This window comes from Sphingomonas sp. 37zxx (genome assembly GCF_000786205.1).
Classification (GTDB): Bacteria; Pseudomonadota; Alphaproteobacteria; order Sphingomonadales; family Sphingomonadaceae; genus Sphingomonas.
Genome location: NZ_JROH01000014.1, coordinates 1 through 55,326 on the forward strand (window position 1 = coordinate 1; position 55,326 = coordinate 55,326).

61 protein-coding genes (1 of these 61 only partly in view) are annotated in these 55,326 nt (G+C 63.8%); 17 read left to right on the forward strand and 44 right to left on the reverse strand.

From position 1 onward, the window contains the following. Positions 1-8: 8 nt before the first annotated feature. The 12 genes from ahpF to QU44_RS08170 all read right to left on the reverse strand — a co-directional run bounded on the left by ahpF (position 9) and on the right by QU44_RS08170 (position 12,495). Positions 9-1,595 (reverse strand): alkyl hydroperoxide reductase subunit F, encoded by a 1,587-nt coding sequence (gene ahpF / locus QU44_RS08115; protein ID WP_033921444.1) that lies wholly within the window; start codon positions 1,593-1,595, stop codon positions 9-11. Positions 1,596-1,684: 89 nt separating this feature from the next. Beyond that, the gene (ahpC, locus tag QU44_RS08120) at positions 1,685-2,248 is read right to left on the reverse strand and encodes an alkyl hydroperoxide reductase subunit C (RefSeq protein WP_033921446.1); all 564 of its coding nucleotides are present in this window, start codon (positions 2,246-2,248) and stop codon (positions 1,685-1,687) included. Between the two features lie 124 nt (positions 2,249-2,372). After that, positions 2,373-3,155 carry a transglutaminase-like domain-containing protein gene (locus tag QU44_RS08125; RefSeq protein WP_033921447.1) on the reverse strand — a complete coding sequence of 261 codons (783 nt, stop codon included), beginning with the start codon at positions 3,153-3,155 and terminating at the stop codon, positions 2,373-2,375. A 304-nt stretch (positions 3,156-3,459) separates the two neighbouring features. Next, positions 3,460-4,062 (reverse strand): OmpA family protein, encoded by a 603-nt coding sequence (locus tag QU44_RS08130; RefSeq protein WP_052134494.1) that lies wholly within the window; start codon positions 4,060-4,062, stop codon positions 3,460-3,462. Continuing rightward, positions 4,059-5,933 (reverse strand): cation:proton antiporter, encoded by a 1,875-nt coding sequence (locus QU44_RS08135; protein WP_052134495.1) that lies wholly within the window; start codon positions 5,931-5,933, stop codon positions 4,059-4,061. Before QU44_RS08135 ends, QU44_RS08130 begins: the two co-directional genes overlap by 4 nt. A gap of 130 nt (positions 5,934-6,063) precedes the next feature. After that, entirely contained in the window at positions 6,064-7,287 is a 1,224-nt protein-coding gene (locus tag QU44_RS08140; protein ID WP_231621668.1) for a helix-turn-helix domain-containing protein, read from the reverse strand. 89 nt (positions 7,288-7,376) lie between these two features. Continuing rightward, positions 7,377-7,910 carry a hypothetical protein gene (locus tag QU44_RS08145; protein WP_033921448.1) on the reverse strand — a complete coding sequence of 178 codons (534 nt, stop codon included), beginning with the start codon at positions 7,908-7,910 and terminating at the stop codon, positions 7,377-7,379. Between the two features lie 79 nt (positions 7,911-7,989). Then, positions 7,990-9,090 carry a sigma-70 family RNA polymerase sigma factor gene (locus QU44_RS08150; RefSeq protein ID WP_231621669.1) on the reverse strand — a complete coding sequence of 367 codons (1,101 nt, stop codon included), beginning with the start codon at positions 9,088-9,090 and terminating at the stop codon, positions 7,990-7,992. A 138-nt stretch (positions 9,091-9,228) separates the two neighbouring features. Continuing rightward, a complete protein-coding gene (locus tag QU44_RS08155; RefSeq protein ID WP_033921449.1) occupies positions 9,229-10,311 on the reverse strand; it encodes a hypothetical protein in 1,083 nt (360 codons plus the stop codon). Beyond that, positions 10,308-10,760 (reverse strand): hypothetical protein, encoded by a 453-nt coding sequence (locus tag QU44_RS08160; RefSeq protein ID WP_033921450.1) that lies wholly within the window; start codon positions 10,758-10,760, stop codon positions 10,308-10,310. Before QU44_RS08160 ends, QU44_RS08155 begins: the two co-directional genes overlap by 4 nt. Next, entirely contained in the window at positions 10,757-12,082 is a 1,326-nt protein-coding gene (fliI, locus tag QU44_RS08165; protein ID WP_033921451.1) for a flagellar protein export ATPase FliI, read from the reverse strand. Before fliI ends, QU44_RS08160 begins: the two co-directional genes overlap by 4 nt. Continuing rightward, positions 12,079-12,495, reverse strand: a complete 417-nt coding sequence (locus QU44_RS08170; RefSeq protein ID WP_033921452.1) for a flagellar biosynthesis repressor FlbT — start codon at positions 12,493-12,495, stop codon at positions 12,079-12,081. Before QU44_RS08170 ends, fliI begins: the two co-directional genes overlap by 4 nt. Before the next feature lie 154 nt (positions 12,496-12,649). On the opposite strand from QU44_RS08170, the gene QU44_RS08175 reads away from it, so the two are divergent. The 3 genes from QU44_RS08175 to QU44_RS08185 all read left to right on the forward strand — a co-directional run bounded on the left by QU44_RS08175 (position 12,650) and on the right by QU44_RS08185 (position 17,052). Then, positions 12,650-13,951, forward strand: coding sequence for a flagellar hook protein FlgE (locus tag QU44_RS08175; protein ID WP_081987927.1), 1,302 nt, complete (start codon positions 12,650-12,652; stop codon positions 13,949-13,951). Positions 13,952-14,052: 101 nt separating this feature from the next. Further along, a complete protein-coding gene (gene flgK / locus QU44_RS08180) occupies positions 14,053-16,134 on the forward strand; it encodes a flagellar hook-associated protein FlgK (RefSeq protein ID WP_231621670.1) in 2,082 nt (693 codons plus the stop codon). Between the two features lie 9 nt (positions 16,135-16,143). Then, entirely contained in the window at positions 16,144-17,052 is a 909-nt protein-coding gene (locus tag QU44_RS08185) for a flagellin (protein WP_033921457.1), read from the forward strand. A gap of 123 nt (positions 17,053-17,175) precedes the next feature. Here the strand turns inward: QU44_RS08185 and QU44_RS08190 are convergent, their stop codons facing one another. Together QU44_RS08190 and QU44_RS18190 are read right to left on the reverse strand one after the other, a co-directional pair. Further along, positions 17,176-19,065, reverse strand: coding sequence for a hypothetical protein (locus tag QU44_RS08190; protein WP_033921458.1), 1,890 nt, complete (start codon positions 19,063-19,065; stop codon positions 17,176-17,178). Then, positions 19,062-19,268 carry a hypothetical protein gene (locus tag QU44_RS18190; protein ID WP_156141032.1) on the reverse strand — a complete coding sequence of 69 codons (207 nt, stop codon included), beginning with the start codon at positions 19,266-19,268 and terminating at the stop codon, positions 19,062-19,064. Before QU44_RS18190 ends, QU44_RS08190 begins: the two co-directional genes overlap by 4 nt. A gap of 96 nt (positions 19,269-19,364) precedes the next feature. Here QU44_RS18190 and QU44_RS08195 point away from each other — a divergent pair, with 96 nt between their 5' ends. After that, positions 19,365-19,751, forward strand: a complete 387-nt coding sequence (locus tag QU44_RS08195) for a hypothetical protein (protein ID WP_033921460.1) — start codon at positions 19,365-19,367, stop codon at positions 19,749-19,751. Here the strand turns inward: QU44_RS08195 and QU44_RS08200 are convergent. From QU44_RS08200 to QU44_RS08215, 4 genes are read right to left on the reverse strand one after another with little or no spacing between them, the layout of a single operon-like run. Then, complete coding sequence (locus QU44_RS08200) at positions 19,748-20,308, reverse strand: MotE family protein (protein WP_033921461.1); 561 nt, start codon at positions 20,306-20,308, stop codon at positions 19,748-19,750. The genes QU44_RS08195 and QU44_RS08200 overlap by 4 nt on opposite strands. Further along, positions 20,305-20,889: a hypothetical protein gene (locus tag QU44_RS18490; protein ID WP_197054276.1), complete on the reverse strand. Its 585-nt coding sequence runs from the start codon at positions 20,887-20,889 to the stop codon at positions 20,305-20,307. Before QU44_RS18490 ends, QU44_RS08200 begins: the two co-directional genes overlap by 4 nt. Beyond that, positions 20,886-21,902, reverse strand: a complete 1,017-nt coding sequence (gene fliM, locus QU44_RS08210) for a flagellar motor switch protein FliM (RefSeq protein ID WP_033921463.1) — start codon at positions 21,900-21,902, stop codon at positions 20,886-20,888. Before fliM ends, QU44_RS18490 begins: the two co-directional genes overlap by 4 nt. Next, the gene (locus tag QU44_RS08215; protein ID WP_033921465.1) at positions 21,899-22,429 is read right to left on the reverse strand and encodes a flagellar basal body-associated FliL family protein; all 531 of its coding nucleotides are present in this window, start codon (positions 22,427-22,429) and stop codon (positions 21,899-21,901) included. Before QU44_RS08215 ends, fliM begins: the two co-directional genes overlap by 4 nt. Positions 22,430-22,572: 143 nt before the next feature. On the opposite strand from QU44_RS08215, the gene QU44_RS08220 reads away from it, so the two are divergent. The 7 genes from QU44_RS08220 to QU44_RS08250 all read left to right on the forward strand — a co-directional run bounded on the left by QU44_RS08220 (position 22,573) and on the right by QU44_RS08250 (position 27,565). Continuing rightward, positions 22,573-23,313, forward strand: coding sequence for a flagellar hook-basal body complex protein (locus tag QU44_RS08220; protein WP_033921466.1), 741 nt, complete (start codon positions 22,573-22,575; stop codon positions 23,311-23,313). Positions 23,314-23,352: 39 nt separating this feature from the next. Further along, on the forward strand, positions 23,353-24,135 hold the full coding sequence (flgG, locus tag QU44_RS08225; RefSeq protein WP_033921467.1) for a flagellar basal-body rod protein FlgG: 783 nt from the start codon (positions 23,353-23,355) through the stop codon (positions 24,133-24,135). 1 nt (position 24,136) lies between these two features. After that, complete coding sequence (gene flgA, locus QU44_RS08230; RefSeq protein WP_033921468.1) at positions 24,137-24,604, forward strand: flagellar basal body P-ring formation chaperone FlgA; 468 nt, start codon at positions 24,137-24,139, stop codon at positions 24,602-24,604. A gap of 28 nt (positions 24,605-24,632) precedes the next feature. Then, on the forward strand, positions 24,633-25,421 hold the full coding sequence (flgH, locus tag QU44_RS08235; RefSeq protein WP_033921469.1) for a flagellar basal body L-ring protein FlgH: 789 nt from the start codon (positions 24,633-24,635) through the stop codon (positions 25,419-25,421). Positions 25,422-25,598: 177 nt separating this feature from the next. Continuing rightward, positions 25,599-26,453 (forward strand): flagellin, encoded by an 855-nt coding sequence (locus tag QU44_RS08240; protein WP_033921471.1) that lies wholly within the window; start codon positions 25,599-25,601, stop codon positions 26,451-26,453. A 105-nt stretch (positions 26,454-26,558) separates the two neighbouring features. Further along, positions 26,559-26,990, forward strand: coding sequence for a hypothetical protein (locus tag QU44_RS08245; RefSeq protein ID WP_231621671.1), 432 nt, complete (start codon positions 26,559-26,561; stop codon positions 26,988-26,990). Between the two features lie 131 nt (positions 26,991-27,121). Beyond that, a complete protein-coding gene (locus QU44_RS08250) occupies positions 27,122-27,565 on the forward strand; it encodes a hypothetical protein (protein WP_052134496.1) in 444 nt (147 codons plus the stop codon). A 305-nt stretch (positions 27,566-27,870) separates the two neighbouring features. Here QU44_RS08250 and QU44_RS08255 read toward each other — a convergent pair whose 3' ends face one another. From QU44_RS08255 to QU44_RS08290, 8 genes are all read right to left on the reverse strand, one after another. Then, positions 27,871-28,539, reverse strand: a complete 669-nt coding sequence (locus tag QU44_RS08255) for a flagellar hook assembly protein FlgD (protein ID WP_033921472.1) — start codon at positions 28,537-28,539, stop codon at positions 27,871-27,873. A 12-nt stretch (positions 28,540-28,551) separates the two neighbouring features. Then, complete coding sequence (locus QU44_RS08260) at positions 28,552-30,159, reverse strand: flagellar hook-length control protein FliK (RefSeq protein ID WP_033921474.1); 1,608 nt, start codon at positions 30,157-30,159, stop codon at positions 28,552-28,554. A gap of 65 nt (positions 30,160-30,224) precedes the next feature. After that, complete coding sequence (gene flhA, locus QU44_RS08265; protein ID WP_033921475.1) at positions 30,225-32,306, reverse strand: flagellar biosynthesis protein FlhA; 2,082 nt, start codon at positions 32,304-32,306, stop codon at positions 30,225-30,227. 14 nt (positions 32,307-32,320) lie between these two features. After that, on the reverse strand, positions 32,321-33,652 hold the full coding sequence (locus QU44_RS08270; RefSeq protein WP_033921476.1) for a sigma-54-dependent transcriptional regulator: 1,332 nt from the start codon (positions 33,650-33,652) through the stop codon (positions 32,321-32,323). A 3-nt stretch (positions 33,653-33,655) separates the two neighbouring features. Then, complete coding sequence (gene fliN, locus QU44_RS08275; RefSeq protein WP_033921517.1) at positions 33,656-34,015, reverse strand: flagellar motor switch protein FliN; 360 nt, start codon at positions 34,013-34,015, stop codon at positions 33,656-33,658. 17 nt (positions 34,016-34,032) lie between these two features. After that, positions 34,033-35,598: a flagellar basal-body MS-ring/collar protein FliF gene (gene fliF, locus QU44_RS08280; protein WP_033921518.1), complete on the reverse strand. Its 1,566-nt coding sequence runs from the start codon at positions 35,596-35,598 to the stop codon at positions 34,033-34,035. Between the two features lie 144 nt (positions 35,599-35,742). Continuing rightward, positions 35,743-36,405, reverse strand: a complete 663-nt coding sequence (locus tag QU44_RS08285) for a FliH/SctL family protein (RefSeq protein ID WP_033921519.1) — start codon at positions 36,403-36,405, stop codon at positions 35,743-35,745. Between the two features lie 34 nt (positions 36,406-36,439). After that, the gene (locus QU44_RS08290) at positions 36,440-37,474 is read right to left on the reverse strand and encodes a flagellar motor switch protein FliG (RefSeq protein WP_033921477.1); all 1,035 of its coding nucleotides are present in this window, start codon (positions 37,472-37,474) and stop codon (positions 36,440-36,442) included. Positions 37,475-37,613: 139 nt separating this feature from the next. Between QU44_RS08290 and QU44_RS08295 the strand changes: the two genes are divergently transcribed. Together QU44_RS08295 and QU44_RS08300 are read left to right on the forward strand one after the other, a co-directional pair. After that, positions 37,614-40,316 (forward strand): hypothetical protein, encoded by a 2,703-nt coding sequence (locus tag QU44_RS08295; protein WP_231621672.1) that lies wholly within the window; start codon positions 37,614-37,616, stop codon positions 40,314-40,316. A gap of 2 nt (positions 40,317-40,318) precedes the next feature. Further along, positions 40,319-40,732 carry a flagellar basal body protein gene (locus QU44_RS08300; protein ID WP_033921479.1) on the forward strand — a complete coding sequence of 138 codons (414 nt, stop codon included), beginning with the start codon at positions 40,319-40,321 and terminating at the stop codon, positions 40,730-40,732. 377 nt (positions 40,733-41,109) lie between these two features. Here the strand turns inward: QU44_RS08300 and QU44_RS08305 are convergent, their stop codons facing one another. The 3 genes from QU44_RS08305 to QU44_RS08315 are packed head-to-tail and all read right to left on the reverse strand — an operon-like array spanning position 41,110 to position 42,972. Beyond that, a complete protein-coding gene (locus QU44_RS08305) occupies positions 41,110-41,532 on the reverse strand; it encodes a flagellar biosynthesis protein FlgN (RefSeq protein ID WP_033921480.1) in 423 nt (140 codons plus the stop codon). Further along, a complete protein-coding gene (locus tag QU44_RS18655) occupies positions 41,522-41,860 on the reverse strand; it encodes a rod-binding protein (protein WP_033921521.1) in 339 nt (112 codons plus the stop codon). The genes QU44_RS08305 and QU44_RS18655 overlap by 11 nt, the downstream gene beginning before the upstream one ends. Next, the gene (locus QU44_RS08315) at positions 41,860-42,972 is read right to left on the reverse strand and encodes a flagellar basal body P-ring protein FlgI (protein ID WP_033921481.1); all 1,113 of its coding nucleotides are present in this window, start codon (positions 42,970-42,972) and stop codon (positions 41,860-41,862) included. Before QU44_RS08315 ends, QU44_RS18655 begins: the two co-directional genes overlap by 1 nt. An 83-nt stretch (positions 42,973-43,055) precedes the next feature. Between QU44_RS08315 and QU44_RS08320 the strand changes: the two genes are divergently transcribed. After that, positions 43,056-43,457 carry a flagellar assembly protein FliX gene (locus tag QU44_RS08320; protein WP_033921482.1) on the forward strand — a complete coding sequence of 134 codons (402 nt, stop codon included), beginning with the start codon at positions 43,056-43,058 and terminating at the stop codon, positions 43,455-43,457. A gap of 27 nt (positions 43,458-43,484) precedes the next feature. Here the strand turns inward: QU44_RS08320 and flhB are convergent, their stop codons facing one another. The 5 genes from flhB to flgC are packed head-to-tail and all read right to left on the reverse strand — an operon-like array spanning position 43,485 to position 46,313. Further along, entirely contained in the window at positions 43,485-44,549 is a 1,065-nt protein-coding gene (gene flhB, locus QU44_RS08325) for a flagellar biosynthesis protein FlhB (protein WP_033921483.1), read from the reverse strand. Between the two features lie 3 nt (positions 44,550-44,552). Next, positions 44,553-45,305, reverse strand: coding sequence for a flagellar biosynthetic protein FliR (fliR, locus tag QU44_RS08330; protein WP_033921484.1), 753 nt, complete (start codon positions 45,303-45,305; stop codon positions 44,553-44,555). 3 nt (positions 45,306-45,308) lie between these two features. After that, complete coding sequence (locus QU44_RS08335) at positions 45,309-45,572, reverse strand: flagellar biosynthetic protein FliQ (protein WP_033921485.1); 264 nt, start codon at positions 45,570-45,572, stop codon at positions 45,309-45,311. 4 nt (positions 45,573-45,576) lie between these two features. After that, a complete protein-coding gene (locus QU44_RS08340) occupies positions 45,577-45,894 on the reverse strand; it encodes a flagellar hook-basal body complex protein FliE (protein WP_033921486.1) in 318 nt (105 codons plus the stop codon). An 11-nt stretch (positions 45,895-45,905) separates the two neighbouring features. After that, positions 45,906-46,313: a flagellar basal body rod protein FlgC gene (gene flgC / locus QU44_RS08345; protein WP_033921487.1), complete on the reverse strand. Its 408-nt coding sequence runs from the start codon at positions 46,311-46,313 to the stop codon at positions 45,906-45,908. Between the two features lie 113 nt (positions 46,314-46,426). Here flgC and QU44_RS08350 point away from each other — a divergent pair, with 113 nt between their 5' ends. Genes QU44_RS08350 through fliP form a run of 3 tightly spaced genes read left to right on the forward strand, consistent with a single transcriptional unit; the run spans position 46,427 to position 48,070 of the window. Then, positions 46,427-46,663 carry a FliM/FliN family flagellar motor switch protein gene (locus QU44_RS08350; protein WP_033921488.1) on the forward strand — a complete coding sequence of 79 codons (237 nt, stop codon included), beginning with the start codon at positions 46,427-46,429 and terminating at the stop codon, positions 46,661-46,663. Then, on the forward strand, positions 46,663-47,343 hold the full coding sequence (locus QU44_RS18195) for a FliO/MopB family protein (RefSeq protein WP_156141034.1): 681 nt from the start codon (positions 46,663-46,665) through the stop codon (positions 47,341-47,343). The genes QU44_RS08350 and QU44_RS18195 overlap by 1 nt, the downstream gene beginning before the upstream one ends. A 10-nt stretch (positions 47,344-47,353) precedes the next feature. Next, on the forward strand, positions 47,354-48,070 hold the full coding sequence (gene fliP, locus QU44_RS08360; RefSeq protein ID WP_131602433.1) for a flagellar type III secretion system pore protein FliP: 717 nt from the start codon (positions 47,354-47,356) through the stop codon (positions 48,068-48,070). Here fliP and QU44_RS08365 read toward each other — a convergent pair. The 10 genes in view from QU44_RS08365 to QU44_RS08410 are tightly spaced (at most 56 nt apart) and all read right to left on the reverse strand, a layout consistent with a single transcriptional unit that may run on beyond the window. Next, entirely contained in the window at positions 48,045-48,704 is a 660-nt protein-coding gene (locus QU44_RS08365) for a PilZ domain-containing protein (RefSeq protein ID WP_052134497.1), read from the reverse strand. The genes fliP and QU44_RS08365 overlap by 26 nt on opposite strands. 56 nt (positions 48,705-48,760) lie before the next feature. Continuing rightward, positions 48,761-49,201, reverse strand: a complete 441-nt coding sequence (locus QU44_RS08370) for a flagellar basal body-associated FliL family protein (protein ID WP_033921490.1) — start codon at positions 49,199-49,201, stop codon at positions 48,761-48,763. A gap of 13 nt (positions 49,202-49,214) precedes the next feature. After that, positions 49,215-50,075, reverse strand: coding sequence for a flagellar motor protein MotB (locus QU44_RS08375; RefSeq protein WP_033921491.1), 861 nt, complete (start codon positions 50,073-50,075; stop codon positions 49,215-49,217). A 6-nt stretch (positions 50,076-50,081) separates the two neighbouring features. Further along, the gene (locus QU44_RS08380; RefSeq protein ID WP_033921492.1) at positions 50,082-50,375 is read right to left on the reverse strand and encodes a hypothetical protein; all 294 of its coding nucleotides are present in this window, start codon (positions 50,373-50,375) and stop codon (positions 50,082-50,084) included. 54 nt (positions 50,376-50,429) lie between these two features. Beyond that, positions 50,430-50,951: a chemotaxis protein CheD gene (locus QU44_RS08385; RefSeq protein ID WP_033921493.1), complete on the reverse strand. Its 522-nt coding sequence runs from the start codon at positions 50,949-50,951 to the stop codon at positions 50,430-50,432. A 4-nt stretch (positions 50,952-50,955) separates the two neighbouring features. Then, positions 50,956-51,345: a response regulator gene (locus QU44_RS08390; RefSeq protein WP_033921494.1), complete on the reverse strand. Its 390-nt coding sequence runs from the start codon at positions 51,343-51,345 to the stop codon at positions 50,956-50,958. A gap of 16 nt (positions 51,346-51,361) precedes the next feature. Further along, positions 51,362-52,387: a protein-glutamate methylesterase/protein-glutamine glutaminase gene (locus QU44_RS08395; RefSeq protein ID WP_033921526.1), complete on the reverse strand. Its 1,026-nt coding sequence runs from the start codon at positions 52,385-52,387 to the stop codon at positions 51,362-51,364. Between the two features lie 5 nt (positions 52,388-52,392). Further along, positions 52,393-53,280 carry a CheR family methyltransferase gene (locus QU44_RS08400; protein ID WP_033921495.1) on the reverse strand — a complete coding sequence of 296 codons (888 nt, stop codon included), beginning with the start codon at positions 53,278-53,280 and terminating at the stop codon, positions 52,393-52,395. After that, positions 53,280-53,774: a chemotaxis protein CheW gene (locus QU44_RS08405; protein ID WP_033921497.1), complete on the reverse strand. Its 495-nt coding sequence runs from the start codon at positions 53,772-53,774 to the stop codon at positions 53,280-53,282. Before QU44_RS08405 ends, QU44_RS08400 begins: the two co-directional genes overlap by 1 nt. Further along, positions 53,771-55,326: the 3' portion of a chemotaxis protein CheA gene (locus QU44_RS08410; RefSeq protein ID WP_033921499.1), read on the reverse strand. 670 nt of this gene lie beyond the right edge of the window; the window shows 1,556 of its 2,226 coding nt (coding positions 671-2,226); its start codon lies beyond the right edge, outside the window — the gene reads right to left on this strand; its stop codon occupies positions 53,771-53,773. Before QU44_RS08410 ends, QU44_RS08405 begins: the two co-directional genes overlap by 4 nt.

Sequence of the window (55,326 nt, forward strand, 5' to 3'; positions counted from 1 at the left end):
GGCAAGGATCAGGCCGCCTGTTCCCAGTCGCGCGTTTCCTCCGCCGGCAGCCGGATCAGATAGTCGAACGCCGACAGCCCCGCCTTCGACCCGTCACCCATCGCGATGATGATCTGCTTGAACGGGATCGTCGTCACATCGCCCGCGGCAAAGATGCCGGGCTGCGAGGTGTGGCCGCGATGATCGACCTCGATCTCGCCATGCGGGCTAAGGCCGACCGCGCCGCGCAGCCATTCGGTGTTGGGCACCAGCCCGATCTGGACGAAGATACCCTCCAGCGCGACCTGGTGGAGGGCGTCGCTGTTGCGGTCCTTATAGACCAGCCCGTTCACCTTGCTGCCGTCGCCCAGCACTTCGGTGGTCAGCGCCGAGGTGACGATCTGCACGTTCGGCAGGCTGGCCAGCTTGCGCTGCAACACCGCATCGGCGCGCAATGCGCTGTCATATTCGATCAGCGTCACATGCGCGACGATACCGGCAAGGTCGATCGCGGCCTCGACGCCCGAATTGCCGCCGCCGATCACCGCGACGCGCTTGCCCTTGAACAACGGCCCGTCGCAATGCGGGCAATATGCGACGCCCTTGTTCTTATACTGGTCTTCGCCGGGCACGTTCATCTGCCGCCAGCGCGCGCCGGTCGCCAGGATCACCGAACGCGCCTTCAGCGACGCCCCGTTTTCCAGCACCACTTCGTGCAGCCCGCCTTCGCCGGTCGCCGGGATCAGCTTTTGCGCGCGCTGCAGGTTCATCACATCGACATCATAGTCGGCGACATGCTGTTCCAGATGCGCGACCAGCTTTGGCCCCTCGGTATGCGGCACCGAGATGAAATTCTCGATCGCCATCGTGTCGAGCACCTGCCCGCCGAAACGCTCGGCGGCGATGCCGGTGCGGATGCCCTTGCGCGCGGTATAGATCGCCGCCGCCGCGCCTGCGGGGCCACCGCCGACGATCAGCACTTCAAACGGCTCCTTTTGCGCGATCTTGGCCGCAGCCTTTGCGCTCGCGCCGGTGTCGAGCCGGGCGACGATCTGCTCCAGCTCCATCCGGCCCTGGCCGAATGTCTCGCCGTTCAGATAGACGGTCGGTACCGCCATCACCTTGCGCTCGTTGACTTCGTCCTGAAACAGCGCGCCGTCGATCGCGGTATGCGTGATGCCGGGGTTCAGCACCGCCATCAGGTTCAGCGCCTGCACCACATCGGGGCAATTCTGGCACGACAGCGAGAAATAGGTCTCGAAATTATAGCTGCCCTCCAGCCCGCGGACCTGATCGAGCAGATCCTGCGCCGCCTTCGACGGATGGCCGCCCACCTGGAGCAGTGCCAGCACCAGGCTGGTGAATTCATGCCCCATCGGCAACCCGGCAAAGCGGACGCCGATGTCGGTGCCGACGCGGCGGATCATGAAGCTGGGGGTGCGGCGGTCATGGCCGGTGACGACGGTCACCTGGTCCGACAGCGCGGCGATTTCGTTCAGCAACTCGCCCATCTGGCGCGATTTGGCATCATCGCCCAGGCTCGCGACCAGTTCGATCGGCTCGCGGATATTGACCAGATAGGCCTTAAGCTGCTGCGTCAGATTGGCGTCGAGCATAGGAAACTCCGATAATGCAGAAACGATACGGCCCGGAGCGGAAGCAAACTCCACCCCGGGCCGTGGTCGCCCCCAAGGGGTAGAGCGGTTTAGATCTTGCCGACCAGGTCGAGGCTGGGGGCGAGCGTCTCTTCGCCCTCTTCCCACTTGGCCGGGCAGACTTCACCCGGATGCGCCGCGATATATTGTGCTGCCTTGATCTTGCGCAGCAGCTCGGCTGCGTTGCGGCCGACGCCTTCCGACGTGACTTCCATCAGCTGGATGACGCCCTCGGGATCGATCACGAAGGTGCCACGATCGGCCAGGCCCTGGCCTTCGCGCAGGATCTGGAAGTTGTTGCTGATCGCATGGCTCTGATCGCCCAGCATGTAATAGTTGATCTTGCCGATCGCCGGCGAGCTGTCGTGCCATGCCTTGTGGCTGAAATGCGTGTCGGTCGACACCGAATAGACCTCGACGCCCATGCGCTGCAGCGTGGGGTACACATCGGCCAGATCTTCCAGCTCGGTCGGGCAGACGAAGGTGAAATCGGCTGGGTAAAAGAAAAATATCGCCCACTTGCCGGCGACATCGGTGTCGCTGACCGACACGAACTTGCCTTCCTTATACGCCTGGGTGGTGAATGGCTTGAGCTTGCTACCGATGAGCGACATGGGAACCTCCGTTAAATCCTGAATGCCGGATATAGGGGCTCATGCCGCATCGCGACAATGATAATGCTGCATCGCAGTAATCGGCTTTGTCGATCTATGTCCCGAAAAATCCCGTCGGACGTAGTTAAGACACCGGCAAGGCGCGCAATGTCTTGGTCACGCGATGCCGCACCGCAGGATCACGGGTGACCTCCAGTATCGCGCTTAAACTCACGCGAGCGGCGGCAAAGTCATTGTCGACCAGTTCCAGCCGGGCACGCTCCCACCACGGCTGGACAAAGCCCGGCGCGACCGCCGTCATCCGCCGATACAGCTCCAGCGCCCGCCGCCCCTTGCCCGCCCGCTCGGCGCGCGATGCCTGGTTCAGCAACAGCCGCACCAGGATCGCGCGATTGGGCATTACCGCGACATGGTTGGCGACGCCGGTCATCAGCGTGGCCAGCCGATCGCGGCCCACCCGCGCGCCGCCGCGAAACGGATCGACGATCACCGGCGCGGCTTCCTGCCCCACCAGCACCAGCACATGCCCCGGCACGTCGAGGATATTGGCGGTCCAGCCAAGCCTGCGCGCCGCCGCGACATACAGGATCGACAGGCTTATCGGCAGCCCGCGGCGGCGATCGATCACGCCGATCAGATCGGCATTGGCCGGATCGTCATAGCTTTGCTCGTCGCCGTTAAAGCCAAGCTCGTCGCCGAACACCGCCGACAGGCTGTCGGCGCGATCATCGGCGTCGCTGGTGCCACCATTCAGCGAATCGAGCCGGGCCGCCGCTGCGTCCAGCAAGTCGTGATAGGGCGTGGGATCGGTTTGCGGGTGATCGCACAGCGCCAGCAACAGCGCGGCTTCATCGAGCAGGATGTCGGCCTCGTCGATCAGGCCAAGCTGGATCAGATCATCGTTCATGCCCTGAACATGGGGTTGCCCCCTGCCCGTCGCCAAGTCCCCCCTGCGATCTTTGAAAATGGCGATCGTTGCGGCCTTCTTCGCCGATTATTGCCGCCCCAGCCTTGCAACCCGCGCGCCACGGGCCATCTTTGCATCATCGTCAACAACTGAAAGGAGGTGATCGAATGTCTCATTGTCACGCACTGAACGCGGCTTCGGGCGCAACCATGATCGCCTCGGCGGGATACGTCTGCATCTGACTCGTTGCCGACTTCAGTCGACAATGGAAAGGCCGCTCCGACAAGGGGCGGCCTTTCGCTTTTCAAGGCTCGGCGCGATCGGTTGCGGCGGGCAGGTCGGGCGTCGGCTCGGCCTGGGTCGTGGGTGCCAACACCTCGACATCGACCCGGCGATTGCGCGCGCGGCCGGCGGGGTCATCGGCCCCGTCCAAGGTCGCATTGGGCGCGACCGGGCGGTGCTCGCCAAGCGCGATGACCGTAATCCGATCGGCGGCTACCCCTTGCTCGACCAGATACGCCCGCACCGCTTGCGCGCGGCGGCGCGCCGTCGCCAGATTATCGGCATCGCTGCCCTGTGAATCGCTGCTGCCGCGCAGCACATAGCGCGCCGCGTCGGGAAGCGCCGGATCGGCCAACAGTGCGTCGAGCGCGGTTCGTCCCGCCTGATCGAGTGCAGCGCCTGCTGCAAAGGCGATGGTCGTCTCCGGCAAGCGCACCGGCTCGGGCGTTGCCACCGGCGCGGGGGCAGGCTTGATCTCTGCGATCACCTTGGGCTGCATGATCGACTGGCTGGGTTGCGCCTCGCGCGCCGCATTGTCCTTTGGCGCGGCGGGCGGTGGCGCGGGGCGGTCACATGCCGATGATAGTGGCAGCAACAGCAGCGGAAACATCGAACGCAGGGTCATGGGTCGCTGGCCTCTGGCGGTGGCGGGGGCGGCACTTCGGTAGGCTTCCAGGCGGCAATTTCATCGCGGGGGCCATAGATTAGCACGGTGTCGCCAGCGGCGGCGCTGGGGCGCGAGGCATGGGTAAAGAAGCGGATGCCGCCATTGGCGCGGATCAGCAGCAGCGGCTCGACCCCGCCCGCCTCGACCCCGCCTGCCTCGACCCCGCCTGCCTCGACCGTAGCGCCCGACTGCAATCGCGCGCTGTCCGCGCCGTCGATGCTGGCAAAGGCCCAGCCGGCGGCATCGTGGCGCGCCAGATCCTCGACCCCCAGGCCCGACCCGAACAGCGCCCGTCCGCGCAGCGTGGCGGGCAGGCTGCGCGGATCATCGCCGGCGGCATCGCCCAGCTGATACACATTGTCGCGGCCGAGTTCGGGGGCGAATTCATTGCACACCAGCGCGTTATACGCCTCGTTCTCGGTCACCGCCGCCATCGTGCCGAATTGCTGCAGGTCGAGCCGATCCTCGGTCGCTTCGCTCAGGATTTCGCCATGATAGATCGGAATCCCCGCCGCGCGCGCCGGTGCCAGCCGCTGCCAACTGGTATCGCTCACCACCACGCTAACCCCCGCCCCCCGCAAAGCCTCAGCCAGTGAAAGCCCCCAGTGCGTCGCGCCGACGATCAAAATGCCGTGACCGCCAGGCACCGTCAGCCCCAGCAGCTTGGCCACCACGCCGATGCTGAAGCCATGCGCGACGATGGTCGCCGCGACCACCGCGAACGACAGCGCCACCAACGTCCCGCCATCGCCATAGCCCAGATTGTCCAGCCGCAGCGCGAACAGTCCCGAAATCGCCACCGCGACGATGCCGCGCGGCGCGATCCAGCCGACGAACAACCGCTCGCGCCACGGAATCCGGCTGAACGCAAGGCTCAGCAGCACGGTGGCGGGGCGAACGACGAACAGCAACGTCAAAAGGAATAACCCGAATCGCCATTCAAATTGGCGAAGCACCGACAGGTCGAGCGATGCCGACAGCAGCACGAACACTCCCGACACCAGGATGATCGTCATGTCCTCCTTGAACGACACGATGTCGCGAAGGCTGGTCAGCCCCATATTGGCCAGCGCGATTCCCATCACCGTCACCGCCAGCAATCCGGTTTCCTGCTGGATCGCGTTCGATCCGACAAAGGTGCCGATCACCACCACCAGCAGTACCGGTGCCTTGAGATATTCGGGGATATGCCCGCGCGGCAGCGCCCATCCCAGCGCGCGCGCGGCTCCAAAGCCGATCAGCCCGGCGACCGACGCCGCCAGCAGCAGCGACAGCGTCACCTGCAACGCGCTGGCCCCGCCGCCCGCCTGGCGCAGAATCTCATAGGTGACGACAGCGCACAGCGCGCCGATCGGATCGTTGACGATCGCTTCCCATTTCAGGATCGCGCGCGGCCGCGCCGCCACGCTGGTCTGGCGAAGCAGCGGGATCACCACCGTCGGCCCGGTAACCACCAATATCCCGGCAAACAGGATCGCGACCGGCCACACCAGCCCCGCGACATAATAACAGGCAAGCGTGCCCAGCACCCACCCGATCGGCACCCCCAGCAGCACCAGCCGATGCACCCCACCCTCGGCGTGGCGAAGCTCGCGCAGGTTCAGGCTCAGTCCGCCCTCGAACAGGATCACCGCCACCGCCAGCGACACCGCAGGTTCGAGCAGATGGCCGAAATCTTCTTCGGGCCGGATGATCCCGGTCAATGGCCCGGCGACGATGCCTGCGACCAGCATCAGCGCGATCGCCGGCAAGCCCGAACGCCAGGCGATCCATTGCGCGCCAATACCGATGACGCCGATCAGCGCGATGACGATGGCCAGGTGGTTCATGAAACTCCGGGCGTTACGATGCGGATACACCCCGCCGCGAACAGGCATCCGCCAACGGCACCCGGCCTGTCAACCGCCTATGCCATTGGAAATGATCGACCTTACCCCGGCATGGCTCGACGGCGAGCCGCTAGGGATAGACCGCGGCGGTAATCGCGATCACATCGACGGGGTCGATATCGTCGATGTCGATCTCCATCGCCGGTTGGGTGGTATAGCCCTTGGTAGCGCCCATCCGGTCGAAGGTGATCGTGGCCAGCCGAAACCCTTGGGCGGTACGGATCGCGACCAGGCCGCCGGGCGCAGTCGGGCGATCGGGGTCGGCAACGACGACCGCGCTTGCCGGCAGCCCCGGCCCCAGCGTCGCGCGGCACACGCGCAGCGCAAACGCGCGCGGCCCCGCCTGAGCCGGCGCGTCGATCATCGCACTGGTCCGCTCGAAGCCGATCAACCCGCCCGCAATCGGCACCCCGAAAACCGGCAATGCTGCGGGGGCCGATTCAGCGGCCTGCGGTGACGAGACAGCCGCCGCCGTGGCCGCCGATTGCGATTGGTGAGGCTCCGATCTGGCGGCTGCCGGGCGGGCTGGATCGGCTTCGGTCTGCCGGTCGGTGCCGCGCGACAATTCGTGCCGCAACGACGTGGTCACATCGCGCGAACGCGCCATCCGCATATTCGGATCGGCAATTTTGTTGACGAAGGCATCCAGCTCGCCTCGCCGGTATCTCTGCTCCACCTCGTCCCGCAGCGCCGCTGCGTCCACCACGCCAAACAGGCGGCACAGTGAATCAAGCGTCCCGCCATTCCACCGGTCGAGCGTCTTATAGGCGTTTTCCAGCCGTGACAGAATCACCGGCGGCAGATCATAATCGCGATCGAGCGCCGCGATCGTCAGCCTGGCATCGGCGTATCGCATCACCCGCAGCGAAGCCGCGAGCAGGACCGCCATCCGCTCTTCATCGATCGGTACCGGGCGCTTGTCCTGAAACGGCTCGGCCCAGGCGGCAATGTCGAAACCGGGCTCGCTCAGGTCGCTCAACAGATCGACTGGCGCAATCGCCAGCGTTCGTGCAATCTGTCGCAGTTCGTCGGCACGGGCAACGACTTCGCCGCGCTCGATCTTGGACAGGCGGATATAGGGTATCGATGGCAAAGCGTTGCTGAGTTGCATTAGCTTGCTGCAACCCAAATGCTGGCGCTGTTCGCGCACCCGATTGGGAAAGACAAAAGCGCGATACCGATCGATCACGATCGGGGCCGGCGAAATCAGGTCGGTTACGGCCACGCTGCCGATCTGGGTGAGGTCTGCCGGCGGGCGTTTACCCTGCGACGATGAATATCGGGTACGAGCCATCGGGCATCCGCCATAAGCGCAGGCAAAGCCCCATCGCTTCCGCCGCTAGGGCGTCAGTATAGGATCAAAACGATAATTTCAATTGGATGTCAGTGGCGGATCGTATTGGACATCGGCTCGGTCAGCCGCGCCCAGGCCCCTTCTGGCGAAAAGTCCAGCAATATCATGGGCGCGCAAAGACCCGCCTGATGCATCGCCAACCAGTTCGGCGACAGTGGCGAAGGGTGGTGCGAAGAAAAAACCACCCCGCCCCCGTCAGTTACGATGCCCATCGCTGGCGGCGCTGCGTTCACCGGCCAGCGCAGGCTCAATTCGGTCAGCACATCGCGCCCCGCCGCCTCGATCAGCCTGCGCGATCGCTGTAGCACGGAACTGTCCTTTTCCAACGCCTGCTCCAGTGGCACCGGATGAATGTCGCCATTCCAGCACATCGTGATCGCTTGATCATCGGCATGCACGACGGTGATCGACAGTAGCAACGATCGACTGGCCGATAGCAGGGGCCGCGCCTGCTCCGCGATCGGCCGTGCCAGTTCGGCCAGCGCTCTGTCTTGCGACTGCAGATGGGCAATGCCTTCCCACGCTGCCCGCAAGAACGATTCTGCCGCGCCCGCCTTCTTCAACACCCAGCCACCCTATAAACGACTGCGAAAACAATGCCCCGCCAAACCCGCCAATCCACGCGCATGGCCCATGCTTGGGTCAATGACGTGCGCTGCTGCCGGGTGCGTTGGTGGCGACTGGCTGCACCATGATCTGCGCTTCATCCGCGCCGCTGCAGTCTGCGATTTCCTGGCCCGAGCGTGCCGCGACCTGCGGCTCCGAGCCGGGATCGACCGCCACCAGGCGCGACAGCGTATTGTGCGGCTGGCCGATGGCCGGCAAGATCGGCGCAGTCTCGGCAAGGTTGACGGCGCGGCTGCGCGTCCGGGTGCCGGTTGCCTTGGGCTTGCGATATTCCGCCATCATGGCGAAGCGTGGATTTTGCTGGGTCAGGTCGGCGATGGTCTGCGCGGCGCGCTTGGTGATCTGCCGCACCCGCTCCTTGGTCACGCCGCGATCGATGTCGGCCTCGCCCGCTGCCACGACGTCGAACACGCGGCGCTCGACGATTTCCTTGTCACGCGCCAGCTTCTCTTCGAGCTTTGCCAGCTCGATCGGGCACAAATCCTGCCCACGCGACCGGCGAAGCGTTGCGGTGCCGGGCTCGGTCGGCTCGACGCGGATCGCACGCTTGGGACGCGGGCGCTTGCGCAGTTGCTCGACGCCAACGGTGCGCTGATAGGCGATATATTCTTCGATCAGCGAATTGGTGGCCGACTGCGCCAGATAGTCAGAGGCACCCGCCTCGGTGCGGGCCAGCGCGCTTTCGTCCTCAAGGATCGATTCGAGGCTGGCTTCGTCGCCATCGCTGTTCGAGGTCATGGCGTGCAGCGATACGGTGACGGCATCGACCTTCTTGGCCGAGGGGCGCTGATCGGTCATCACGCGGAAGCGCAGGCTCTGCAGCTCGCCGCGGATTTGCCAGTTCACAAAGGTCGTGAACTGCGCCTTGGTAGGATCATATCCCATAATTGCGCGATGGACTGCGATGGCGCAGCACTGCTCGGCGTCCTCCCAATGCGACACCAGGCCATATTGGCGGATGAAGTGGCGGATGCGCGGTGCGATCAGCTTCAGGATGGTTGCAAAAGCGCGATCAACATTGGCGCGGCGGCGTGCACTCGGCTTCCCATCGGTTGCGGGGGTTTCCGCGATGACGGTGGCGACGGCGGCTTCCAGTGCAATCGTGATCTTCGACATTTTATTCCCCCAGAATGGGAACCGACCGGCACCGTGCCCGTTGATCCCTGTTCCAAGGTTTGGCACCCAACCCTATAAGGCTTTGTTACCAATCCTATATGTAGGAATACTTATTCCTAGTTTCTCGCCCAAATTCGCCTAGCCGTTGGCCGCCGGGATCAGGTTAACGAATCGATCGGGCTGCACTTTGCGACTCACAAAGTCGAGCAACCACGAACGATGGGCGCTGGCCGCGCTGCTTGCCTCACCGATTCGCCGGTCGGCGGCACCGCTGCCGATCTGTGCGCCCAGCAGCCGCTTGGCTCGGCCGCTATCCAATCCGTCGGTCAAAAACCGCACCGCGTCGGCGGTGCCCAGATGATGGCCCAGATACGCCGCATGGGCGATCGTCGCCAAATTCCCGCCTACCGCGATTCCGGCCTGTTTCAGATGGCTCAGGCTGCGAGTCGCATAGTCCGCCGTCGCATGGATCGAGGCTGTTGCATCGTAGCGCAGCGCCAACAGCGCCGATTTCGCGCCCGGCAGCACGCGGCCATTGCTGCCCAACCACCCCTGCCGAACCGCGGTGTCGTGCAGCCAGGTGCCGGGACGTTCGGCCTCGCTTTGCCAGGTGCCACCCAGAAATTGACCAAGCCCGGCAGCGCTCGATCGCGGATTGCGCGATGTCGGCTGCCATGCGCCGTCGCGCGTCTTGGCCGCTTCGGCATCGACGATCGCGGCGAGGACCGCTGCGGGCAATTTCGTCCGCTCGGCGGCGGCGACCAGCGCCTGGCCGAATTGCGCATTGGCCCCGAGACCCGCAACCGCGCCCGACGATGCTGCCGTCGCCATTGCCGAGCCACCAAAAGGCATCCCCCGCGACCCGGTGTCGATCACCGCCTCCTCGTCAACTGACCATGAAGGCAGCCCCGACGAAGACACTGGCGACGACGACAGCGGCGACAAAGGCAGCTGCGCCGACGAAGCAGCGGCAGGCGGCGAAGCCGAGGGAGACGGGGCGATTCGCGCCGCGCTCGCGCGCCCGGCCAGCGCCAGCAGCGTATCGAGGTTCAGGTCGGCATTATCGGCCAAACGCGCCTGGGTCTGTTCGTCACCCGAAAAACCGCCGCTTCCCAGCGCCGCGCGCCACAGCCGCGACGACACATCGCCATGCGCCTGGGCATAGATCAGCGCCGCTTTCTCATTGGGTGCCAGCCGCCCGAACTCGGTGGCGGTGATCATGGCTTATCCGTCCGCGCGGCGCGCAGCCGGCGGGCCGCGCTCAGCGTCCGCGTAAAGCGCGCCGCCGAAAAATCGTCGATCTGGTCCTGCTCTGCGATCGCGATGACCCGCAACGCCTCGGCACGGTGGCGATCGGCCGCCGCGCCGATCGCGCTCAGCGAGCCATAGGCCTCGGCGGCCTGTATCCGCAGCAGGTCGAGCCGCTGGTCGCGCGCCTCATATTCGCGGCTCAGCGCGGCGCGCTTCGTCCGCATCCGCGCGACGAACGTGTCCGACGGAAACTGATGATGCTGGCTGGCAAGCGCGGTTTCGTCGCGAACGGTGGTGTCGATCGCATCGCGATGCATCGATAATTCGCGCATGTGCGTGTGCTCCACGCTGATCGACACCTTGATCGTGTCGATCTCGCGCTGGCGCAGTTGCAACGCGGCGTCATAGGGTGTTTTCACATTTCCTGTCCCATGATGGCGTCGAGCGCGGCAAAGCTGGCCGCGACATCGCCGCGATCCTGCTTCGTCTGGCCAAGCAACGCCTCGATTTGCGGCGCGAGCAATGCCGCGCGGTCCACCTCGGGGTTGGAACCCATTTTATAGGCTCCAAGCCGGATGATCTCTTCCATGTCACCATAGGTCGACAGCGCCGATCGCGCGGCGATTCGGGTCATATTTTGTTCGTCGCTCAGCGCGCCGGGCAGGGTGCGCGAGACCGACTTCAAAATGTCGATCGCCGGGTATCGCCCGCGCTCGGCGATCCGCCGCGCCATCACGATATGCCCGTCCAGAATGCCGCGTACCGCATCGGCCACCGGCTCATTATGATCATCGCCATCGACCAGCACGGTGAACAGGCCGGTAATCGCCCCCTGCCCCGCCCGGCCCGGTCCCGCGCGCTCCAGAAGGCGCGGCAGTTCGGCAAAGACGGTGGGGGTATAGCCCTTGGTCGCCGCCGGCTCACCGCTGGCCAGCCCGATCTCGCGCTGTGCCATCGCAAAGCGCGTGACCGAATCCATCAGGCACAACACGTTCAGCCCGCGATCGCGGAAATGCTCGGCCACCGCCAGCGTCGTCCAGGCGGCCTGGCGGCGCATCAATGCCGGCTCATCCGACGTGGCGACCACCACCACGCTTCGCGCCAGCCCTTCCGGCCCCAATTCGTCCTCGACGAACTCCTGCACTTCGCGGCCGCGTTCACCGATCAGGCCGATCACCGCGACGTCGCACGCGGTCCAGCGCGCAAGCATCGACAGCAACACCGATTTGCCCACGCCCGATCCGGCGAACAGGCCCAGCCGCTGGCCGCTGCACAGCGGCGCAAAAATATCCAGCGCGCGCACTCCGGTTCCCATCCGCCCCCCAACCCGAGCCCGCTCGGCAGCGGGCGGCGGCGATGCCTTGATCGGGCGCGGATCCATGCCGATCGGCAGCGGCCCCTTGCCATCGATCGCCACACCCAGCCCATCGATCATTCGGCCAAGCCAGGCGTCGCAAGGGCGAATCGAAAAACAGCCCGCGATCAGATCGGCGCGCGATCCCGATGCGATCCCCTGCGGGTCGCTGAACGGCAGGCAATGCGCGATGCTGCGATCGAGCCCGGTCACTTCGGCGGCAACCACGCCGCCGGCTGCGTTCACCGCGATATGCGATCCGATCCGCGCCGCGCCGTCCAGGCCTTCGACCTCTATCAGGGTGCCGCGCACGCCGACGACCCGGCCGAAGCGCTGATCGGGCGATAGCTCGCGGATTTCCCGGGCCGCTGCGGCCAGGCTTTTCATTGCACCCGCTCGAACGTCCGATCATCGATAGGGGACAGCAGCACCGTTTCGTAATTGATCAGCGCACGGCAATCGGCAAGCGCACGATAGAAATCGCCGGTGGCTACCTTGCGCGCAAAGCTGGCGCACACCGCCTTGGCTTCGGGCGATGCCAGCGCGCCGATCAGGTCGCGCAGATATTCGATGATCTCGTCATGATGCGCGGTCGCGCCATCTGGATCGATGTAGGCGACCATGCACGCATAATAGAGCCGCTTAGCGGGGGTCGATGCCTCTTGCGGCGACATGATCTCGCGACCGCGCAGCAACGAGACGTTGTTTTCGACGCATAACTCGGTGCGGCCGACCGATCGCAACACCGCGCCGTTCACCACCAGCTTCTCTCCGTCGCGCAAGGCAATCTTCAGTGTCATGTTCAATCCCCAATCTCTCAATTCTTTATAGGAAAAAATTGCCGGGTTGGTCGAAACACAAATATCAGGGGTTTTCCGTACCCGAGCCGCGCAATCATCCTACAAAGAGGCAAGCGCCCGTTGCGATCGGGGCATTTTTCGCGGAGAACTTCCCTTGAGCCTATACTCAGCCCTCTACGCCGGCGTTTCTGGCCTCAACGCACATTCGACGGCGATGTCCGGCGTTGCCGACAACATCACCAACATCAACACCGTCGGCTATAAGAGCGCCGATACCCAGTTTCGCACGCTGGTGGCTGATGGCCGGCCCGGTGTTCCCTATTCCGCCGGCGGCGTTGGCGCGGTGACGCGCTCGCTGGTGTCGAAGCAGGGCGTGCTGCAGGCGTCGAGCAGCTCGACCGACATCGGCATCGAGGGAGCGGGCTTCTTCATCACGCGCGATGGCGTCGGCGCGGACGCTAACATCGCTTATACCCGGGCTGGTTCGTTCACGCCCGACAATTCCGGCTTTCTGCGCAATGCCGGTGGCTATTATCTTCAGGGTTGGCCGCTCGACGCACAGGGCGAATACGTCAACACCGGCAATCTTGCGGCACTGACGCCGGTTCGCGTCAGCCAGCTCACCGGCACCGCCGCCGCAACCAGCCAGCTTCAGATGCGCGCGAACCTCAGTTCGGTGACCCCCGCATTTACCGCCGCCTATGCCGCAGGCGACCTTGCCGCCGGCACTACGCCGGCACATTTCTCACGCACGTTCGACATTGTCGACGCACAGGGCGGCAGCCATTCGGTCACGTTGGCATTCCTCAAGACCGGCCCGAATTCGTGGGAGGGCGAAATCTACGCCACCCCTGCGAGCGACGTTACCGCTCCCGGCGGCTTGCTTGCCAGCGGCGGTATCGCCTTTAACCCCGACGGCAGCCTGAACCGCGCGGCATCCGATCCCGGCATGTTCGCGGCCCTGACGCCCACCTGGACCAACGGCGCCGCCTCCAGCCCGATCACGCTCGCTCTTGGCACCGATGGCGGGCTCGACGGCCTGACGTCGTTTGGCGGCCCATCGTCGCTGATCTCATCGGACGTCGATGGCGGCCTGCTGGGCAGCGTTTCGTCGATCCGCATTTCCGAAGAGGGAGTGGTCAGCGCAGTGTTTGAAGACGGCACGTCGCGCGCGGTGTACCAGCTGCCGCTGGCCAATTTTCAGAACGCCGACGGCCTCACCCGCTTGCCGGGCAACGCCTATCGCGTTTCGGACCAGTCGGGCAGCGTGTCGATCAACGCACCCGGCGCGCTGGGAGCCGGCGGGATTTCCGCCAACACGCTCGAGGCATCGACCGTCGACCTGGCGGGAGAGTTTACCAACATGATCCGGTTCCAGCGTGCCTATAGTGCATCGTCCAAGATCATCACGACCGTCGATGAAATGCTGCAGGAAGTCAGCAATCTGAAGCGTTAATCCATCGCATTTGATGACAGGGCGGGGATGGCTTTCTTTTGAGGAAGCGCCCCGCCGACCGGGCGGGAACAAGGAATGCGGGTGTGTCGCTAAACGAAATTATGTCATCCGCGGCGTCCGGCCTTGCGGCTTCGCAAGCCGGATTGCGTTCGGTTTCCAACAACATGGCCAATGTGAACACGCCCGGCTATGCCCGCGAGCGTGTAACCCAGACGACCGGGGTAACCGCCGGGCTGGTGAACGGGGTCAAGATCGGCGAGCCAAGTCGCATCGCCGATCGCTTTCTGGAAGCCACCGTGTACCGGCGCGGCAGCGACATGGGCAATACCGAAGTGATGTCGGCCTATCTGGGCCGGCTTCAGGCGCTGCTTGGCGCGCCCGGTGCCGAATCCGGGCTACCCGCCCGGCTCGATTCGATCAAGGCATCGGCCATCGCCATGACCGGCGCGCAAGGTTCGACGCAGACCGTCGCCGCCTTTGCCGCTGAAGTGCAAGATACGATCGTCACCATCAACCAGCTGACCAGCGACGTCGATTCGCTTCGCCTGGATACCCAGTCCGAGATCAGCCAGAGTGTCGAACGCATCAACACGCTGTTGCAGCGGATCGATGACCTGAACGGCAGTGTCGTCCGGCTCGATGGCAACGGCCGCAGCTCGGCAGGGGTCGCCGATCAACGCATGTCGGCGATCGAAGAATTGTCGGGCATGATCGGCATCACGGTGCGCGAACAGGCCAATGGCCGCGTATCGATCGACACCGCATCGGGCGTGCCGCTGCTCGACAACCGCCTGCGCCAGCTGTCGATGCCGGCTTCGGTCGGCGGCGACGGACAAACCACCTATCCGGTCATTACCGTGCGGTTTGCCGATGGCAGCACAGGGGTTGGCACTGCCACCGGCGATACGATCGAATCGGCTGCGGTAGGGGGTAAGCTTGGTGGGCTGCTCGACTTGCGCGATCGCGTCCTTCCGCGCTTCAACGAACAGCTTGGCGTACTGTTTACCGGCGTCGCGCAATCGATGAACGCCGTGTCCAATGCCGGAACGACGGTGCCCGCGCCCAATCAGCTTCAGGGACGCCCCGGCGCGCTGACAGGGGCCGACCGCCTGGGCTTTACCGGCTCGGCCGTATTTGCCGTCACCAAAGCCAATGGCGAACTGGTGGCGTCGACCACGGTGGACTTCACCGCCTTGGGCGCGACCGCGACGGTCGACGATGCGGTTGCAGCGATCAACGCCGGGCTTGGCGGCAACGCTACCGCGACGTTCACCGATGGCGTCCTGTCGATCAAGGCCACCGCCTCCGGTGACGGCGTTGTCGTTGCTCAGCCTCCCACCAATCCGAGTGATCGCGGCGGCAGCGGCTTTTCGCAATATTTCGGGCTGAACGACCTGATCCGCAGTGCCGGCAGCCCGCTGGTACCGTCGGGTTTCGTGCCGTCAGACGCGCACGGCTTCGCGGCGGGGCAAGCCACCGACATCGTGCTGCGCGATGCCAGTGGCCGGGCGCTGACCCGGTACACGATGACCGGATCGGGCGGGCCGAGCTTTGCCGATCTCATCACCGAGCTGAATGCCAGCCCACTCGGCGGCTTTGGCAGCTTCGCGATGGACACCAAAGGGCGGGTGCAGTTTCAGGCCAACCCCAATGTCGAGGGTGCGGTCCTGTCGGTCGCTTCGGATTCGACCGATCGGCTTGGCACCGGCCAGGGCTTTGCCAGCATCGTCCAGCTCACCGGTGCATCGAGCGGCGTTGCCAGCGCAGGGGTACGGCAAGACATTCTGCTGGACTCGAAAAAGCTGGGGCTGGCCCGGCTGGAAACCGGCGTGCCGGTCGGTGGCAAGGCGCTGGGCGTCGGCGACAATCGCGGCGCAACCGCCTTTGTCGATCGGCTCGAAGCGACGGTCGATCTTGGCAAGGACGGCACCACCACCAGCGCGGCCCGCGCCGCGACGCTGCTCGGCAATCTCGGGATGGCGGCATCGCGCGCCGATTCCGCGCTGGATGACGCAACCGCGCGCCGCAACGATGCGGTCAATCGCCGCGACAGTTTTTCGGGCGTCAACATCGACGAGGAACTGGCCAACATGGTCGTTCTGCAAAACAGCTATGCCGCCTCCGCGCGCATGATCACCACCGCAAGCCAGATGTACGACACATTGCTGGCGATGCTGAATTAAGGAAACACCATGTCCCGCGTCGCCACCATTCCGCTTCAGCGCAGCATGAACATCGCGATCCAGCGATCGCAGCAGTTGCTGGCCGAAACCCAGCAAAAGCTGGCAACCGGCAAAAAGGCACCCGATTATGCCTCATTGGGTACCGAGGCGGTGCGCAACTTGTCCGCACGGTCGCTGCTCGCACAACAGGACGCCTATAAAACTGCATCGGCACAGGTCAGCACCGCCTTGTCGCTAAACGATGCGAACATGGGCACGATGGAAACCACGGTGAACACGCTCAAGCAGGATCTGCTGACTGCGATCGGCACGCGCGAAGGTGCCGGCGTGACCGAAGCGATCGCAACCGCGTTCAACCAGTTTCGCAACGCGCTCAACGCATCGAGCGGCGGCGTATCGTTGTTCGGCGGTGCCCAGACCGATGGCCCGCCATTCCTGCCCAACACCCTGGCCGATACCATCGGCACCCCCGCCTCTGCCGCGTTCGTCAATGACAATGTAACGGCATCGGTGCGGCTTTCCGATGGCGTAGATGTCGAATATGGCGTGACCGCCAATGCCATTGGCACGAAATTATATACTGCGTTTCAGACGCTTGCCGAGCTTGGCCCAATCATCGGCGCACCCACCGACGCGCAGGTCGCGCTGATGGCCAAGGCCGCCGGAGAGATCGATACCGGCCTGGTCGATCTGCGCAGCGTGAATGCCGAAAATGGTCGCAAGCAGGCGCAGGTCGAAACGCTGGGCACCCGCGCGGCTGATCGATCGTTGCTGATGAAATCGATCATCGAAAGGAACGAAGACGCCGACCTTGGCGAAGTCGCGATCGATCTGGCGCAGCAAAAGACGATACTGCAAGCAAGCTATTCGGTGTTCGCGCAGCTCGCCGACTTGAGCCTTGGCAACTATCTACGCTGACGCCTGATTGGTGGCCGGTCGTACCGGCCACCGCCAAGCCGTCGGTATCAAAAACAGGAAAAGGCGCGAACCGGGAGTGGTTCGCGCCTTTTCCTTTGCGCCCCATGCTTTGATGCTGGCGCTTTATGGCTTGCCCGTTGCCGCAGCCATGGTTGTATTGGCCCCTTGTGGAGCGGCGTCGATCAGGTCGGCCAGGTCACCCGCCGGGCTGGCTGACGGGATCGCCGCCATTGCCGCGCTCAGCGTCGCGGGGTCGACATCGCCCACCGCCGCGGTCAGCGCCGCGAATGCTGCCGCAGTCGGCAGCTTTTCAAAGACCGCACCATACCGTACCCGAAGATCGCCAAGGTCGGATTCGCGTCCCAGCATCGCCAGTGCCACTGCCTGGCGCAGAATACGCGCTTGGCCAACTTCAGTCATCGCAGCCGGGGTGCCGATTGCCGGCCCTGACGCTACCAGCGCCTCCCAATTCTGCCGCCGCCAATGCAGTTCGTTGCTGATTGCGCCGCCATCGGGAACGTCCTGCAACACCGCCAATGCTTCGTTGAACCGGCCCAATTGATCGAGCGCGATCGCCTCGACCCGGTGGCGCGCCCACAGCATGTCGTCGGGATAGCCGTTTTCTTCGGTATCCCGGATCGCCGACAGCGCACGATCGGGCTTGCCCGCAAGGATGAACAGCGTCGCGACCCGCGCCGACAACGGCCCCTGGGCAATATCGCGCGCGCGGGTTCGCAATTGATGGTCGAGCAATTCGGCGGCGCGTTCATAAACGCCTGCGGCCTGCAAGCGATCGGCGAACTGGATCACCAGCAAATCGCCATCGGCACCGGCGGGCGACAAATCGCGATAGTCCCAATACAGTCCAGCCACCTGATCCAGCGGCATCCGGTTTTCGGGCGCGAGCAATTTGCCGAGTGTTTCCTGAAGCTGGATGGCCAGTCCGGCCCGATCCGGCCCGCCATTGAAATAGCGGAACAATGCAGCGCCGGCGGCCAGCGTTTGCGGCACGTTGCCGGCCTGCTGGGCTACCTTAAGGCTCAGTTGCAGCGCGCGACGCTCGACGTCGCCGCCGCGCCAGACAAACTCAATTTCGCGCAACCGCGCAACCGCCTTGCCGTCCAGCGGCTTTTGGACGGCAGCATCCTCGAACAAGCTTATTTCGGCATCCAGCTTCTGGCTACGGTCCCCCGTTTGCAGCGCCTGGGCCAGCAGCAACCGTCCCTCGGCGCGGCGGCCAAGCGCTATTCGTGCTCTGCCGCGAACCAGGTTTGCGGCGGCATCGGTCGATGGCATCGCCGCCACCAATTGTTCGGCAAGCTCGGGCCGGCCAAGCTGTGCCGCTGCGCCGGCGGCAGCCAGCAGAAACGGGGTTCGCTTGGCAACATTGCGGGTGTTCAGCGCCGGCAACGCGCAGCGTAGCTGGCCCAGTGCCTGCGCGGCCAATTGCCCCTGCGCCAATGCCAGCAGCCGCCAGGCACATGCCTCGGCATTGGTTTGCAGCGCTTCGGCGGTCAGTGCCGCCATCGCCGCCGATGGCCGGTTCAGCTGGGTGAACGCTGCCCCCAGCGCCAGCTCGAACGCCGGCACCAGCACCAGATCGGGCTCATCCTGTCGCATCACCTCGAGCGCGCCGATCGCCTCTGCTCCCCGGCCAAGCGCGATCTGACGGGTCGCATAGGCCCAGCGTGCCGCCTGCCGATTCGATGGTCTGGCGGCGATCAGATCGGCCCAGCCGGTGCCCTGCCCGTCAAACTTCCATCCGGTGCTGTCGATGATCGGCTTGCGATTCGACAATTGCGGCGCGAACGGGGGCAAGGGCGGCCCGGCCCGTTTGGGAGCCTGCACTGCCTTGGCCGGTTCGGAGGCGGCCTCTGCATCGGCAAGGACTGGGGCCGGCACTTCGGCTGCTGCCGCCTTGGCCGGGACATCACCACGAACCGTCTCGATCGGCATCGCGGTCGAACCGAGCAATGCGGTAAAGGCCAACGCAAATCGGCGTGGAATGGTCATGCCGGACCCTGCGGCATCAGTGCCACCGCGATCCCGCCGCCAAGGCAGGCGGCCAGATACAGCAGCTTCCACAACAGCCGGCTGGGGGCAGCCGGCTCCGCTTCGACGGGGGCCAAGCTTGTGTCTGCGGCATTGGTGGCAACGGGCATGTCGATCGGTGAATCGATCATCACCGAACGACGCGGCCTTTGGTTCTGACTCAATCGACATTCCCTGTTAATCGGTAACCCTCTATTATAGGAACAGCGCCGGGTATTGTGCCTTGCGTGTGCGGAGTTCGTCCCATCGCCAATCCTTTGATGAAGCTGCTGTCACCAGCAGCGGTCGCGACCGTCGCGCTCAGTGGATCGGCCGCTGACGGCGCGGCCCCCTCACAACTGCCGCCGCAGCTGGTCGCGCTGGCTCCCGTCGTCGTGCCGATCATCGGATTGGGACAGATTGAAGGGGCGTTGCGTGTCAAGCTGGTGCTGGCGGCCAACGATGCCGAAGGATTGGTCCGGCTGACCGAACGCCTGCCAGCGTTGCGCGCCGCCACCATCGGCAGCACGATTGAATTTGCTCGCCTTTATGCCTCAGCCCGTGCGCCGGTAGATGCCGTGCGACTGCGCGCTGAGCTGACGACTGCGCTGAAGGCCGAGAATAAGGACGTCGCCGACATCCTTATCGTCGAGGTATCCGCCGGTTAGGTTGCCGGCCGCTCGCCCGGTCGCGCTGGCCGGGCAGTGGACACTTCCCGCTTCTTTGGCGTCTTGCGCGCCAGGGACATGCTAAGCTCAGCGGCACCCTTGGGGCTCATCGCCGCCAGGATCAGCGCGGTCGATCGTTCGCGCATGCGCTGTGCGACCTTCATCTGCACATCCATGTCAAGCTGCTCGAACACCATCGCAGCCTTGGCGGGTTTCATCGCCTGATAAATGCGCGCCAGCTCGTCATATTGCGCGCCTTCGACTGCTCGGGGATTCGCGGCATCGGGGGCAGCCCCTGCGTCCGCCACATCGGCTTCTTGCCGCTTTCGCATATCGGCCTTGATCCGCTCTTCGGCAGCCTTTGCCACCTTTTCGCGAAGCGCCAAGGCGCGAGCACGCTGCGCCACCGCCCGGTCGCGGGTGGCGACATCTTCCTTGATCGCATTGCCCAACCGGGTCGGCACCGCATCTTGCGACGCGACGCTAACCGCATGCGCGACGGTCGACAGCATCGCCGCAATCGCGGTCACCATCAGCAACGAGGGCCTGCCGCTCATGCCGGTGTTCCTTCAACAAGGCTTCGTGCCGCAAGCCTTTTGGTCGCCAGCGTTTCACGCTGTACGCGCGGTATCCGCTTGGCGGCAACTGGCATTGGGGTCGGCTTGGGTGCAGGCGCAAGCTTGGGCGCAGGCGAAGGCGAAGGCTCGCTTGCCGGCTCGGGCTTGGCTTGGGACACCGGCTCGGCCTTGGGCTTGGCCGCAACCTTGACCTCTGTCTTGCCTTCCGCCTTGGCAGCCGATTTTGGCAGAGGTGCGGGGCACTGCTTGGTCTGCTCCACCGCCTCGACGATCCGCTCGGCGACCGCGTCGGCGATGCCCGCCATCACGGTCAGCTCCTCGCGCATCGCGGTGCCGGTCGCGATCGCCCGGGCATTGGCGGCGCAATCGACGCGCAGCGTGCGCTGCAAATCCGCCAGCACCGCCTTTGCCTCGCCCGTCGCGGTATCGAGCGCCGCGACCATCGATGCGAGATCGGTTTCCTTCATCGCGCGCAAATAGCGCATCAGGCGAACGCTCTGCACCAGCACCGCGCTGCAAAAGATCATGGTCAGGATGTCGGTCAGGATCGAGAAGTTCATCGCGGAAGTTCCTTGAACATGTCGGCCAGCAGACGGACGGCGATGTTGTTGCGGCGTTGGCCGATCTGCGCGAGCCCCATCGGCACGCTGCCCGATCGTATCTCCAGCGGATCGTCGGGCGCGGTATCCAGCGTGATCGTCTGGCCCACTTCAAATCCGCGAACATCTTCCAGGCGCAGCACTTTTTCGCCCAGCACCACATCGATCGTCACTTCGGTCTTGAGCAGCTCGTTGGCCATATGCTCTTCCCAGATGTTCCCGCGCCCGACCTTCTGGCCCATGAAGCGCTGGAGCAGCTTTTCGCGCACCGGCTCGATCGTGGCATAGGGCAACAGGATGCTGAACTTGCCGCCGCGCCCTTCCATATCGACGCGAAACGTCGCCACAGCGGCGATGTTGGTCGGCCCGGCGATCGCGGCGAAGCGCGGGTTGGTTTCGATCCGCTCCAGCATGATGCCCACTTGCGCGATCGGCTCAAAGGCTACTGCCAGGTCGGCGAGCGCCAGTTCGAGCATCTTGGAAACCAGCGTGGTTTCGATCGTGGTGAACGCCCTGCCCTCGATCCGCATCGGCCCGCCGCTGCGCCGACCGCCCAGCAAGGCATCGACCACCGCATAGATCAGGCTCGATTCGACGGTTATGACGCCGTAATTGTCCCACTCGACCACATTGAACACGCCGATCATCGACGGCAGCGCCAGCCGGCCCATGAATTCGCCAAAGCGGATCGAGGTCAACTCGTCGAGGCTGACGTCGATGGCGTCCGATGTCAGGTTGCGCATGCTGGTAGCAAAGCTGCGAACCATGTGTTCGCACACCACTTCGAGCATCGGCAGCCGTTCGTGGCTGATGACCTTCGATTCGATAACGGCCTTCAGGCCGCTCTTCTTGGCGACGGTCGCGCCGCCGCCGAACATCGCGTCGATGCTTGCCTGATCAAAGGCATCGGCATCGCCATCGCCCACCGACATAGCCGGTGCGGCGATTTCGAAATCCATGAAATCATCGCTCATTGCTGAATCATGTCCTGAATGAGGATGTCCTTGACCACGCCCGGCCCCATCGCCTCGGTGGCGCGAACCAGCATTTCCTCCTTGACGCGAAACACCGCCGCCGAACCCGCGAGATCCTCGGGACGCAATTCGCGCAGGAATGGCTGGAATGAATCGATGATCAACGGCAGCTTCGTCGTAATTTTCTCACCCGCCGCGGTCGACGCCGGGACAAAGGTGAAGCGGATCTTCAGGAAGCGCGACGTATCGTCCGAGCCGCGAAGGTTCACTACCATCGGCGGCGCCTCGACATAGGCTACGCCTTCTTCTGAACTGCTATCGACCTCGGCCTCGACCTCGGCGGTCTCGCCCGACTTGCCTGAGCCCAGGAAGAAAAAGGCTCCGCCCCCGGCTGCCAGCAGCAGCAGCACGACGACACCGACGATAATCAGGGTGCGCTTGCCGAAGCGCGAAGCCTTTGCCGGCGGCGCGGCATCCGGATCAGTGGCTTCGATGATCGCCTCGGCAGCGGGTTCAGATGCGGACAATGATTTCCCTTTCGGTCGATCCGATCGCCGCAAATTGCGCGACGTCGCCTCGTTCGTGCGTTTCCCCTCTAATATAGGATGAGCGGGCGGCAATTTCTGCCTAGCGCCATTTGGCCGACGATTATTTTAGGAAGCTAAGACGGATGGATATCTCCTCCTACGTGCTGCTCAGCCACGAACAGGCGCTGCGTCGCCGGTTGGACGTGACGGCGAACAACATGGCGAATACCAGCACGGTAGGCTTCAAGCGCGAACAGCCGGTCTTCCATGAATATGTCGAGCGCAGCGGCGAAAATGCGGTGCCGTCAGCCCGCAAAACATCCTATGTGCTCGATTACGGGGCCGTCCATGACGTCCAGCTGGGCGCGTTCCAGCCGACCGGCAACCCGCTCGACGTGATGATCGATGGCCCCGGCTATCTCGCGGTCGAAACCCCCGAAGGCACCGCTTATACGCGGGCAGGCTTCGTCAAGGTGCTATTGTCGGGCGATCTGGCGACCGCGGGGGGACAACGCCTGCTCGATGCCAATGGCAAACCAGTCAATGTGCCGCCCGACCAACTCGGCAATCTCAGCATCGGTGCCGACGGATCGGTCGTCGGATCGCAAGGGCCGCTTGGCCGCCTAGCGGTAACCGTCTTCGAGAACGAAGCGGCGGTTTCGCCGCGCGGCGACGGGCTGATGACCGCCGCTGGCGGCCGCATCCTGGCCGCCGGGGAGACCAAATTGGTCAGCGGCGGCGTCGAGGGATCGAACGTCCAGCCGATCGTCGAGACCACCGCGATGGTCGAGATCCTCCGTTCCTATCAATCCAGCCAGCGTCTTACCCAGGGCATGGAAGAATTGCGCAAGAACGCGATCAGCCGGCTGGGCCGCTTCACCTGAATTCTGCTTTCCTGTCTTCTATTTCTTGAAAGGTAGTCCATGCGCTCTTTATCGATCGCCTCCACCGGCATGCTGGCCCAGCAGACCAATGTCGACGTCATTTCAAATAACATCGCCAATATGAGCACCACCGCATTCAAGCGGCAGCGCGCCCAGTTCCAGGATCTGCTGTATCAGCAGGTCGCGCGCGCAGGCGCCGCATCGAGCAACGAAACCCGGCTGCCGACCGGTATCCAGATCGGCGCGGGCGTGAAGACCGGCGGCGTCTATCGCATTGCCGAACAGGGCGCATTGTCACAGACGGTAAATCCCTATGATCTGGCGATCCAGGGGCAGGGTTTTTTCCAGGTCATCATGCCCGGCGGCATCATCGGCTATACCCGTGACGGCTCATTCCAGCTTTCGGACCAGGGCGAGCTGGTCACCTCCGATGGCTATCCGGTGCAGCCGGGCATCATCGTACCACCGGGCGCGCTTTCGGTCGGCGTTTCGAAGATCGGCGAGGTTCAGGTCACGATCGCCGGCAACCCGATCCCCGAAACCGTCGGCCAGTTGCAGCTCGCCACTTTCGTCAACGAAGCAGGCCTCGAGGCGCTGGGCGGGAATACTTTCCTCGAAACAGCAGCATCGGGCCAGCCGATCATCGCAGCTCCCGGCGAACCCGGCTTCGGCACGCTGATACAGGGCTTCATCGAGCAATCGAACGTCAATCCGGTCAGCGAAATCACCGCGCTGATCACCGCACAGCGCGCCTATGAAATGAACAGCCGGGTGGTGAAGACCGCCGACGAGATGCTGGGCACGACCAGCCAGTTGCGCTGATATGCACCGCATCGCCCTGATATGGCTGGCGGCGCTGACGCCGCTGACAGCGCAGGCGCAAACCGCGCCTGCCGCCCCCGCCGCCGATATGGTTGCCGTGCCAGTGCTCGATCGCGCGGTCGCCAAGGGCGATTTGCTGTCCGCCGGCGATTTCGTCGAACAGGAAATACCGCGCGCGCAGCTTCGCGCGGCACCGCCGCTGCGCGACATTGTCGGCATGGAAGCCTCGCGGTCGCTGGCGGCGGGCGCGATCGTGCGGACCAGCGACGTGATCCGTCCGCAACTCGTTCGTCGCGGCGAACCGATCACGATCCTGCTCCGCAATGGCGGCCTGTCGATCACCACCGCCGGGCGCGCGCTGAGCAACGGCGCGGCGGGCGATTTCGTCCGCATCGTCAGCCTTTCGACCAATCGGACCCTCGACGGCGTCGTCGATGGCACGGGCACCGTGCGCGTGTCGCCGAATTGAGCGCCTCCGGCGCACCAAAGGACTTGCAATGAAGACTGTCATCCCGCTCGTGCTACTCGCCACCGTCTTATCGGGCTGCGGCGCCGTCGGTCGATTGAAAGCGGTCGGCAAGGCTCCGCGCCTGTCGCCGGCCGAAGAAATGGCCATGCCTTCGGTCGAACCGTCGCTGGGCCTTCGCAGCGCGGGCTTTCTGGCCAATGGCGGCGCGCCCGGCGGGATGGCGGGGGGAATGACCGCCAACGCACCTGCCACCGGTTCCAGCCCGTCGCTGTTCCGCACCGGAGCCGGCGCCTTTTTTCGCGATCAGCGCGCGGGGAGGATGGGTGACATCGTCACGGTTCGGATCAACATCTCCGATCGGGCGGCGGTCGACAACACCACGACGCGGACGCGCAGCGGCTCCGAGCAATCGGGAATCGCCGCGCTGCTCGGGCTAGAAACGCCGCTGGCCAACGCGCTGCCGGGGGCGGTCAACCCGGCCCGGCTGGTCGATACCAACTCGACCTCGCAGTCCAACGGTGCCGGCAACACCAGCCGCAGCGAGACGATCAACATGACGATCGCAGCGACCGTGGTCGGCGTCATGCCCAACGGCAATCTGCTGATCCGCGGCAAGCAGGAAGTGCGGGTCAATTTCGAACTGCGTGAGCTGGTGGTGTCGGGCATGGTCCGGCCCGAAGACATCGGCCGCGACAACAGCATCCGCCACAGCCAGATCGCCGAGGCACGGATCAGCTATGGCGGGCGCGGCCAGTTGACCGACGCGCAGCAGGCGCGCTGGGGCCAGCAAATCTATGACGCGCTGTTCCCGTTCTGATGCCGCGCCGAGTGCCGTAAACCCGCGTTAACGATGAAATAAAAACCCGCCCCAATTTGGGTTGTCCTATATTTCTTTCCACAATGAAGGGCGGGCCGGAAGTTTCTCCGGGTCGCCGCGGGCCAGCGGTTCTGGCTCAGGTCGCAGAAGCGGCCTTTTTTCCAGAAGGAAATAATCATGGGTTTTTCGGTCAACACCAATACCGGCGCAATGGCAGCGTTGCAGAGCCTGACTTCAACGACGAAGGCACTCAACACGACCTCGAACCGGATCACCACCGGCATGAACGTGGCTTCGACCAAGGATAACTCGGCAGCCTACACCACCGCCCAGAGCCTTCGTAGCGACCTTGGCGGTCTTCAGTCGGTTACGTCGTCGCTGGCACGCGCAAAGAGCGTGACGGACGTTGCGATCGCAGGTGCAGAACAGATTTCTGACATCGTCAACCAGATGAAGGCCAAGGCCTATCAGTCTGCTGACGCAGGGGTCGATCAGGCATCGCGTGACGGCATCAACCGGGACTTCACGGCCCTGCGCGATCAGATCACCACGATCGTCAACGCATCGGAATTCAACGGGACCAACCTGTTGAAGGCAAGCGGCGGCGCAGTGAGCGCACTTCAGTCGCTCAAGGATGGTGACGCGGCCACGGCCGGCTATCAGCCCGACGCATTGTCGGTTGCCAACCAGGGTCTCGACCTGGGCGGCTCGGTCATCACGGTCGGTGCAAGCGGTAACATCAGCACCACCGCCGCAGCCACTGCGATGATCGACACGCTGACCACGACCCAGACCAACCTTGCTGTGTCGCTCAGCTCGTTGGGTTCGGCCTCGCGTCAGATCGATGCGCAGTCGACCTTCACCAGCAAGCTGTCTGACTCGATCGAATCGGGGATCGGCAATCTTGTCGATGCCGATCTGGCCAAGGAGTCGGCGCGTCTTCAGGCACTTCAGGTCAAGCAGCAGCTTGGCGTGCAGGCACTGTCGATCGCCAATCAGGCACCGCAGACGATCACTTCGCTGTTCCGTTAAGGTTCGGCGAGCGCCCAGAAGTAATGGGCGTCTCGGGGCCGGGATGGATTTTCATCCCGGCCCTTTTTTTCCAGATCGTCGGGGCAACGTCCCTTTGCCGGCGCAATGCCGGCACAGTTTGAGGGGTTCGGCGTGTTTCCCAGAGTTCGCGAGATTACCGACGCCTTTGGCTCACGCCTAAGGATCAGCGTCGAGGCCCATCCTACGGGTGCGCTGGTGCTGTTCGAGCGCCCGGATTGCGAACATTATCCCCAGGCGGCGCTGGACGGCTATGGCACCGAAGTATTGTGCGGCTACATCATCGCAGCACGGCTGGCACTGCCCAATCCGCTGCCCGACGAAACGGTCGACGGCGCCTTTGCCTCCCGCTTCAGCCTTGCCCAGACCGAAAAAGTATGTCTGGTCCTGGCACAAGGCAATGTCGTGCCGCCATTCGAAATTCCGGCCCCGTTCTGGGACCGATTATATGCCGAGCTGTCGGTGGTGATCGCGCACTCGCGCGAACTCAGCCGCCGGGCAGGGCATCGCCTGCAGTAGATTTTATACCATAGCCCCAACTACCGCAAAAACCCTCATACGGGGAATTACGCAATAGTTGACGGCTTCAAAAAAAGCGAATGAAACCAAGGTAGCAACAAGATGCTGCTGATAGGTAAACGGAGACCGGCGTGAACTGGGAAAATCGTAGCGGACTTGAGACGCAGTCGTTCGGTTTCTCCGAACATCCGCAACCGGAATATCGCGTGAACCTGACGATCGCTGTGCGCGACGTCGAGGCATTGTGGGTGGCCGCTGCCGCCCGCTTGCTCAGCGCGCCCGGCATGACCCTGGACGATGTGATCGACGTGATCGGGCCGCAGCAGGATCCCGCAGTCGAAGAATGCATCGCAACCGTTGCCAAGCCGACCGCGCTTCCCGGCTGCATCATGGACGATTTCTGGATCGACAGCATGCAGGGTTGCCCGTCACGTATCGAAATCGCCGATGCGATCCCCCAGCATTGGAAGCCGGCTGTCGAGCGCGGCCCCTGGCGTGCAGCGCTCGCGCGGCGTCCGGTCGCGACCGCACTTTGCGCCACGCCCACACCGCAAGATGGGGCACAGCCCAACTAAGCAGGCGCCGGAAAGACACCGGTGACGCGAAATGAAGGATGATAATTGCCCGGCGTAACGGCCGGGTTTTTTTATGGGTGATACCCCAGGTTCGCGGCGCGGTGCGCACTGAACCAAGTTAACTTGTCATGCAAGCAGGAAGAACAGATGTGAAGATCTGTCCTTCCTGCCTGAACGACCACAACCCAAGGGTTGGGGGGAGGCGAAGTCACGAAGGGGGGCGTGCTTCGGTCCTCTTTATTATTATAGCGTGAACAGCAGTATCTTTTGCAGATCGATCGTGTTTTTACGCCGTACCGTGCGATTTAATTTGTAGCTTCAGCCAGGCGGATCAGCGCACTGATCGGCAGCGATACACCATTCACGCCCAGCGACAGAGCACCATTTTTGGAGCTGACGTCGTTGACGGTGCCCGAGCTGGTGATCGTCGTTGCGATCGAGGCCCCCGCTGCATTGATCGCGCGAATCGACAGGGTGTAGGCCCCTGCGGGTGCCTTGGTGCCATCGGCCATCACGCCGTCCCAGCTAATCTTGCCGCCCGCTGCACCGCCATCGAGCGCACGCGACAGCACGACCTTGCCCGTCGCGTCGGTAACCACCGCCGTACCGCTGCTCACCTGCCCGGTGGCGGTATAGGCCCAGCTTGCCGGCTGGCTGCCCAGGCCCGACACCGATGAGGCGAACACCGCTTCCTTGCCGATAAAGCCCGCCGCCTGCGACATATCCTGCGTCGATAGCCGGGCAAGGATGTCCTTGAGCGTCGCGGTCTGCTGCACGGTCTGTTCGACCTGCGAATATTGCGCCAGCTGCTGGGTATATTGGGTGCTGTCCATCGGGCTCAGCGGATCCTGATTCTGCATCTGAGTCGTCAGCAGCTTCAGGAACATGTTGAATTCCGCGCCCAGCACATTGTTTGGCGCGGCGGCGGCAGGGTTGGTGATCGCACTGGTCGCGGTGCTGGGGATGATCGTCATGATCGGCCTTTCCTATGCCAAAAGATCGTAGCGCCCGCTGGTGCGGATCGCTCGGTAGGGAGTGGGGGTCGCATCGTCGGCAAAGCCTTCGGATGCGCCGCGCGGCGATCTGCCATCGCGGTCGAACCAGGGGTTGCGCGGCTGGCCGTTGCCGCCGCCGCCATCGCTTTGAAAGCGCAGGCTTTGCGGGTCGTTGCGAATGCCGGCATCGCTAAGCGATCGGCTGAGATCGCCACTTTCGCGGCGAAGCATGTCAAGCGCCGCCATATTGTCGGCGGTGATCACTGCCCTCAGCCCGGTGCGGTCGTCGAAGGTCATCCGCACCTCGATCCTGCCCATATCCGCAGGCACCAATCGGACGACCAGTTCCTCGCCGCCGGCAGCCAGCCGATTTGCGATTTCGACACCCATCGATTGCCCCAATCGACCGGCACGCGCGACGATTTCAGGTTCGGCGGCAAAATTCGGCTGCGACGGCGCGACTGGCTGGCTGGTATCGGGCCGCGACAGTGCGGCGGCGGTGATGCCGCCCATTGCGCCCGGCGTTGCACTTGGTCGCGGGCCGTCGCCCGGAATGCCCGGCCCCGCCCCTGATTCGACCAGACTGCCAAAGCTATCGACAGGCAACCCCTCGTCATTAGCTGCAGGGGCGTCGCGCTGGGTCGATCCCATCGACGTCGCCGATACGGCCGCCTGGCCTGAAGTGCGTGTATCGCCTTCGGGTGCCACCATCGCCCGTACAGGCTCAGGCGCGATCGATAATGCGGCCAGCAACGACGTCGCCGCACCCGCTTCGCCCGGCAGCGCGGCTGGCGCTTCGTCGATCTCCGGCGCCACGGCGACCGATTCGGCTTCGCTCGACTGAATCATCGCGATCGGCGATGCCGAAGCCATCAGGCTTTGCAGGACCACCGGCGAAGATGCGGGCGATGCCATCGGAATCGGCGGCGGCGGCGGCGGCGGCGGCTCGGATACTGCCATCGGCACCGCAGGCGTCAAACGCTGGCTTGGCGGACGTTCAGCGGCTTCATTGCGCGAAGGCTGCGAAACCTTGTCCCCGTCGGCGGCGGGAGCCGAAGTTGCGGCTCCATTCAGCGCGAACATCACCATCGGCGCAGCTTCGCCTGCCTTCTGAGAAGCTGGGGCCGCTTGCGAAACCGAGCTTGTCGCCGTTTCCGTGGTAGACAGCGGCTCGGCTTCCGCAAGATTGTCCAATGCCGGATCGCTCGACGCGGCGGCAGAATCCGCATTGGGCATTGCGGGCTGCGGACCCGGCAAGGCACCGGCGAGCGCTGTAGCCGCGCCCGGTGCCGAATCGCTCGACGCCGACGCGGACGAAGCGATCATATCCGCCTGGTCGCCAGCGCTCGGCATCGGCGCGACCGGCTCGGAGATAGCCAAATGCGCCTCGATTCCCGGAAATGGCTGAAGATTGCGCGGCATCGACGATGCCGGCATTTGCGCCAGCCCTTGATGAAATTCGGGCATCGGCATCGGTGTTGCCGCAAGCAAGGCATCGACCACCGGACGAAAGCTATCAGCCGCTGCGCCCGCATTCGCGGTCGGCATCGATTGCAGCGGTAACAAGGGCGACATTCCCGTATCGATTGCGCCAGTCATGCAGGGCCTTTCCGCCGGACGCATAGACCGACAAATCTATTATAGAGGGTCCGGCGCATCCGGGGTCAGCCGATGGTGCCCAATGCGCGAATCCGGGCGCGCGCATGGATTTCATTCTGCGACAGCACCACCGTCGCCGGCCGGACCCGTTCGATGATCGAGCGGACAAAGGGGCGGATCGACGGGTTGGTCAGCATGCACGGTATCTCGCCGCTGGCGGCCAGCCGGTCATAGGTTTCGCGTACATCGGCGATGAATGCCTGCAGGCTCGACGGGGCCATCGCCAGGTGGCGATCATCGCCCTGCCCGATGATGCTTTGCGCGAATTCGGCATCCCAATGCGGCGACAGTGTCAGGATCGGGATCGCGCCGGCATTGGTCTGTTGCGCCGAAATCTGGCGCGCCAGCCGGCTGCGAACATGCTCGGTCATCTGGACGATATTGTTCGAAACCGGCGCTGCCTCGGCAATGCCTTCCATGATCGTGGGGATGTCGCGGATCGAAATACCCTCGGACAACAGGTTTTGCAGCACGCGCTGCACCCCCGAGATCGAGATTTTGCCGGGTACGATTTCGGCCACCAGCTTTTCCGAATCCTTGTGGATTTCGGTAATCAGCTTGTGCGTTTCGGTGAACGACAGCAGGTCGGCGATGTTGTCCTTCACCAATTCGGTCAGATGCGTGGTGATGATCGTGCCGCAATCGACCACGGTCAGCCCACGCACCCCGGCTTCGTCGCGCAGGCTGCGGTCGATCCACAAGGCGGGCAGGTTGAACACCGGTTCGCGGGTTTCTTCGCCGGCAATGCCCAGATTGCCGCCACCGGCATTGACGACCAGCAATTTGTCGAGCCGGATCTCGCCGCGCGCCGCTTCGGTCTCCTTGATGTAGACGATATATTCGTTCGCCTTCAGCGCCATATTGTCGATGATGCGAACCGCCGGCAGCACGAACCCGAAATCGAGCGCCATTTGCCGGCGCAGCGCGCGGACCTGATCGTCCAGCCGGGGTTCGGCGTTCGAATCGTTGATCAGCGGCAGCAAGGCATAGCCGATTTCCAGCCGAACCGCGTCGATCGCCAGAGTGCGCGACACCGGCTCATCGGTTGGCTGTGCGGCAAATTCGGCCTCGGCTTCGGCGATTCGCGCAACCAGTGCCGATGCCTCGGCCTGCTTGCTCATCTTCCACGCCAGCCAGCCGCTCAGCCCGGCAAAGGCGGCGAAGGGCACGAACGGCAGCCCCGGCAGCACCGCCAACAGGCCCATCAGCACCGCAACCATGCCGAACGCCTTGGGATAACGGCCAAGCTGCACGCCCAGCGCGTTGCCGGTCTTGCCCGCGATGCCGCCCTTCGACACCAGCAGGCCAGCCGCGGTCGAAACGATCAGCGCCGGAATCTGGCTGACCAGCCCGTCGCCGACGGTAAGAGTGGTATAGGTGTGGAACGCCTCGCCAAACGGCACGCCGTGGATCGCCACGCCGATGATCAGCCCGACGACGATGTTGATCGCGGTGATCAACAGGCCGGCGATCGCATCGCCCTTCACGAATTTGGATGCACCATCCATCGCGCCGTAAAAGCCGCTTTCGGCTTCGATCTCGGTGCGGCGCTCGCGCGCCTGGACGTCGGTGATCATGCCGGCCGACAGATCGGCGTCGATCGCCATCTGCTTGCCCGGCATCGCATCCAGACTGAAGCGCGCCGCGACTTCGGCGATTCGCCCTGCACCCTTGGTGATCACCACGAAGTTGATCACGACCAGGATCGCAAAGATCGTCAGGCCGATCACGGGCTCGCCGCCCATCAGGAATTCGCCGAACGCGCCGATCACACCGCCTGCGGCTTGCACGCCTTCATGGCCATGCCCCAGGATCAACCGCGTCGATGCCAGGTTGAGGCCGAGCCGAAGCATTGTCGAAATCAGCAGGATCGTCGGAAACGCCGACAGCTCCAGCGGCTTTTCGATGAACAGCGACGTCATCAGGATCATCACCGACAAGGTGATCGACAGCGCCAGCCCCATGTCGAGCATCCACGCCGGCAGCGGCAGGATCAGCATCGCGATGATCGCGATCACGCCGCCCGCCAGTGCCAGATCGCGGCCCAGGCCGAACCGGCGGATCATCTCGTCCAGATTGAAATTCATGCCAGGTGACCCGATCAAGACGCCGGCGACACGGGAATGCCGGCGTCCATGAACGCCCGCAGCTTATTCCGCATCGTCCGCACCGATATGCCAAGAATGGTCGAAGCCGAGGTGCGATTGCCCCGGCAGTGGCGAAGCGTCTGCAGGATCAGGTCGCGTTCGACATCCTCCACCGTTCGCGCGACGAAGGGGATAGCGTCCGGCTCAATCGGTTTATCGGCATCTGCCCCCAGCGGATGACCATCGGCGGTAACGATCGACGCCGCGCCGATGCACTCGTCACGGTTGAGCAGGACGGCGCGATGGATCGTATCTTCCAGTTCGCGCACATTGCCCGGCCAGTCATGGTGCCGCAACACGGTCATCGCCTCGGCGTCGAACCGACGCACCGGCACGCCATTGGCCTGTGCAAAGCCTTCAGCAAAATAATCGGCCAACTGCAGGATGTCGCCCGGTCGCGCACCAAGCGGCGGCATGACGATCCGGACCAGGCCGATCCGCGCCAGCAGGTTCGGGTTGAAACGGCCGGCGGCAACCGCCTGATCGGGATCGAGGGTGGTGCTGGCAATCACCCGTGCGCCCAGCGACAAAAGGCTCCCGCCGCCGGGTGGCAGCACTTGCCCGTGCAGCATGGCCAGCACCCGCGCCTGCAACGGCGCCGACAGCGAATCGATGTTGCGCAGCATGATGGTGCCGTCGCTAGCCTCGTCGACCCGGCCGCGTCGCGCGGCAATCGCACCCTCGAACGCACCGACGCGGTGGCCGAACAATTCGGATTCCAGCAGTTCATCGTCGCCGGCATCGCAATCGACCACCAGATAGCGGCCCCTGCGGCCCGACGCGCCATGCACGGTGCGCGCGATCACTTCCTTGCCCGCGCCCATCGGCCCGACGATCAACAATGGCGCGTTCGATGGTGCGATCGCCAGCGCCAGCTGGACGGTACGCACGAATGCCGGATCGTCGCCGATCATCCGCGTGCCGTGCCGGACCACCGACAGCAGCGCAGCGGCGATCAGTTCGGCCTGTGGCGGCAGCGGCACATAATCGCGCGCACCGGCACGAATCGCTGCCACTGCCAGGTCGGCAGACGCATTGATGCCGCATGCCAGCACCGGCACGGCAATCCGTTCCAATCGCAATTGCGCGATGAACCCGGCAACATCCTCTTCGACATCGATCATCACGATGTCACCGCCGACGGCACGCAGGATCGACAGCGCCTCCAGCGTGGTTTCGGCAAGGCGAACCTGTGCACCGGCGTCCTGCGCCATTGCTGCGGCCAGATGAAAGGCCCCATTGGGCTTGCCGATCAGGACAAGATGTACCGGGTCGGTCGAAAACATGATTCAACGCTCCTGGCGGACGATTTCGGTCAACGTCACGCCCAGCAGACTTTCGATCATCACGATTTCGCCGCGCGCGATCAGCCGGTTGTTGACAAAAATGTCGACCGGTTCACCGACGCGGCGATCGAGCTCGATCACGGCGTGCTGCTTGAGCTGCATCAATTCCCCGATCGCGATCCGCGACCGTCCCAGCACCGCCTGCACAGTAACCGGCACATCATGCACCGCCTGCAAGCTGGCAACGGCGTCGGTAATCGGCATCGCTTGTTCGTCGATCGCGTCGAAATCTTCCAGGATCGGAAATTGATCGGATGGCGCTGAATCAGCTGCCGGCACTACGTCGCGAGAATCGAAATCCATTGGCTCCGGGTTTTCCATCATGAGTTCATCCATTGGCGGATCACAGACGCCGATTCCGCAGGGCTGGCAGAGATTGCTTCACCGATCTTCTTGAGCGAGGAGTTCTTGATGCGCCCATCGACCTGCGCGAGCGCGATTTCCTGGTCGAGCAATGCGACATCCTCGCCCGCCTCGCGCATCTGTTCGATCTGTAGCAGCGCCGCTGGATCGCCCTCGGCCCCGCGCGCGGCCAGCGCCTGCACGTCGGCACTCTGATCGGCGAGCAGCTTGGCTTCCTCGACCTGTTCGGGCGTCAGCTTGGGCCGCATCATCCGCAGCGCGATCAATCCGGCTGCCGCGATCACCACCAGCTTGAGCAAGCTGTAGAGCTGATCGGACGAAGCCCAGTCGAACCAGCCAGCCGCTTCGTCGGCCATCGGATCGTCGACGGCAAAGGCCATGCTTTCAACGACAACACTGTCGCCGCGCGCCGCATCGAAGCCGACGGTATTCTGCACCAATCGGGTCAGGCGCGCGATTTCGGGCGCAGGCAGCGCCTTCTTGCCGCTATCGACCATCACCGCGACGGTCAGCCGCGCCAGCTTGCCCGGCGCGCGCACTGTCACCGTGCGCGACTGGCTGTTGAGGTAGGTAATGTCTTCGGACGTCTCGTTGCGCGCGGTTTTGCGCGTCTCGCCATTCGTGGTGCCAGTCGCGGCCAGCCCCTGGTTCTCGGGCAGCTGCGCGCCGACCGTTGCACCATCGGGTGCCGCGCTGTTTTCGTCGCTCTGGTCGCCGCTTTCGACGGTCACCTGGCGCCCGATCACCTGCTTGTCGGGATCGAAGACATTCACCTCCTCGCGGGTCTGGTCGCGGCCCACTTGCGCCGAAACCTGCGCGCGGACCTTGCCGATGCCGACGATCGGCTCGAGCATTTCCTCGATCTGGGCGCGCAACCGGCCCTCGATGCTGGTCTGGCGATCATCGGCTTGCGAGCCGGTGACTTCGTCGGCTTCACCCGCCCGCGCCAGCAAAGCGCCGCTTTGATCGACGATCGACACCTGGTCGGCGGATAATTCGGGGACCGAGGAGGAAACCAGATAGCGGATTGCCTGCACCGCGTTGGCCGGCAGGCGACCATTGGTCTTGACGGTGACCCCCGCCGTCGCCTTGCGCGTTTCGGCAGCGAACATCGCGCGTTCGGGCATCACGATATGGACGCGGGCGCGCTGGACATTATCCAGGCTCTGGATCGACTTTTCGAGTTCGCCCTCGATCGCGCGGGTTTCGTTCATCCGCGCGCGGGAAGAGGAAACGCCGAACGGCTCTTCGGCATCGAGCACTTCATACCCGATCTTGCCGGTCAGCCGCTCGCCCGCCATCGCCATGCGAAGTTCGGCGAGCTGCTCGCGCGGCGCCATGATCGACGTGCCGTCGGGCGAAAGCTGAAAAGGAACATTCTGCGCCGACAGCTTCTGCGTGATCGACGATGCCACCGACGGATCAAGGTCGGTGTAGAGGAATCCCAGCTCGCTGGAGCTGCCGCGCCACGCTACTGCGGCAAGGACGCCCAGCAATGCGATGGCGACACCCGCCATCAGCATCACTCGGCCCTTGCCCAACTGGCCGATGAAGTTTTGCAATCCGTTCAAAGTCGGCCCCAATGCTGTGGTCAGAGCCTTGGCCCCGCCCTCTCATTATAGAAGAAGCATCGCGGAACATTTTGCCGGGTAGGTAATTTTTGCCGGTTATCTCGTTGTCGTGTCGATATTTGGCTGGTTCGGCGACATCAGGTCGAGCTCGGCCAGGATCGCCGCGCGCCGCGCCGCCGCATCCAGCGCCAGGCCGCCTTGCTCCCACGAAATCAGCGCGTCTCCCACCGGTAGCGCGGCATCGGCGAACAAGGTCAGCGACAGCCGCCGCCGATCGCGCGATTGCCGCTCGGCGATCAGCGCCTCCATTTTCTCGAGCAGGTCGGGATGGACATGCACCCGCAACTCCTGGCCGCGTGCGACCTGTAGCAGGACGCGGCCAATCGCCTCGTCGATCGGACGCGCCGGATCAGCCTCCAGCGCACGCGCCGCAAGGCCCTCGGCCGCCGCCATCGCGACGTCGGCGGCGACGGTCGAAAGCCGCTGCTCGATCGCGGCGAATTCCTCTTCGACCGCTTCGAGCGACACGTGCAGCGCGTCGGCGGCCGCCAGCAGCGCGACCGCGGTTTCCGACCGCGCCTGCGCCAGCCCAGCCTCGAACCCTTCGGCGCGCGCGACGACCAGGCCGGTTTCCAGTTGCGATTGCAACAGGTCACGCTCCGCGCGCATGACCGCCAACGCTTCGACAGCGTCGGCTTCCTCCACCTTGGCGGTCGAAAATATCCGGTCGAACGCAAATGGTTTGGTTTGGAATGCCATGTTCATCCCCCGATCCGATGGCGACGTACAGGCGTCACAGGATCATCGCGTCGTCGTTCTTGGGATCGACCAGCATGATCTCGCCGCGATCGGCCAGGCTCTTGGCAAGCCGCACCAGTCCGCTTTGCGCCTCTTCGCTTTCGCGCGCGCGGATCGGTCCCATGCCGGACATATCCTCGCGCATCAGCTTGGCCGCGCGCTCGGTCATGCCGCCAAAGAACAGGGTGCGGATTTCGGGCGGAGCACCCTTCAGCGCCAGCGCCATCTGGCGCTTGTCGGCATTGCGGACGATCGTCGCGATCGCCGGCGGCAGCAAATTGCCCAGATCCTCGAACGTGAACATCAGCGCGCGGATACGCTCCGCCGCCTCGGGCGCGCGATCGTCGAGTGCGCTCAGCATCGCTTCCTCGGTCGCCCGGTCGAGCGCGTTGAACACTTCGGCCATCGTTTCGTGCGGATCGCGTCGCTGCGATCGCGACAGGTTGCTCATGAACTCGGTCTTGAGCGTTTGCTCGACCTCGATCAGCACTTCCTTCTGCACCGTATCCATGCGCAGCATCCGCATGATGACGTCGACCGACAGGTCATGCGGCAGCTCGGTCAGCACGCGCGCGGCGTGATCGGACTTCAGCTTGCTCAGGATCACCGCGACGGTCTGCGGATATTCGTTCTTGAGATAGGTCGCGAGAATCGATTCGCTGACATTGGACAATTTGTCCCACATCGTCCGGCCCGACGGGCCGCGAATATCTTCCATGATTTCTTTGACGCGGTCTTCGGGCAATATCCCGTCCAGCAGCCGCTCGGTCGTTTCAAACGAGCCGTGGAGCGAAGCCATGCTCGACACTTCGCCCGAAAACTGGACCAGCAGATATTCCACGACGGTCGACGGCACCCGGCCGAGCTGCGAGATACAGGCGGACAGTTCGCGCACCTCGTCCGACGACAGCACGTCCCAGATCGGCGCGCCATGTTCCTTGCCTAAAGCCAGCATCAGCGCAGCAGCCCGCTCCATGCCGGAAAATCGCTTTAGTTCAGGTGGTTGCGCACCAATCGCCATCATGTTCATCAGCGTCCAAACTTTTTAACCGGCCAGACACGGCATCCTGACCCCCAATGCCTCTATTATAGGAAAGGAAGCGGAACGACCGTGCAGGAGCGCCGATGCAGTGACAATTAATCTGTCTAATGGCCTGGCGGCCTTGTCGATGATGACGAACACGAACAGCTTCGGCATTTTTGCCGCGCCGCTCGCGTTCGAATCGCGTGCTGTGCGTGCCGCAAAGGCCCAGTTCACGCTCGCTCCAACCACGCCGCCCTGGCGGCAGCCGGCCGATCGCACGCCTGAATCGGTGCAGCTATCCGCGATCCGGCGGATGTCGACGATCATCGACACCAAGGCTTCGCTGCCGAACGCCGGGTCGCCCGACGTCCAGACCGCCTTTACGACCTACAAGGCGCTCGATCGGCTGAAATTGCTGGCGACGGCGGCAACGCGCACGGGGACCTCCGACGCGCAGCGAAAGGTGCTGGAGGCGACCTTCGCCAAGGGAATGGCCGACCTTCAGGCCTTTTTGGGGCAGGCACCGACGGACAAGCTCGAACTGTCCTTCGGACTGCCCACGCGCCGTGCCACCACCGTCTCGGTGGCGCGCGCCGACCCAACGAAGTTCACCGGCACCGGTATTTTGAAGGAGCGCGACGCGCCGCTGCCGGGCATCACCGGCACCGAAAAGCTTCGCATTTCGCTCAACAAGCCGGGTGCAAGCGACGAGATCGTCGTCGATCTTGCCCAGACTCCGCAGCCGCCAACGCTCGATTCAGTCTCCGACGCGATCAATGCCGAGATCGAGAAGATTCAGCTTCGCAATCCCGACGGCTCGGTCGTGCTCGATGATTCGGGCAATCCCAGGCCGCGCTGGCTGGTGCGGTTCGTGCCCGACAAAAGCTCGGGGCAATGGGGCTTTTCGGTCAAGGCACCCAACGGCCTCGAACAGGTTTCGATCGATCAGGTCGATGCCGCCGATTCGCTGGTCGCAGTCAGCGGCCAGGCAGCGCTTGGGCAGCCGGTGGCGACGCAGGTGCTTCGCTTCACCGACACCGACGACGCCATGACTCGCAGCCTGCAAGGCACCATTTCGGCGATCGACACCACCGCGACCGCGCAGGCCAAGCTGGTCGCACCGCGTCCCGCGCCAAAAACTACCGCCGCACCGATCACGGTGATGGCGGATACGACGTCGCAGGCGATTGCCACCGACGCGGCTGGATTCAGCTATGTCGTCGGCACCACCAGCGGCGACCTGCAATCCAACCGGTCCAGCGGCAAGGACGATCTGTTCCTGACCAAGCTGGACAGCGAGGGCAAAACCGTCTGGCAGCGCAGCCTGGGTGCCGCCGGCGGCGCGCAGGGCGCAGCGGTAACGATCTCGGCCAGTGGCGACATCCTGGTCGCGGGCACCGTCAACGGGTCGTTCGACGGCCAGAACCGCGATGGCGACATGATCGTCGCGCGCTTTTCGTCGCAGGGCGATGAGCGGTTCGCGACTGTCATCCCCTCGTTCGGGGCCGATACCGCGCGGGCGCTGGTGCTTGGCAACGATGGCCAGGTCTTCGTCGGCGGCCGCGCCGCCGGCAATGGCGGCGATGCGTTTCTCGCCCGGCTCGATTCGACGGGCAAGCTCGTCGAACGGCGCAGGATCGACAATGGCGGCAGTGAATCGATCACCGCGCTGACGCTGGGGCAAGACGGCAATCTGCTGGCACTGATGAACCAGAGCGGCACCGCGGTCGTCCGCAGCATCAGCTCGACCGACATGACCAACGACCTTGGCAGCCTGACGCTGGGCGTCGCCGATGCGCGCGCGATCGCAGTGGCCGAGGACGGCTCGATCGCGGTCGTCGGCGCAACCACCGCCGCGATCGCCGGTACCCAGGTCAATGCCGCCAGCACCACCAGTCGCGACGGCTTTGTCACGCGGATCGACAGCAATCTCTCCACCGCCTCCACCACCTATCTCAGCACCAGCGGAGACGATCAGGTGGACAGCATCGCCTTCATGAATGGCTCGCTATTCGTCGGTGGCCGCACCACCGGTGACCTGGGTGGCGCATTGCGCGGCGCAGTCGACGGCTTTGTCAGCCGGATAGATGCCGTCACCGGCATAGTGCAGGCGACCAACCAGTTCGGCCAGGCCGCGCTGCGTACCGAGCCGGTGCGGATCGCGGCATCGGAGGGCGGCGACAACATCCTGGGCGCGCTTGGCTTGCGCCGCGGTGTCCTCAATCCGCCGGCATCCGAATCGCTGGTGGCTCAGACCAGCCTGCGCGCCGGCGACGAATTTTCGCTGCGTGTCCAGGGCGGGCCGGCGCGAAAAATCGTGATCCAGGCGGATGATACGCTGACGACGCTGGCCGATCGCATTCGCCGGATCACCGGATCTAAGGCGAAGGTCGCAACCAGCATCGTGTCCGGCTCGATGGTGCTGAACATCGATGCCACCGCTGGATCGTCGGTCGCGCTTGTCGCGGGCGCGCCGGGCAAGGATGCGCTGACAAAGCTTGGGCTCGATCCTTCGCGCCTTGCCGTTCCGATCTTGGCTGCGCGTGGCGCGCCAAAGGTCATGCCCGGCGGCAATTTCGGCCTTGCCTTGACTGAAGGGCTAAACGTCTCGACCCGCGAGGGTGCCGCCGCGACGCTGACCGCGCTGAACGCGGCGATCTCGACCACCCAGACCGCCTATCGTTCGATGTACTGGGATGCAGGCAAAGCCGCACTGACCGACGGGGTCAGAGGCTCGACGGCGCTCACCGCCGCACAAGCGGCACAGCTCGATAATTACAAGTCAGCCCTGGCTCGGCTGACGCCAGCCCCCGAAACCACCTTCAACGCCTTCTTCTCGGGATTCTGACCATGAAAACCTCGCCGCTGCTTGAAGGCATTCATGTCTCGATGAAACATCTGTCCGAGCGCCAGCGGGTGATCGCGCAGAACATTGCCAACAGCGAAACGCCCGGTTTCAAGGCGCGCGAGGTTATCGAGCCCAAATTTGCCGATCTGCTGTCGCAGGGCGGCGGCAAGCCTTCGGTTTCCAGGCCGCGCATCACCTTGACCAGCGGCATGGCCGCATTGGGCGCACGCCAGCCGATGACCGCGAGCATCGTGCTCGATTCAGCGACCAGCGAGACCAAGCCCGACGGCAACAATGTGGCGCTGGAGGATCAGCTGTTGAAGATGGGCCAGATCCAGGCCGATTTCGCGACGGTGACCAGCCTGTACCGCAAGCAACTGGGGCTGCTGAAAAGCGCCATCGGTCGAAACGGATAAGCGCGAACGTTCCCGTCTGGGCGGTCGGACTGGACATGGGCAAAGGCTACGACCCCGTTTGCAGGCCGCACCCTGTCCCGGTTCACTGACCCGACCTCATGAAACCAAAACGCCGCCGCTCCGCCCAGCCACCAACGATGCCATCAGGCTGTGGTGATCGAGTGGGTATACGGCGGCGCTAGTGGATTGATTTTGACATTCGCATCCCGCCTGCGGCACGCTCTCGCTGCGAATGTCAAAATCAATCCACTAGAATCAAATAATTGCTAGTGGTCCTGGAGATTCTGACATTTGCTCCTGACTGAGCCGAAGGGGGTAGCAAATGTCAGAATCTCCAGGACCACTAGGCAAAGGTCGCGATCAACACGACCCTGCTGTTACAATGTGGCGTTGATCGAAATCGGGGTTGCGGTCTCGGTGCGGCTCAAAATGCCGCTCGCGCCATAGATCGCGCTTCGCGTGCCCGACAGGCGACGCGCCTCGGTCGCCACGACACTCATCATTTCCGACGACAAGTCGATCTGCCGCTCGAGCACGCTGGCATTGACCTGGGCAACCGCGCCCAGATCGCGGATCGCGGTCATCAGCCGGTCGTTGGTTTCTTCGTCGAGTGTGGCGAGCCAGGTATCGCGGGTACGTGCATGTTGCGCCATCTTCGCCTCGATCGCGCCGACCAGCTTGGTCTTGGCGACCACCATCTCGGCGAAATCATTGTGCCGGCCGGGGGCCAGCAATCGATCGGTTTCTTCTTCCATGATCGCCGTCAGCGACACCAACAGATCGATAAAGTCATTCGCCATTACCGGCATCCTCTTGCATCTTGATGATTTGTGCCAGGACCGACGGGGCAAGGCCCACGCCGCCGACGCTGGCGATTGCCGTGCCCATATGTTCGGCCAGCACGCCACGAAACATTTCCTCGCCCGCGCCGCCTGAAAACTGATCGTCGCTCTCGACGCTTTCCAGCATCATCTTGGTGATCTGGCCCAGGAACACCGCTTCGAACTGCTGCGCGGTGTCCCGCGCTGCCGCCGCGTCGCGGACCGCCTTGGTGACGGCGGGCGACGACGGGGCTTGCGGGGACGCGGCAGGCTGCGCCGGGGCAGCCACGGTGGCGATCTGGCCGATCACTGGACGACGATCTCGGCCTGCAAGGCACCAGCGCTTCGCACCGCCTGCAATATGGTGATCAGGTCGCGAGGGCTGACACCCAGCGTGTTCAGGCCGCTGACCAGCGCCTTGAGCGACGTGCCGTCCTTCAGCAGCGCCAGCGACTTGCCACTGCCGTCATCGACCTCGATCTGGGTGCGTGGCAGCACCTCGGTGGTGCCGTTCGAGAATGGTGCAGGCTGCGACGCCTCGGGGGTTTCGCTGACGCTGATGGTCAACCCGCCCTGTGCGATCGCAACCGGGCTGATTTTGACATCGCTGCTCATCACGACGGTGCCCGATGCTTCGTTGATGACGATGCGCGCGGGCTGGTCGACCTTGACCTCGAGATTCTCGATCGCCGAAACCAGGTTGATCAGCGATCCGTCGTACCCGCCGCGTGCCGCCAGCTCGACCGTCGCCGGATCGAGCACTTCGGCGGTGCCCGCAAAGCGCGCGTTGATCACTGCGGCAACTTGCTGAGCGGTGGTGAAATCGGGGTTTTTCAGTGCAAGCCGAATGCTGGTGGCCGATTTGAAGGCGAAGTTCACCTCGCGCTCGATGATCGCCCCGCCGGCGATCCGCGCCGAAGTCGTTACGCCGCGCGAAATACTCGCTCCCGCACCCTGCGCCTTAAACCCAGATACCGCCACCGGCCCCTGCGCCACGGCATAAATTTCGCCGTCAAGCGCGCGCAGCGACGACACCAGCAATGTGCCGCCCTGCAAGCTGAGAGCATCGCCAAGTGACGAAACCTGGACGTCGATCCGCGACCCGGCGCGCGCAAAGGGCGGCATCGTCGCCGAGATAGAAACCGCGGCGACGTTCAGCGTCTGCATCTGGGTGCCGCGAACGCTAACTCCCATCCGCTCGAGCATGGCGAGCATCGTTTCTTCGGTGAACGGCGCGTTCCGCAACCGGTCGCCGGTACCCGCCAGGCCGACGACCAGTCCATAGCCAACCAATTGGTTGGGCCGGACGTTTTCGACGTCGACAATATCCTTGATACGCGGGTTCGCCCATGCCGACAACGGCGCACACGCCAGCATCGGCGCAATCAGCAAATATAGAGCACGACGAAGGAGCTGCATGAATTTCCTGAGTTTTATAGGCACTTTGCGAATAGTATCTTATAGGATAGAATATGGTTTTCCGGCTCTGAAAGGTAAATTCCTTGCGCATCACCGGGCTCGCCGCTCCATTGCAATCTGTGCTGCTCGCCGCGCTGCCAAAGGTGCCGCCATTTCAGGCTGCCGAGGCACCGGTGCCCAATGCCGCGCCGGCATCGGCACCCGCCCAACCCGTCAGCGTGGAAATGCTGGTGGCATTGGCGGCCAGCGACGGACCGATTGAACAGCGGCGGCGGATCGCCGCGCATGCCGATCGCGGCCTTCGTGCGCTCGAGAGCCTGAATGCTGCTATGCTGGCTGGGCTTCCGCCGGTTGAAAAGCTGCAGGAAATCGCTGCCTGGACGGCTTCGCGCGAAGAAGCGCATGATCCGGCGATCGCCGTATTGCTGCAAGAGCTCGAGCTTCGCATGAAGGTGGAATTGGCAAAACACAACATCGTCATCTGAAGTAAATCCGCTGCATGTTGCGGCAGCTCAACCCTTCCGGCTTGCCAACCGCATGACATAGCCGATGATTTCCGCGACCGCCTTGAAATGCTCGGTCGGGATGGGTCGATCGATCGCGGCGCTGGCATAGAGTGCGCGAGCGAGCGGCGGGCTTTCGACGATCGGCACCCCCGCCGCAGTCGCCGCCTCACGAATACGCATCGCCACCAGATCAACGCCCTTGGCCACCACGACCGGTGCCGCCATCGTGCCGTGATCATATTTCAGCGCGACGGCGTAATGGGTCGGGTTGGTGACGATCACGCTGGCAGTCGGCACCGCCGCCATCATCCGCTGGCGGGCGCGCTGCATCCCGATCTGACGGATCTTGGCCTTGATCTTGGGGTCGCCCTCGCTTTGCTTATGCTCATCCTTTATCTCTTGCAGCGACATCTTCATGCGCTGGAAATAGGAATATCGCTGATAGAGGAAATCGAACGCCGCGATGATCCCGACCAGGATCGCCACCGCCAGGATCAGTTGTTGCACCAGCCCGCTCGCCGCCTGGGCGATCGCGCGCGGTTCGGCATCGATCAGATGGTCGAGTGCGACCATGCGCGGCACGATCAGCATCGCCGCAATGGTGATCACCACCGCGCATTTGGCCAACGTCTTGAGGAATTCGACCATCGAACGCTTGCCAAAGACGCGGCCAAAGCCGGTGAAGGGCGACAGTTTCGAAAATTTGGGCTTCACCCGCGACCACGACAGGGTCGGCCGCCCCTGAACGAACAGGATCAACATCGCCGAACCGAACAACATGCCAAGGATCGGCAGGAGGCTGCTGGCGACGCCGCCCATCACGCCGGTGGCAAACGCCTGCGCGCCATAGGGCTCCATCCGGTAATCGTCGGCATTGCCCCACAGGCCCACCAGCAGCGGCCCGACCTGCGCCAACGTCCAGGTGCCAAAGCCCCCCGCCACCACGATCGCGGCCAGGAACATCACCAGATGCCGCATCTCGGTCGCGGTGGCGATGTCGCCCTTGGCCCGCGCGTCGCTTAGCTTCTTGTCGGTTGGGTCGTGGGTTTTCTGGTCCTGGTCAGTCGCCATCGATCACACCCAACTCGTCTGCATCCACACCATCATCGCATCGGAAAACACCGTAAGGATGCCGCCGATCATGCTGGCGAACAGCGTCACGCCAAGCAGCAGGTTCAGCGGCTGCATCAGGAAAAACACCTGGATGGCGGGAGCCAGCCGGGTGGACAGGCCCAACGCCATGTTGAACACGATGCCATAGATCAGCAGCGGTGCCGAAAGGCTGATCGCCAGGCTCATCGCCTTGCCGATCGTCGTCACCGCCAGCATCGCGAAATCGGCAGCCGGCGGTAATACCCCGACCGGAAACAGCGCATAGGAACGAACGATCGCCGCGATCCACAGATGATGCAGCCCCGCCGCCATGCAGACGACGACCGCGGCGACGTTCACCAGTTTCGACAGCACCGCCGCCTGCCCGCCTTGCGCCGGATCATTGATCAGCGCCGACGACAGGCCGACTTGCAGGCTGATGATCGACCCCGCCATGGCGATGGCCATGAAGAAAATCTTGACGATCATGCCGATCGCCAGCCCGGTCAGGATCTCGGCGATCAGAATGCCGGGCAGCATCACGCTGTCGGCTGCCACCGGCGTAATCTTTGCGCCGATGATCGACCACAGGCCGGCACTCATCGACAGCGCGAGCATCAAGCGGATCTTGCCCGGCACCGCGTCTTCCGAAAAGACCGGCAACAGCATCAGGATCGCGCCGACGCGCGCAAACAGGATGAAGAAGGTCGCGGCCTGGGCCGGCAGATCGTCCATGGCTCAACCGCGCACGATATGGTCGGTGATCAGCCCCATGAAGTTGCTGAGCGCCGTGCCGATCATCGGCAGGCACAACAGCATGACCAGCCCGATCGCCATCAATTTGGGAACGAAGGTCAGGGTCATTTCCTGCACCTGCGTGAGCGCCTGGAACAACCCGATCACGACCCCCACCACCAGCGAGGTGATCAGCATCGGGCCGACGATCGTCAGCACCAGGATCATCGCGGCCTTGGCCAGTTCGATTGCGACGAACGAATCCATCGCCCTAGATCTGCATCCGCATGATTTCGGAGTAGGCGTTCACCATCCGGTCACGCACCGCGACGACGGTGTCGAGCGCAGTCTCTGCCGCACCGACCGCGGTGACCACGTCGATCAGGTCGCCCTTGCCGGCAACCTGCTGGGCGCTTGCCGCCTCGGCGCTGCGCATCGAAGTGGCGGCATCGCCGATCAGCTTTTCCACCATGTTGCCAAAGGCGCCGCCGCTGTCGCCGGCGCCTTCGTTTTCGGTGATTGCCGGCGCCTTGCCAGCGCCGAGTACGCGGCCATAGGCCGATACCGCGTCCAATGCTCCAATAGACATGTTAGCAATCCTTATTTCAGAAGGTCGATGGTGCGCATCGTCAGGCCCTTGGCGGCCTCGATCGCGCTGAGATTGGCTTCATAGGATCGCTGCGCCGCCTTCATGTCGGCGGATTCGACCAATGAATTGACGTTGGGCATTTTGACATAGCCGGCAGCGTCGGCGGCCGGACTGCCGGGCTTGTACACGCGGCGAAAATCGCTTCTGTCGCTCTCGACCGACGCGACGGTCACGCCGGTAGCACCGGTCGAGCGATCCACCTCCGACTTGAAGCTTGGCATGCGCCGGCGATACGGGTCGCCGCCGGGCGTGCGCGAAACCGAGTCCGCATTGGCAAGGTTTTCGGCGATCACTCGCATGCGGAGCGACTGCGCCCGCAATCCCGATGCGGACACGCCCAACGAAGTTTTCAAATCCATTCATGGTCTCCGGTGGCCGAATTGGCCGTCGATTCAGTTATAGGCAAAAATTGCCTAGCCCGGCGTCTTCGCGGAAACTTTTCCTATAATCCGACAAGAAGGAGATCGTGGCGATGAGCGTGCTCGATGATATTTATGTGGACATGTCCATCGTTCTGGGGTCGGCGCAGGTGCCGATCCGCCAGATCCTGAAAATGGGTCGCGGCGCGATGATCCCGCTGGATTGCGGCCATGAAGACCCCACTTTGGTCTATGTGAACGGCGAGCTGATCGCCAAGGGCAAGGTGATGGTCGATGGCGACCAGATGTCGCTCGAAATCAGCGAAGTCGTGCAGCGGATCCGCAACTGATGGATCCTTCGTCATTATTGCGGATGCTCGGTGGCCTGGCGGTGGTGCTGGCCATCCTGTCTGGCGCGCTGTGGATGGTTCGCCGCTTTGACCTGCGCCTGCCCGGTCGCGCCATCAGCAGCATCGACCGCCGTCTCGAGCTGATCGAGACGCTGCCGATCGATGGCAGGCGGATGATCGCCCTGGTCCGGCGCGATGGCCATGAGCATCTGATGCTGATCGCGCCCGAGGGTCACCTGATCATCGAAAACGCGATCACCAAGGATGCCACCGATATTGCCGCTGAGGAGGAACGGGCATTGGCTCGCGCCGAAGCCGCCGTCCGCCGCGAAGAACAGCGCGAGGCGCGCGCAGCGGCAGCCGCCGAAGCGGTCGAGAGTTTCTCGATCCTGGTCGATCGTGCCCGGCAACGGACCGCACCGGCCGCGGCTGCATTCACCAGCGCGCTGGAACATGCCGCTCGTTCGATCGCCTCAGCGCGATCGGGCACCGCGCCTGTCGCTGCCACCGCCGCTGACGCAACCGTCGATCCGACCGGTGCATCGCCCGCCCCTCGAACCGAACCCGCTGCAGCGGCCCCGTCAACGGACGCGATGCAGCCACCCGTGCCCCTGCCAGGGGGCACGCGAACCAGACGCGCCACAGCCGTCGAAACACCGCAGGAGACGGACGTTGCGTAAATGGCCCCTGATGCTAGCCGGAGTCGCGATCGCGACGGCGGTGCCGACCTTGGCTTTTGCCCAGTCGGCAGCCATCAACCTTGGCGAAGGATCGGTTTCGAGCCGCGCGATCATGCTGGTCATGATGCTGACGGTGCTCAGCCTGGCTCCCGGAATCCTGATGACGGTCACGTCGTTCACCCGTATCGTGGTGGCGCTTTCGCTGCTGCGAACCGGGATCGGCGCACAGGGCGTGCCGCCCAACCCGGTCATCATCAGCCTCGCGCTGTTCCTGTCGTTCTTCGTGATGGCACCGACGTTTGAACAGGCATGGGAGCAGGGCGTATCGCCCTACAGCGCCGGCACGATGACCGAACAGGAAGCCTTCACCAAGACCGCCGAACCATTTCGGCAGTTCATGCTGAAACATGTTCGCACCGACGACCTGCGGCTATTTTCCCAATTGTCGGGCAAACCCCCGGTCACGCGCGCCGAAATGCCGCTGACCACGCTGATGCCCGCATTCATGATCTCGGAGCTTCGGCGCGCGTTCGAAATCGGCTTCCTGCTGCTGCTGCCGTTCCTGATCATCGATCTTGCGGTGTCGGCGGTGCTGATGGCGATGGGTATGATGATGCTGCCACCGCCGACCATCGCCCTGCCGATGAAGATCATCTTCTTCGTGCTGGTCGATGGCTGGGCGCTGGTCGCGGGGTCGCTGGTCAGGAGTTTTGGCGGGGTAAGTTGACGAGACTGGCACGCCCCCGCGCAAAGCGTTCGGGGCGTGCCAGCCACTGCGCCAGCTCGGCAAACCCCAGCTTTTCGGCAAAAGCCAGGCCGACCATATCGTCGCTGACCCAGCGCACCAGCGCGCGCCTGGACCCGAGCATCGGAATACACAGCACCACGCAATCACCAACGCCAAGCGTGCCGTTTGCCCGCACGCGCGCGCCGCCCTGTGAAACGTCGACCAGCACTGCCGCCGCGATATGGCCTTCATGGCGCACGACCACCGGGCAATCAGCGGTCAGCCTGGGTGCGCGTGGGACCACGCCATTGCGTACGCGCGGTGCCTTGGCCGGCGGGGCCAGCACTTGCGCGATGTCTACCGGCGCGATGAACCGAACCCCGGCCGAGCCATCCTTGGTCCAGACCACTTCGGATCGGACCGTCACGCCGTTTTTCAGCTCGACACAGATGGGCTGGCCGCGATCGACCGGGGCCAGCGTCTCGATCCGCATGCCGCCGGTGGAGATGTTACGAATGCGGCACAGATCGTCGCGCATGCCGTCGGAGAGGCGACCGACCAGGAAGATGGTCGTCAGACGGGCATCGCGCGACTTCAGCGCGGTGTCCTCGCGGGTGGGTGACGCTGCGGCCATGTCCAACACTCCTTTGCGAAAAACAATCGATCTGCGGGCATAGGAACGCGCCCGTGTCATGCCGGGCCGGCCTGCGTGATGACGACCCGGCGAACCACCTTGGGGCCGAACGCTTCATCTGCCGACGCCTTCACCAGCTTGCGAAAAACCTCCAGATTGGGAAGCATGCCGTCAGGGCCGCTGGCCATCGGCGCGCGAAACGTACGCATGTTGATGGCGTTCAGCAGCACCGGCATGCGCGGCGTCACGAATGCCGCATCCTCCTCGTTCGTTTCCAATTGCACGTCGAACTGAACGTAGCCCGACAGCCGCCCGTCAGCATATACCAGCGGGGCGAGGATCTTGCCGGTCGGGGTAAAGCTGGTCGTCATCTCGGCGACAGGCTGTTCGGGCTGGGCTTCGGACGCGGGCATCAGCGTTCGCACGCCGAACGCGGCACCGCCACCGACGCCAATTCCCGCCAGTGCCAGCAGCGGCAGCGCTAATACTGGTTTCACTCCTGGTCCAATCTCAAAATTTGAAGCTTGTATCGCTGGGCAGCGTCGGTGCTTCGCCCACGGCGATGATGGTGATGCGGCGATTTTCGGGGCGGTCGGGCTGGCCGGGATACACAGGCTGCGTACCTGCCAGCGCGACGACCTCGGTAAAGCGGTCAGGCGTCAGCCCTGCGGCGATCATCGTAGATCGCGCCGCCAGTGCACGCTCGCTCGACAGCCGCCAATTCGCGTCGCTCTGGCCGCCGATGGCGTCGGTATGCCCCTCGATCGCGATCTGCGCGCCCGATGGTGCCATCTTGCGCGCAACCGTGGAAAGCATGACGCGAGCGAAAGGGTTGAGCGTGGCAGTGCCGGCGACGAACATCGACCGGCCCTTGGTATCCATCAGCGTGATCCGCACGCCTTCGCGGTCGGTTTCGACGCGCATGCTGCTTTGGTTGTCGGGCTGTGTTTCGAGTGCGACCCGCAGTTCCGCCGCCATGATCCGCATCGATGCATCAGGTGCGGTAGCGGTCGCCCCGCGCCCCTTGCCGCTTTGCGTTTGGGGGGTGCTGGCTGGCTGGCGCGCCCGATTGGTATCGGCGGGGGCCTTGCGGGGTTGCCCCCCGGCCACGGGCCGGCTGCCTGCCGCCGAAGACATCGGGGCGGACGACACCGAATTCGGGCTTTCGGGCGAGAAATACTCGGCCAGTCCCTTCAACTGTGCCTTGTCGGGATTGGCAAGCAACCAGAGCAGCATGAAAAAGGCCATCATCGCGGTCACGAAATCGGCATAGGCGACCTTCCACGCGCCGCCATGATGCGCCGCATGGCCGCCCTTCTTTACCTTGCGGATGACAATCGTCGGTTCTTTTGCCTTGGGTGCGAGCGCCATGACCGATCAGGCCGCCAGCGACAGCGCCGAGCGCAGCTTGTCCTGCACGATACCCAGCCGAACCTGGCTGACCGCGTCCACCGACTTGGCGCCTTTTGCCATCCGGTCGAGCAGATCGGCACTCTCGTCAGCGCGCTGGATGACCAGGTCAAAGGTCTGGAGCTGTTCCATATACGCCATGGCAAACGCCTCGTCGGACACCAACGTGTCCGCAAGCTGCTCGATCAGCATCCGTACATCGCGGATTTCGGTCGCGATGGCAGCATAGAGCGTCCCGGCGAGGTTATCGATTTGTGCCATAGCTCTTGAAGCCTGTTCCGAAGTGCTGAAAGAAAACCGACGCCAGCGACGCGATTAGAACAATTCCAGATCGCCATCGCCTGCCGGCAACACCACCGGCGCGCGAACGATCTTGGGTGGCTCGGCAACCGCACGCGAGCGGGCCTTGCCTTCATAGGGTATGAATTCCACGCGCCGGGCATGCGTGCCGCCCAGATCGCAGTGACCGATCGCAATGCCCTCGGTTTCCATGAACCTGCGGGCAAAGGCCGCGTTGTTGGCGCCGATCGACCCCAGCCCGGCAATGATGTTGGCCCCACCATAAAGATGGGCGCGCATGCGCGAGCGCGATGCGCCCTTGCGCATCAGGGCATTGATCAACAGCTCCATGGCATGCACGCCATAGCGCTGCAGATCGGCTTGTCGGATATCGTCGTCCTTGCCCGGTTCCCCCAGCAGGAAATGGTTCATGCCCCCGACGCGGCTCTCGGGATCCTGCAAGCATACCGCCACACACGATCCCAGCAATGTCGAGATCACCACGTCCGGATCACCGGATACGTGGTTCTCACCCTGGATGATGGAAACGCGGCGCATGGCGTTAAGACAATTCGCCGAAGACGCGCTCGATCTTTTCCTTGAGCGCGGCTGCGGAAAACGGCTTCACGACGTAGTTGTTCACTCCCAATGCAGCGGCCTTCTGCACAATGTCGCGATCGGCAGAGCCGGTCAGCATGATGAATACAGTTTTCCCGATCACAGGATCTTTACGCACTTCCTCCAGGAACTGCAGACCGTCCATGTCTGGCATGTTGTAATCCGAAATGATCAGGTGGACCCGATCCGAACGGATCGCGCCAAGGGCGTCCACCGGGCCAGCCTTGTCGCGAATATCCTTGAACCCCAAATCTTGCAGGGTACGGCGGATCATCGCGCGCATGCTGGTCTGGTCATCGACCACCATCACCTTGATTGCAGCTGCGGCTGGCATCAATCGCTTCCAAACTTCATTTGCGGCATGCGCCGAGGATAGCCCCGGGCATGGCGGTTAAGGCAATTTCGCGCTCCACGGCGCCCAGCGCGAACGCTGCGCGCGGCATGCCGTAGACGACACAGGTTTCCTTGCTCTGGCCAAGCGTGCGAGCACCGGCCTGTCGCATCGCGAGCATCCCGGCGGCACCGTCGGAGCCCATGCCGGTCAGCATGACGCCGACCGCCGATGGACCAAGCTGTGCGACCGAGTGGAGCAAGACGTCCACCGACGGGCGATGGCCGCTATAGGGCTCAGCCGCCCGCAATTTGATCCGACCGTGAATGCCCCCAATCAGTTCCATATGTCTTGACCCCCCAGGAGCAATATAGACGGTCCCGGTGGCGATCGGCGTCCCATCCTGCGCTTCTACGACGTTAAGCGCACACTCGCCGTTCAGACGTGCGGCGAAGCCCGGCGTGAAGGCGGCCGGCATGTGCTGGACCACCAGAATCGGCGGGCAATGCACCGGCAGCGCCTTCAGGATGTGGAACAATGCCTCGACCCCGCCGGTCGATGCGCCGATCGCGATCACCACGTCGCGCAAGGTGCCGGGCGGCGATGGCTTGAGCGGCGTACCCGCATCCGCTGCACGCTGCACCGTCGATCGCGCTGCGGCCTTCACCGTCGCACACAGCCGCTCCGAACTCAGCGCAATGTCCAGCGGGTTGCCCGTCGGCTTGGCGATACAGTCGACCGCGCCCAGGCGAAGTGCCTCGATCGTAGCCTCGGCCCCACGCGCGGTAAGCGTCGAGCACATGACCACCGGCATCGGCCGCAGGCGCATGATCCGTTCGAGAAACGACAGGCCATCCATGCCCGGCATTTCGATGTCGAGCGTGATGACGTCGGGGTTGAGTTCCTTGATCATCGCCCGTGCCACTTCGGGCTCAGGGGCGACACCGACCACTTCAATCTCACGATCGGCTGACAGCGTGCGTTTCAACACGGCGCGCATCGATGCGCTGTCGTCGACGATCAATACCCGTACAGGAGGTTGCATCTGCGTCATGTCCGGCCACCGTGCTTTACATAAATCGTCTGGCCACAATTGCTCATGGCCTTCGTAGCAGCACCGATCAGGCGTTCGGAATGACCGATATACAGATACCCCCCCGGCGCGAGCATGTCGACGAACCGGGCCTCGAGCTCGGCCTTGGCTGCATCATCGAAATAGATCATCACGTTGCGGCAAAAGATGACGTCATATTGCTGGCGCATCGGCCAGGCGTCGAACAGGTTCAGGACGCGCGCCGTCACCAGCGCCCGCGCTTCTTCGACCATCACATAGTCCGGGCCGACCTGACGCATCCATTGATCGCGATAGGCCGCGGGAATCGGTGCGACCGTTTCGGCCGAATACACGCCCTTGGCGGCGCTGGCGACGACATGCGGCGCCAGATCGGTCGCCAGCAAGCGAACGTCACCCTGGCGAAGCCAGGACGCCGACGCACTGCTGGTACCCAGCAGGCACATGGCAATGGTGTAGACTTCCTCACCGCTAGAGCAGCCCGCCGACCATATCCGCACCGGCTGTCGCCGCGCACGGTCCTGCAACCACGGCATTGCCGTGCGGCATAGATGCTCGAAATGATGATTTTCGCGGAAGAAATGCGTGTGGTTGGTGGTGAGCGCGACGATCATCGCCGCGCGCTCTTCGGCATCGGCCCCGACCATCTGGACATAGTCCCGAAACGTCGAAAGCCCGTGCGCGCGAAGCCGCCGGCTCAACCGCGACTGGACCAGCGTGATCTTGGCCGGCGTCAGGTGAATACGGGCATCGCGTTGCATGATATTGGCGATCGCCGCGAACTCGGCGCTGCCAAGCTCGGCGTTGCCCGCCGCTTTCAGCGCATCAGCGCTGCTTGGCGACGAACCGGTCACGACGGCGTCCATTACGCAGCCAGCTCTAGATGCTGGGTGAGATTCAGCGCGTCGAGATCGAGCAGCAGCACCATCGTCGATGCATCACCGGCGGCGGCACCTTCCTGGGTGCGCGGCGCGACCTGGACCAGCCCGGCAATGATGCTGGGCTCGCCGATCTCGACTTCGGGAGCCGGCTGAATCTCGCTTTCGTTGATCAGGATGATGTCGGCGACCTCATCGACCAGAAAGCCAGCCTGCTTGCCCGCGATCGTCACGACCAGGATGCACGAGCGCGCATGCAGTACGCTTGGCTCCCAACCCAGCCGTTCGGACAGGCCGACGACGGGGACCACGGTGCCGCGCAAGTTGGTCACGCCCTTGATATAGGCCGGGACGCTGGGCAGCGGCGTCGGGTCTTCCCACTCGCGGATCTCGATCAGCGACGTCATGTCGATGCCGAACATCTGATGACCCAGCGTGAAGGTTACGATCTTGCGTTCACCAGGAGAGTTTAACGTGCTCATGCTGCCAATCCTTTGAGTGGGAATTTCTGGAGTATCTGGCCCGCCGACGAGACCAGCGCGTCGATATCCAGAATGAGGGCGATCGATCCGTCACCCAGGATGGTGGCACCACCCAGCCCGCGGATCGGGTGGAGATTCTGGTCGAGGCTCTTGATCACCACTTCGCGGCGATCGTCGATCGTATCGACCATCAGACCGACATGGCCGGCGGTCTCGCTTTCGACGATGATTACCAGCGACTCCTCGGGCCTGCGGCGCGTTTCGGCACCGAAGCCGAACAGGTCGGTCAGTCGCCGCACCGGCAGATATTGCCCGCGAAGTTCGATCACTTCGCTGGTCGGCGTCATCGCGCGGACTTGCCCCGGCTCGGGCCGCACCGTCTCGATCACATTGGCCAGCGGCAACACGAAGCGCTGCCCCGCCAGACGAACGATCATGCCGTCGAGGATCGCCAGCGTCAGCGGCAGGATCATCGTGAATGTCGTGCCCTGTCCGGGGGTCGAGGTGATGTCCACCCTGCCCCCAAGCGCCTCGACGTTCGAGCGGACCACGTCCATGCCGACACCACGACCCGAAATGCTCGAGATCGTCTCTGCGGTGGAGAAGCCGGGGGCGCAGATCAGCTGGTCGATCTCGTCATCCGACAACACCGCATCGGCGGCGATGATACCCTTTTCGACTGCCTTGCCGCGCACCCGCGCCCGATCGATCCCCTTGCCGTCATCACTGACGCGCACCAGGATGCGCGCGCCCTTCTGCTCGGCGGAAAGCGTGATCCGGCCTTGGGGCGATTTGCCGGCGGCCACCCGATCCTCGGGGCTTTCGACACCATGATCGACGGCGTTGCGGATCATATGGGTCAGCGGATCGCCGATCTTCTCGATGACCCCCTTGTCGACTTCGGTGGTTTCACCGCTCACCTCGAGCGTCACCTGCTTGCCGGTCTCGACGCTAAGGTCGCGCAACATGCGCGGCACGCGCGAGAAGGCCTGACGGATCGGCTGCGCGCGCAGCGACATCACATTGTCCTGAATCTCGCGCGTCAGCCGTGCGAGTTCGGGAAGTTCAACGCGCTCCTGGTCTAGTGGCGACAGCCGGTCCGACAGGATCGACCCCCGGATCACCAACTCGCCGACCAGGTTCAGCAGCATGTCGAGCTTGGTCAGATCGACACGGATCGTCTGGCTCACCGGGTCCATCGGACGCGGTTCGGGCGCGGCGCGCGCGGCTGGCGGCGGCGGCGGTGCTTTTTCGACCACCGTCAGCACTGGCGCAGCAGCGACCGGAGCGGGCTCTGGCTCTGGCTCTGGCTCTGGCTGGGGTGCAGCCTCGACCACCGGCTCCGGCTCGGCCACGGTCGGCACTTCCGGCGCGACGCCCGGGATGATCTCGATCAGCGAATCAGGCGCGACGAAATCGAAACACTCGGCGATCGCGCTTTCGTCGACCGTCGCGGGCACCGACAGCGTCCAGACGAGATAGCTCTCTTCAGGGTCAATATCGCGCAGCGATGGCAGCCCTGAGACGTCACACGACAAGATCACGCCGCCGA

What these genes read in the sequence shown, in the direction of transcription:
- QU44_RS08240 (WP_033921471.1), top strand. Translation starts at nt 25,599, where the DNA reads ATGGGTTTTTCGGTCAACACCAATACCGGCGCAATGGCAGCGTTGCAG.
- QU44_RS08140 (WP_231621668.1), bottom strand. Translation starts at nt 7,287, where the DNA reads ATGGCTCGTACCCGATATTCATCGTCGCAGGGTAAACGCCCGCCGGCA.
- ahpC (WP_033921446.1), bottom strand. Translation starts at nt 2,248, where the DNA reads ATGTCGCTCATCGGTAGCAAGCTCAAGCCATTCACCACCCAGGCGTAT.
- QU44_RS08315 (WP_033921481.1), bottom strand. Translation starts at nt 42,972, where the DNA reads ATGCAGCTCCTTCGTCGTGCTCTATATTTGCTGATTGCGCCGATGCTG.
- QU44_RS08390 (WP_033921494.1), bottom strand. Translation starts at nt 51,345, where the DNA reads ATGCCAGCCGCAGCTGCAATCAAGGTGATGGTGGTCGATGACCAGACC.
- QU44_RS08195 (WP_033921460.1), top strand. Translation starts at nt 19,365, where the DNA reads ATGAAGCTGCTGTCACCAGCAGCGGTCGCGACCGTCGCGCTCAGTGGA.
- QU44_RS08185 (WP_033921457.1), top strand. Translation starts at nt 16,144, where the DNA reads ATGTCCCGCGTCGCCACCATTCCGCTTCAGCGCAGCATGAACATCGCG.
- ahpF (WP_033921444.1), bottom strand. Translation starts at nt 1,595, where the DNA reads ATGCTCGACGCCAATCTGACGCAGCAGCTTAAGGCCTATCTGGTCAAT.
- flhA (WP_033921475.1), bottom strand. Translation starts at nt 32,306, where the DNA reads ATGAATTTCAATCTGGACGAGATGATCCGCCGGTTCGGCCTGGGCCGC.
- QU44_RS08290 (WP_033921477.1), bottom strand. Translation starts at nt 37,474, where the DNA reads ATGAACATGATGGCGATTGGTGCGCAACCACCTGAACTAAAGCGATTT.
- QU44_RS08255 (WP_033921472.1), bottom strand. Translation starts at nt 28,539, where the DNA reads ATGACGATCATCCCCAGCACCGCGACCAGTGCGATCACCAACCCTGCC.
- QU44_RS08150 (WP_231621669.1), bottom strand. Translation starts at nt 9,090, where the DNA reads ATGTCGAAGATCACGATTGCACTGGAAGCCGCCGTCGCCACCGTCATC.
- flhB (WP_033921483.1), bottom strand. Translation starts at nt 44,549, where the DNA reads ATGGCGACTGACCAGGACCAGAAAACCCACGACCCAACCGACAAGAAG.
- QU44_RS08400 (WP_033921495.1), bottom strand. Translation starts at nt 53,280, where the DNA reads ATGGACGCCGTCGTGACCGGTTCGTCGCCAAGCAGCGCTGATGCGCTG.
- flgC (WP_033921487.1), bottom strand. Translation starts at nt 46,313, where the DNA reads ATGGATTTGAAAACTTCGTTGGGCGTGTCCGCATCGGGATTGCGGGCG.
- QU44_RS08365 (WP_052134497.1), bottom strand. Translation starts at nt 48,704, where the DNA reads ATGGCCGCAGCGTCACCCACCCGCGAGGACACCGCGCTGAAGTCGCGC.
- QU44_RS08245 (WP_231621671.1), top strand. Translation starts at nt 26,559, where the DNA reads ATGCCGGCACAGTTTGAGGGGTTCGGCGTGTTTCCCAGAGTTCGCGAG.
- QU44_RS08130 (WP_052134494.1), bottom strand. Translation starts at nt 4,062, where the DNA reads ATGACCCTGCGTTCGATGTTTCCGCTGCTGTTGCTGCCACTATCATCG.
- QU44_RS08380 (WP_033921492.1), bottom strand. Translation starts at nt 50,375, where the DNA reads ATGGCACAAATCGATAACCTCGCCGGGACGCTCTATGCTGCCATCGCG.
- QU44_RS08155 (WP_033921449.1), bottom strand. Translation starts at nt 10,311, where the DNA reads ATGATCACCGCCACCGAGTTCGGGCGGCTGGCACCCAATGAGAAAGCG.
- QU44_RS08135 (WP_052134495.1), bottom strand. Translation starts at nt 5,933, where the DNA reads ATGAACCACCTGGCCATCGTCATCGCGCTGATCGGCGTCATCGGTATT.
- QU44_RS08340 (WP_033921486.1), bottom strand. Translation starts at nt 45,894, where the DNA reads ATGTCTATTGGAGCATTGGACGCGGTATCGGCCTATGGCCGCGTACTC.
- QU44_RS08385 (WP_033921493.1), bottom strand. Translation starts at nt 50,951, where the DNA reads ATGCGCCGCGTTTCCATCATCCAGGGTGAGAACCACGTATCCGGTGAT.
- fliR (WP_033921484.1), bottom strand. Translation starts at nt 45,305, where the DNA reads ATGGACGATCTGCCGGCCCAGGCCGCGACCTTCTTCATCCTGTTTGCG.
- flgH (WP_033921469.1), top strand. Translation starts at nt 24,633, where the DNA reads ATGAAGACTGTCATCCCGCTCGTGCTACTCGCCACCGTCTTATCGGGC.
- QU44_RS08375 (WP_033921491.1), bottom strand. Translation starts at nt 50,075, where the DNA reads ATGGCGCTCGCACCCAAGGCAAAAGAACCGACGATTGTCATCCGCAAG.
- QU44_RS08395 (WP_033921526.1), bottom strand. Translation starts at nt 52,387, where the DNA reads ATGCAACCTCCTGTACGGGTATTGATCGTCGACGACAGCGCATCGATG.
- flgK (WP_231621670.1), top strand. Translation starts at nt 14,053, where the DNA reads ATGTCATCCGCGGCGTCCGGCCTTGCGGCTTCGCAAGCCGGATTGCGT.
- QU44_RS08260 (WP_033921474.1), bottom strand. Translation starts at nt 30,159, where the DNA reads ATGACTGGCGCAATCGATACGGGAATGTCGCCCTTGTTACCGCTGCAA.
- QU44_RS08300 (WP_033921479.1), top strand. Translation starts at nt 40,319, where the DNA reads ATGAAAACCTCGCCGCTGCTTGAAGGCATTCATGTCTCGATGAAACAT.
- QU44_RS08190 (WP_033921458.1), bottom strand. Translation starts at nt 19,065, where the DNA reads ATGACCATTCCACGCCGATTTGCGTTGGCCTTTACCGCATTGCTCGGT.
- QU44_RS08220 (WP_033921466.1), top strand. Translation starts at nt 22,573, where the DNA reads ATGGATATCTCCTCCTACGTGCTGCTCAGCCACGAACAGGCGCTGCGT.
- QU44_RS08285 (WP_033921519.1), bottom strand. Translation starts at nt 36,405, where the DNA reads ATGGCATTCCAAACCAAACCATTTGCGTTCGACCGGATATTTTCGACC.
- QU44_RS08335 (WP_033921485.1), bottom strand. Translation starts at nt 45,572, where the DNA reads ATGGATTCGTTCGTCGCAATCGAACTGGCCAAGGCCGCGATGATCCTG.
- fliF (WP_033921518.1), bottom strand. Translation starts at nt 35,598, where the DNA reads ATGCTGATGGCGGGTGTCGCCATCGCATTGCTGGGCGTCCTTGCCGCA.
- QU44_RS08125 (WP_033921447.1), bottom strand. Translation starts at nt 3,155, where the DNA reads ATGAACGATGATCTGATCCAGCTTGGCCTGATCGACGAGGCCGACATC.
- QU44_RS18490 (WP_197054276.1), bottom strand. Translation starts at nt 20,889, where the DNA reads ATGAACTTCTCGATCCTGACCGACATCCTGACCATGATCTTTTGCAGC.
- fliM (WP_033921463.1), bottom strand. Translation starts at nt 21,902, where the DNA reads ATGAGCGATGATTTCATGGATTTCGAAATCGCCGCACCGGCTATGTCG.
- QU44_RS08305 (WP_033921480.1), bottom strand. Translation starts at nt 41,532, where the DNA reads ATGGCGAATGACTTTATCGATCTGTTGGTGTCGCTGACGGCGATCATG.
- fliI (WP_033921451.1), bottom strand. Translation starts at nt 12,082, where the DNA reads ATGAAAAGCCTGGCCGCAGCGGCCCGGGAAATCCGCGAGCTATCGCCC.
- QU44_RS08350 (WP_033921488.1), top strand. Translation starts at nt 46,427, where the DNA reads ATGAGCGTGCTCGATGATATTTATGTGGACATGTCCATCGTTCTGGGG.
- flgG (WP_033921467.1), top strand. Translation starts at nt 23,353, where the DNA reads ATGCGCTCTTTATCGATCGCCTCCACCGGCATGCTGGCCCAGCAGACC.
- QU44_RS08200 (WP_033921461.1), bottom strand. Translation starts at nt 20,308, where the DNA reads ATGAGCGGCAGGCCCTCGTTGCTGATGGTGACCGCGATTGCGGCGATG.
- QU44_RS08295 (WP_231621672.1), top strand. Translation starts at nt 37,614, where the DNA reads ATGATGACGAACACGAACAGCTTCGGCATTTTTGCCGCGCCGCTCGCG.
- QU44_RS08170 (WP_033921452.1), bottom strand. Translation starts at nt 12,495, where the DNA reads ATGACACTGAAGATTGCCTTGCGCGACGGAGAGAAGCTGGTGGTGAAC.
- QU44_RS08405 (WP_033921497.1), bottom strand. Translation starts at nt 53,774, where the DNA reads ATGAGCACGTTAAACTCTCCTGGTGAACGCAAGATCGTAACCTTCACG.
- QU44_RS18195 (WP_156141034.1), top strand. Translation starts at nt 46,663, where the DNA reads ATGGATCCTTCGTCATTATTGCGGATGCTCGGTGGCCTGGCGGTGGTG.
- flgA (WP_033921468.1), top strand. Translation starts at nt 24,137, where the DNA reads ATGCACCGCATCGCCCTGATATGGCTGGCGGCGCTGACGCCGCTGACA.
- fliN (WP_033921517.1), bottom strand. Translation starts at nt 34,015, where the DNA reads ATGGATTTCGATTCTCGCGACGTAGTGCCGGCAGCTGATTCAGCGCCA.
- fliP (WP_131602433.1), top strand. Translation starts at nt 47,354, where the DNA reads ATGCTAGCCGGAGTCGCGATCGCGACGGCGGTGCCGACCTTGGCTTTT.
- QU44_RS08270 (WP_033921476.1), bottom strand. Translation starts at nt 33,652, where the DNA reads ATGTTTTCGACCGACCCGGTACATCTTGTCCTGATCGGCAAGCCCAAT.